This is a genomic window from Kitasatospora sp. NPDC004723, from assembly GCF_040609255.1.
In the GTDB taxonomy this organism is placed as follows: Bacteria; Actinomycetota; Actinomycetes; order Streptomycetales; family Streptomycetaceae; genus Kitasatospora.
In genome coordinates this window covers 1-57,671 of sequence record NZ_JBEXJT010000043.1, presented here as the reverse complement: position 1 = coordinate 57,671, position 57,671 = coordinate 1, and the positions used below count along the sequence as shown (strand labels likewise).

Here is a 57,671-nt window from a genome sequence, read left to right as displayed (position 1 = left end):
TCCCTCCGGCGGGTCTTCGGTGCGGCGCCGGTCGCTACCGCGGCCGCGGGCCGGCTCAGAGGGCGGCGAACGCGCCCTCGAGGATGTCCAGGCCCTCGTTCAGCAGGTGCTCCGGCATCACCAGCGGCGGCAGGAAGCGCAGCACGTTGCCGTAGGTGCCGGCGGTCAGCACGACCAGGCCCTCGGCGTGGCAGGCCTTGGCGATGGCCGCGGTGGCCTCGGTGTTCGGCTCCTTGCCGCCCGGCTTCACCAGCTCGACGGCGATCATCGCGCCGCGGCCGCGGACCTCACCGATGATCTCGTACTTCTCCTGCATCGCCCGCAGACGGCCCAGCATGATCTCGCCGATCCGCTGCGCCTTGCCGACGAGGTCCTGCTCCTTCATGGTCTCGATGGCGCCCAGCGCGGCGGCGCAGGCCACCGGGTTGCCACCGTAGGTGCCGCCCAGGCCGCCGGTCTGCGCGGCGTCCATGATCTCGGCGCGGCCGGTCAGCGCGGACAGCGGCAGACCGCCGGCGATGCCCTTGGCGGTGGTGATCAGGTCCGGGACGATGCCCTCGTCCTCGCACGCGAACCACTGGCCGGTGCGGCAGAAGCCGGTCTGGATCTCGTCCGCGACGAACACGATCCCGTTCGCCTTCGCGAACTCCACGATCGCCGGCAGGAAGCCCTTGGCCGGCTCGATGAAGCCGCCCTCGCCCTGGATCGGCTCGATGATGATCGCGGCGACGTTCTCGGCGCCGATCTGCTTGTTGATGGTGTCGATCGCCTGGGCGGCGGCCTCGGCGGCGCAGTTCTCCGCACCGGTCAGCCAGCGGTAGGGGTAGGCGACCGGCACCCGGTAGACCTCGGGGGCGAACGGACCGAAGCCCTGCTTGTACGGCATGTTCTTCGCCGTCAGCGCCAGGGTGAGGTTCGTACGGCCGTGGTAGCCGTGGTCGAACACCACGACGGCCTGGCGCTTGGTGTAGGCACGGGCGATCTTCACCGCGTTCTCGACGGCCTCGGAGCCCGAGTTGAACAGCGCGGTGCGCTTCTCGTGGTCGCCCGGGGTCAGCTCGTTCAGCTGCTCGGCCACGGCGACGTAGCCCTCGTACGGGGTCACCATGAAGCAGGTGTGGGTGAAGGCGGCCAGCTGCTCGGTCGTCTTCGCCACCACGGCCTCGGCGCTGTTGCCGACGTTGGTCACGGCGATGCCGGAGCCGAAGTCGATCAGCGAGTTGCCGTCCACGTCCTCCAGCACACCGCCGTTGGCACGGGACACGTACACCGGCAGGGTGGTGCCGACGCCGGCCGCCACCGCACCCAGCTTGCGGGCGTGCAGCTCCTGCGACTTCGGACCGGGGATCGCGGTGACCAGGCGGCGCTCCTGCGGGAGCGGCGTTGCGGCGCTCATGGGTTTCTCCAGACTTCTCGGCTCGGTAGTTCGCAGGCTACGGGGGCGCTCTCCGGGCGGGCATGCGCCACTCGGTAGCACTGGGCCGTCCGACTTGTCCGGGGCGGCCAGCGCGGCCGACGCCACGACCGGCTGCCTTCGCTCCACTACATTGAGCGCGGGCGTGTCGCCGGGGCGGCGGCATGGGTATGGGCGGCACCGACGGTGGTCGGGCCGTCGGGCGAGGGAGCGGGGCCGTACATGGGACTGGACGGGGCACGGAGCCACAGCGAGCGGACCACCGCCACCCCCCACAGCCCACCGCCCACCGCGATGCCCCACCCGCGCTCCCCGGCCGGCGCGGCCTTCGACCTCGCCGCCTGGGTCGCCGCCCCGCGGCCGGAGGCCGCCCCGGGCATCTTCCGCGAGGGGCACCGGCAGCTCGACCCCGACCGGGCGGAGGCGGCCAAGGTGCCTACCTGGCCCCTCCTGCTGCGCGCGGGCCTGAACGCGGTGGTGGGGTGGCTGGCGTACGTCTACGGGGTCGAGTTCGCCAAGTACGGGACGACGCTCATCGGCGTCCTGCCGACCCGTTCGGCATTCGTCGCGGTCTCGGTCGTCCTCACACTCAACGTGCTGGTCGCGGGCATCGTCATCAAGGTCTTCGGGCGGATGGGCCGGTGGGTGGAGGTGTGGCGGCGGTATGCGGTGCCGCTGCTGTCGCGGACGGTGACGGAGGAGGAGCCCGCGTCCGTGGAGGAGCGGGCGGAGGCGGTGCGGCAGCGGGATCCGTGGGCGGTGCTGCGGCAGGGCGGGGCTGCGGTCGCGGCCGGGCGGCTGGACGGCGAGGCGGTCGGGGACGTCGACTACGTGCGGATCCAGCGGGCGTGGGAGTCGGCCCAGGCGGACCGGGCCTTCCTGCCGGCCTTCGCCGAGCAGGTGTCGCTGCGCGGCGCGGCCGCGTTCGCGCACCCGTCGGAGGCGCGCGAGCTGCCGGGGCGGGCGGAGCGGCACGACCTGCTGCTGGCCCAGGTGCGGCTCGGTACCGCGCAGGACGTGCCGAAGAACCCGTTGACCCACCGGGCGGCGGGCTTCGCGCTGGACCCGGCGGTGCTGGGCACCTCGCTGCTGGCGGTGGGCCCGGCCGGGACGGGGAAGACGGCGCGGCTGGCCCGTCCGGTGGCGGAGGCGCTCTGCCTGCAGGCGCTGGCCGGGACGGCGTGCGCGGTGGTGATCGGGTCCGCGGAGGCGGATCTGGGGCCGGACGACTGGTACGACGTGGTGATCGCCCCGGGGCACGCCGGGTCCCGCTACGGGCTGGACCTGTACGGCGCGGCGCAGGACCCGGACGAGGCGGCGGCCCGGCTGGCGGAGGCGCTGCTGCCGGACGAGCTGACGGCGCGCGCCGAGACGGCGCGCACGGCGCTGCAGCAGATGGTGGGCCCGTTCCACGCCGCGTTCGGCCGCTACCCGGGGGTGCGCGAGCTGCGGGTGCTGCTCGCCGGGGAGCCGGAGGCGCTGGAGTCGCTGGTGAAGGGGTTGCGCGCGGCGGGCCGGCTGGGCTCGTACGAGCGGGACCTGGAGCACCGGGAGCGCCAGCGCGGCCGGGCGGACGATCCGGGGGCGCTGCTGGCGGACCGGCTGGCGCTGCTGGACCGGCCGGCCTTCGAGGGGGTGTTCGCGACCGACGGCACGGGCCGGCCGCCGTTCGCGATGCGGGTGCTGGACCACCCGCTGCGGGTGCGGGTGAAGCTGCCGGAGCGTAGTCACCCGGAGGCGGCGCGGATGCTGTCGCGGCTGCTGGTGGGCCAGTTCGTGCAGGCCGCGGGGGCCCGGGGGGACCGGTCGCTGTTCGCCGGGCTGGTGGTGGACGACGCCTCGGCGGCCCTGGACGCCGGGATCGTGCGCGGGCTGCAGCGGCTGCGCGGGGCGAACGCCGGGGTGGTGCTGCTGCTGCGCACGCTGGTGGACCTGCCGGAGGCGCTGCGGGCGCCGCTGTTCGGCGCGGTGGGCTGCCGGGCGGCGTTCCCGGGCATCGCGCCGTGGGACGGCCGGCTGTTCTCGGAGGCCTGGGGCACGCACCTGGTGCGGGAGACGGCGGTGACGCTGGCACCGGACACCTCGGGCGGGATCGTGCGGCGGGCCGGGCGGCTGGGCCGCAAGGCGCTGTCGGGGACGACCGCGCAGACGGAGTCGGTGACCACGCGGGAGGTGGAGCGGCTGCGGTGGTCCCCCTCGGACCTGGCGCACGCGCTGCCGGCCGGGCACGCGGTGCTGTCGCTGACGGCGGTGTCGGGGGAGCAGGTGCCGCCGCTGCTGGTGGACCTGCGGGGTTGAGGGCCTCGGGCGGAACTCGCCTTTAAAGCTCGCCTTCGAGGTGGATTCAGCAGTGCGGGTTGTCCGGGGCGTCCATAATGAGAGGTGGGATTCCCCCCAGGACCCCCAGCCCTCTCTCGCCCGGCCGCAACGGCGCGGTCGGGTCGTTCCCTCGAAGGTGCCATGCCCCCCACACTTGCCTCCGTCGTCCGCAACACCTCGCTCCATCTGACGGTCCTCGCCGGTGCGGACCACCTGGAGCGGCCGGTCCGCTGGGTGCACACCAGCGAGCTGGACGACCCGACGCCGTTCCTGGAGGGTGGTGAGCTGCTGCTCACCACCGGGATCAAGCTCGGCCGTACCGCCGCCCGGTTGCAGGCGTACGTGCACCGGCTGGCCGACGCGGGGGTGGTCGGGCTCGGGCTGGGGGTGGGCCTGTCGCACACCGAGGTGCCGCAGCCGCTGGTGGACGCCGCGGCGCAGCGCGGGCTGCCGCTGCTGCGGGTGCCGGAGCCGACGCCGTTCATCGCGATCAGCAAGGTGGTGTCGGCGGCGCTGGCCGCCGAGCAGTACGAGGCGGTGACGACCAGCTTCGAGGCGCAGGAGGAGCTGACCCGGGCCGCGCTGGGCAAGGACGGCACGACGGCGGTGGTGCGGCGGCTGGCGGCCCGGCTGGGCGGCTGGGCGGCGCTGTACGACGGGTCGGGCGCGCTGTCGGTGGTGGCGCCGGACTGGGCGGCGCGCCGGGCCGGGCGGCTGGCGGCGGAGGTGGACCGGCTGCGGCGGCGGCCGGCGCCGTCGAGCGCGGCGCTGCAGGGCCGCGCGCCGGGGATAGACACGGCAGACGAGGACTACGTGGTGGTCCAGTCGCTGGGGGCGGACCGGCGGGCCCGGGGGTTCCTGGCGGTGGGCACCGAGGACCGGATCACGCCGACCGAGCGGTACGTGCTGAACGCGGCGGTGGCGCTGCTGACGCTGACCCTGGAGCGGTCGCGGGAGCTGCGGCAGGCCGAGGAGAAGATGGGCGCCGCGCTGCTGCGGATGGTGCTGGCCGGTGAGGTGGCGACGGCGCGGCAGGTGGCGGCGGGTCTGTTCGGGGGGCTGCCGGAGGGGACCGTCCGGGTGCTGGTGGCCGGGGCGCCGCAGGGGACGGACGCCGGGGAGGCGCTGGGCGAGCTGGGCGACCGCGCCGAGCAGGCCGGGTCGCGGGTCGGCGAGAAGCTGCTGGTGGCGCGGGAGGACGGCGCGCACGGGGCGCGGCTGATGGTGCTGGCGCTGGACAACGGCGCGGTGCACCGGGCGTGCCTGGGTGCGGTGGAGGAGCACGAGGGCCTGTCGCTGGGCGTGTCGGCGCCGGCCGCGCTGGAGGACGCCGGGACGGCGCACGCGCAGGCCGAGCGGGCACTGGCGGTGGCGCTGCGCGGCGGGCGTCGTTCGGTGGACCACGAGGAGGTCGGCGCGGGCTCGCTGCTGCCGCTGCTCGGCGAGGACGCCGTGACGGCCTTCGCGGAGGGCCTGCTGCGGCCGTTGCGGGAGCACGACCGTACGGCGCGCGGCGATCTGGTGGCCTCGCTGCGGGCGTGGCTGTCGCGGCACGGGCAGTGGGACGCGGCGGCGGCCGACCTCGGGGTGCACCGGCACACCCTGCGGTACCGGATGCGGCGGGTGGAGGAGCTGCTGGGACGGTCGCTGGACGACACCGACGTCCGGATGGAGCTCTGGCTGGCGCTGCGCTCCGGCGAGGAGTGAGCGTCGTGCGGTGGGGCCGGGCGGGGCTGGACGCAGTGGAGTGGCCGTGGGGGCGAACGCTACTCGGTGTCCAATCCGGTCGGCGCGCCGCCCGTCCTACCCTCGGTTCTGGCTCCACGTCCGTGGGGTCGTGAGGACGACGAGGAGAGGGCCGGTACCACGGTGACCACCACGTACGATTTCTGGCTGGCCGGCCGCCGGGCGAGCGGCGACGCCGACTTCGAGGTGCACAACAGCTGGGACGGCCGCCTGGTCGGCAAGGTGAGCATCCCCACCGAGGCGCAGGTCGAGGAGGCCCTGGAGGCCGCCGTCGCCGCGCTGCCGGTGTTCGCCGCGACCCCCGCGCACGTGCGCACCGCCGCCCTGGACCACGTGGCCCGGCGGCTGACCGAGCGCACCGAGGAGATCGCCCAGCTGATCACCGCCGAGAACGGCAAGCCGATCAAGTGGGCCCGCGGCGAGGTCGGCCGCGCCGTCTCGGTGTTCCGCTGGGCGGCCGAGGAGGCCCGCCGGACCAACGGCGAGACCATGCGCCTGGACACCGACCCGGGCGGCACGGGCCGCTTCGCGGTGGTGCGTCGCTTCCCGCGCGGCGTGGTGCTGGGCATCGCCCCGTTCAACTTCCCGCTGAACCTGGTCGCCCACAAGATCGCCCCGGCGATCGCGGTCGGCGCCCCGATCATCCTCAAGCCGGCCCCGGCCACCCCGCTGTCGGCCATGGTGCTGGGCGAGATCCTCGCCGAGACCGGGCTGCCGGCCGGTTCGTGGAGCGTCCTGCCGGTGCCGAACGACCGGATGCCGGCCCTGGTGCAGGACCCGCGTCTGCCGGTGATCTCCTTCACCGGTTCGGACAAGGTCGGCTACCAGATCATGGACTCGGTGCCGCGCAAGCACACCACCCTGGAGCTGGGCGGCAACGCGGCGGCCGTGGTGCTCGCCGACTGGTCCTCCGAGGCGGACCTGGAGTGGGCGGCCACCCGGATCGCGATGTTCGCCAACTACCAGGGCGGCCAGTCCTGCATCTCGGTGCAGCGGGTGATCGCCGACGCGTCGGTGTACGACGCGCTGGCCGAGAAGGTCGTCGCCAAGGTGCGGGCCCAGGTCACCGGTGACCCGAACGACGACGCGACGGACGTCGGCCCGCTGGTCGACGAGAACGCCGCCAGGCGGGTGGAGTCCTGGGTGGACGACGCGGTCGCCAAGGGCGCGAAGCTGCTCGCCGGCGGCACCCGCGAGGGCGCGACCTACGCCCCGACCGTGCTGGCCGAGCTGCCGGCCGACGCGATCCTGGCCACCTCCGAGGTGTTCGGCCCGGTCCTGTCGCTGCACAAGGTGGACGGCGTGGACGAGGCCTTCGCCGCCGTCAACGACTCGCTGTTCGGCCTGCAGGCGGGCGTGTTCACGCACGACCTGCAGACCGCCTTCCGCGCCCACCAGGAGCTGGAGGTCGGCGGTGTGATCATCGGCGACGCGCCGTCCTACCGCGCCGACCAGATGCCGTACGGCGGCGTCAAGGACTCCGGCGTCGGCCGCGAGGGCGTCCGCTACGCGATGGACGACTACACCGTCGAGAAGGTCCTGGTCCTCACCGGCCTCGCCCTCTGACGATGACGTGAGCGAGGGCCCGGCCGCCGTGTGCGGCCGGGCCCTCGCGCATGCGCGGGGTCACCGCGGGTCCGCAGCGGGGCGGACGGGGTCGCGACAGGGCCGGGCGCGGTCAGGTGTGGCCGCCGGCGGCCGCGACGGCCTCGGCCACGGTGGCGTCGCCGCCGACCAGCTCCAGGGTCTGCCCGGCGGTGCCGGGCTCGTGCAGCAGGGCGGCGAGCACGGCGGCGACGTCCTGCCGGTCGACGGAGCCGCGCGGCACGCTCGCCGCGAGCCGGACCCGCCCGGTGCCCGGGCCGTCGGTGAGGCGCCCGGGGCGCAGCACCGTCCAGTCCAGCGCGCCGCGGCCCCGGACGGCGTCCTCGGCGGCGCCCTTGGCCCGCAGATAGGTCTCGAAGACCTCGTCGGACGGGTACCGGGCCCGGGCGTCGGCGCCCATCGAGGAGACCAGGAGGTAGCGGCGCACGCCCGCCAGCACGGCGGCGTCGGCGAGCAGCACGGCCGCGTCCCGGTCGACGGTGAGCTTGCGGGCGGCGCCGCTGCCCGGTCCGGCCCCGGCCGCGAACACCACGGCGTCGGCGCCGTCGAGCAGCGGGGCGAGTTCGGCCGCGGCGGCCGTCTCCAGGTCGAGCAGCAGCGGTTCGGCCCCGGCCGCGACGAGGTCGTCGGCCTGTCCGGGGCGGCGGATGATCCCGGCGGGGCGGTCGCCGCGGTCGGCGAGCAGCCGCTCCAGGCGGCGGGCGATCTGTCCGTGGCCCCCGGCGATGACGATGCGCATGGCTCCGACGGTAGCCCGGGGGCGCGTCCGGCGCCCCGGGAACGGTCCCGTGGTGCCGGGCCGGGGGCCGGGCAGGACACAATGGGCGCATGACTTCGCTCGCCCACCCGCAGCTGCGGTTCACCCCCGAGGTGAACACCCCTTCCGGCCCCCGGGAGCTGGTGATCCTCGGCTCCACCGGTTCGATCGGCACCCAGGCCATCGACGTGGTCCTGCGCAACCCGGACCGGTTCCGGGTGGTGGCCCTGTCGGCGGCCGGCGGCCGGGTGGAGCTGCTCGCCGAGCAGGCGCTGCGGCTGGGCGTGCACACCGTGGCGGTGGCCGATCCGGCGGCCGGGCCGGCGCTGCGCGAGGCGCTGGCGGCGAAGGCGGCGGGCCGTGCGCTGCCGGCCGTGCTGGTCGGTCCGGACGCGGCGACCGAGCTGGCGGCGATGGAGTGCCACTCGGTGCTGAACGGCATCACCGGCTCGATCGGCCTGCGCCCGACGCTGGCGGCGCTGCGGGCCGGCCGGGTGCTGGTGCTGGCCAACAAGGAGTCCCTGATCGTCGGCGGTCCGCTGGTGAAGGCGGCCGCGAAGCCGGGGCAGATCGTACCGGTGGACTCGGAGCACGCCGCGCTGTTCCAGGCGCTGGCCGGCGGCACCCGGGCAGAGGTCCGCAAGCTGGTGGTGACGGCGAGCGGCGGCCCGTTCCGCAACCGCGGCCGCGCCGAACTGGCGGGCGTCACACCGGCCCAGGCGCTGGCGCACCCGACCTGGGCGATGGGCCCGGTCGTCACGATCAACTCGGCCACCCTGGTGAACAAGGGCCTGGAGGTGATCGAGGCGCACCTGCTGTACGACGTGCCGTTCGACCGGATCGAGGTCGTGGTCCATCCGCAGTCGGTCGTCCACTCGATGGTGGAGTTCACGGACGGTTCCACGCTGGCGCAGGCGAGCCCGCCGGACATGCGGATGCCGATCGCGCTGGGACTGGGCTGGCCGGACCGGGTGCCGGACGCGGCCCCGGCCTGCGACTGGACCAAGGCCGCGACCTGGGAGTTCTTCCCGCTGGACGACGACGCCTTCCCGGCGGTCGAGCTGGCCCGCGAGGTCGGCACGCTGGGCGGCACCGCCCCGGCGGTGTTCAACGCGGCCAACGAGGAGTGCGTGGACGCCTTCCTGAACGGCCGCCTCGCCTTCACCGGGATCGTGGACACTGTGGCGAAGGTCGTGGCGGAGCACGGCACGCCGGTGGCGGGAACTTCGCTGACGGTCGAGGACGTCCTGCACGCGGAGGACTGGGCGCGCGCCCGGGCCCGCGAGCTGGCCGGGGGCTGATCCGGGACCGCCCGGACGGCACCGCCGGACGACCGGTACGACGACAGGATGAGCGGAGTGGCATGACGGAGGAGCAGCGGTGGCAACGGTGATGACGGTGGTCGGCATCCTGGTCTTCGTACTGGGACTGCTCGTTTCGATCGCCTGGCACGAGCTCGGCCACCTCTCCACGGCCAAGCTGTTCGGCATCCGGGTGCCGCAGTACATGGTCGGCTTCGGCCCGACGGTCTGGTCGCGGAAGAAGGGCGAGACCGAGTACGGCCTCAAGGCCGTTCCGCTGGGCGGGTACATCCGGATGATCGGGATGTTCCCGCCCGGTGCGGACGGGCGGATCACCCAGCGCTCCACCTCGCCCTGGCGGACCATGATCGAGGACGCCAGGGAGGCCTCCTACGAGGAGGTCAAGGAGGGCGACGAGAACCGGCTCTTCTACACGCGCAAGCCCTGGAAGCGCGTGATCGTCATGTTCGCCGGGCCGTTCATGAACCTGATCCTCTCCTTCGGGCTCTTCCTGACGGTGATGATGGGCTTCGGCGTCCCGATGTCGGTGCCGACCATCGGCACCGTCTCGGAGTGCGTGGTGAAGGCTGGCCAGCCGACCGACACCTGCCCGGCGGACGCGCCCGTGGCGCCGGCCTTCCAGGCCGGGCTGAAGCCGGGCGACAAGGTGGTCTCCTTCGACGGCGACCGGATCACCACCTACGAGCAGCTCCAGGGCGACATCCGCAAGTCGGCCGGCAGGACGGTCGAGGTGATGGTCGAGCGCGGCGGGCAGCAGCTCACCCTCACCCCGACCATCGCCGTCAACGACGTGCAGAAGTACGACGACAACGGCGTGCCGGTCAAGGGCGAGACGGTGCGGGCCGGCTTCCTCGGCTTCACCCCGACCAGCGGCGTGGTCCAGCTCGGCTTCGGGCAGTCCGTCGACCGGATGTACGACATGGCGCAGAACGGCGTGAAGTCGCTCGCCGCGCTGCCCGGCAAGATCCCGGGCCTGTGGCACTCGGTGGTGGACGGCACCCCGCGCGAGTCCGACTCGCCGATCGGCATGGTCGGCGCCGCCCGGGTCAGCGGCGAGGTGTTCGCGCTGGACATCCCGGGCAGCCAGCGGGTCGCCTACTTCGTCAACCTGCTCGCCGGGATCAACCTCTCGCTGTTCCTCTTCAACATGCTGCCGCTGCTGCCGCTGGACGGCGGCCACATCGCGGGAGCGGTCTGGGAGTCGGTGCGCCGCCGCTTCGCCGCCCTCTTCCGCCGTCCCGACCCCGGCCCGTTCGACGTGGCCCGGCTGATGCCGCTCGCCTACGTCGTGGCCAGCGTGTTCATCGGCTTCACCCTGCTGGTGCTGGTGGCCGACCTGGTGAACCCCGTCAAGATCAGCTAGGGCGGGGGCCGGTGGGTGCGCGGGCGCCCGTTGCCGTGCCGTACCGTTGGAGCCCGGGCGTGCGATCGTCGGCGCGTCCGGGCCCGGCCGTCCCAGCGGCCGGACCGACCACACCTCAACCCCGGGGAACCCTGCGCACATGACCGCGATCTCGCTCGGTATTCCGTCTCTGCCGCTCAAGCCGCTCGCCAAGCGCCGTGTCTCCCGTCAGATCATGGTCGGCAACGTCCCGGTCGGCGGCGACGCCCCCGTCTCGGTGCAGTCCATGACGACCACGGTGACCTCGGACATCAACGCCACGCTGCAGCAGATCGCGGAGCTCACCGCGTCCGGCTGCCAGATCGTGCGGGTCGCCGTCCCCTCCCAGGACGACGCCGACGCACTGCCGATCATCGCCAAGAAGTCGCAGATCCCGGTGATCGCCGACATCCACTTCCAGCCGAAGTACGTCTTCGCGGCCATCGACGCCGGCTGCGCCGCGGTCCGCGTCAACCCGGGCAACATCAAGGCCTTCGACGACAAGGTCGGCGAGATCGCCAAGGCGGCCAAGGACGCCGGCGTGCCGATCCGGATCGGCGTCAACGCCGGCTCGCTCGACAAGCGCCTGCTGGAGAAGTACGGCCGGGCCACCCCCGAGGCGCTGGTCGAGTCCGCGCTCTGGGAGTGCTCGCTCTTCGAGGAGCACGACTTCCGCGACATCAAGATCTCGGTCAAGCACAACGACCCGGTCGTGATGATCAACGCCTACCGCCAGCTCGCCGCCGCCTGCGACTACCCGCTGCACCTCGGTGTCACCGAGGCCGGTCCGGCCTTCCAGGGCACCATCAAGTCCGCGGTCGCCTTCGGCGCGCTGCTCGCCGAGGGCATCGGCGACACCATCCGGGTCTCGCTGTCCGCCCCGCCGGCCGAGGAGATCAAGGTCGGCAACCAGATCCTGGAGTCGCTGGGCCTGCGCCAGCGCGGTCTGGAGATCGTCTCCTGCCCGTCCTGCGGCCGCGCCCAGGTCGACGTCTACAAGCTCGCCGAGGAGGTCACGGCGGGTCTGGAGGGCATGAACGTGCCGCTGCGCGTCGCCGTCATGGGCTGCGTCGTCAACGGTCCGGGCGAGGCGCGCGAGGCCGACCTCGGTGTCGCCTCCGGCAACGGCAAGGGCCAGATCTTCGTCAAGGGCGAGGTCATCAAGACCGTCCCCGAGTCCAAGATCGTGGAGACCCTGATCGAGGAGGCGTTCAAGATCGCCGAGCAGATGGAGGCCGAGGGCGCCGAGTCCGGCGCCCCGACCGTCACCGCCGGCGAGTGACCCGGCCCGGTACCGGGGGTGCCGGGTCGTCCGAAAGTCTTCCGGAAGCGGGGCCGTCCGTGCGCGGGCGGCCCCGCGGCCGTAGCCGGGTGGGGGCACGGAGTAGGGTGCGGCCAGAGTCGTCTCAGTAAGGTGCTGTCTCGATGCTCGATCGAGGTGTGATGCTCCCCAGCTCGTTCCAGGCCGCGCGCGCCCTGGCGACCACCCGCGTGCTGGAACCGCCGGACCTCGCCGACGCGCTCGCCGTCCTCCACCGCGACCCGGTCGCCAACGCCTTCGTGGCCACCCGGGTGGAGGCCGTCGGCCTCGACCCGTGGCGGCTCGGCGGCGAGATGTGGGGCTGGTACGACGAGCACGGCGAACTCGACGCGCTCTGCTACGCGGGGGCCAATCTGGTCCTGGTGGACGCCGGGCCGCAGGCGGTCCAGGCCTTCGCCGAGCGCGCCCGCAGACAGGGGCGCCGCTGTTCCTCCATCGTGGGCCCGGCCGGGCCCACGTCGGCGCTGTGGGCGCTGCTGGAGCGCAGTTGGGGGCCGGCCCGGGAGGTGCGGGCGCACCAGCCGCTGATGTCGACGAGCGTGCCGTCCGCGGAGATCTCGCCGGATCCGCTGGTGCGGCGGGTGCGGCGCAACGAGATCGAGACCCTGATGCCGGCCTGTGTGGCGATGTTCACCGAGGAGGTCGGGGTCTCTCCGCTGGCCGGCGACGGGGGGCTGCTCTACCAGGCCCGGGTCGCCGAACTCGTCTCCACAGGGCGCTCGTTCGCCCGGTTCGGGGAGGCGGGGGAGGTCGTGTTCAAGGCCGAGATCGGGGCCGTCACGGCGGGGGCCTGCCAGATCCAGGGGGTCTGGGTGGCGCCCGAGCAGCGGGGGAAGGGGCTCTCCGAGATCGGGATGGCGGCGGTGCTGGACGTCGCGCTGCGGGAGGTGGCGCCGGTGGTCTCGCTGTACGTCAACGACTACAACCTGCGGGCGCGGGCCGCGTACCGGCGGGTGGGGTTCCGGGAGGTCGGGGCGTTCATGAGCGTGCTGTTCTGAGGGGCGGGAATCGGGCATGGAACGGCTGACGGGTGTGACGGTCGAGGCCATCGACCTTGCGGTGTGGGCTCCGCAGGCCCTTGAGGTCCAGGCGGTGGCGTTCGGGCTCACGCCGGAGGAGGTCATGGTCCGGCTGCACATCGTCGGGCGGCATGCGCAGCAGCCGGGGGTGATCGCGCTCGGGGCGTTCAGCGGGGGCGAGGGGATGGCTGGGCGGGGGCGGTTGGTGGGGTTCGGGTACGGGATGCCCAACCACCGGGAGCACTGGTGGAGCACGGTGATCGAGCCCTATCTGGTCGCCCGGGGGTACGGGGACTGGCTGGACGGCGTCTTCGCGGTCACCGAGCTGCACGTGCTGCCGGAGTACCAGGGGCGGGGGGTCGGCTCGGCGCTGATCCGCACGCTGACCGGGCTCTCCGGGATGGACCGCAGCATCCTCTCCGCGATCGACGCCGAGACGCCGGCCCGGCGGCTCTACCGGTCCCTGGGGTACCGGGACCTCGCGCGGGCCGTGCACTTTCCGAACACGGAGCGGCGGTACGCGGTGATGGGCGCGCCGTTGCCGTTGCGGGAGGCCGGCGGGGCCGGGCCCGCTCAGAGCGCGCCGGCGAACTCCAGGTAGAGCTCGGCCTCGGGGCGGCGGCCGGCGGCGAGGGCGGTCAGGGCGAGGTCGACGGCACGGACCAGGGTCCAGCCGCGGAGGCGGTCGCGGTCGACGTCCAGGGCTTCGGCGAGTTGGTGCAGCCGGCGGCGGAGGGCGGCGGGGAGGCCGGGGGAGCCGACGAGGGTGTCCGCGCGGTCCAGGGCGAGGCGGGCCAGGTCGTAGGCGCGTTCGCCGACCAGGGGGCGGGGGGCGATCGCCAGCCAGGGGGCGCGGTCGGCGGCGAGGACGTTGCCGTGGTGGAAGTCGCCGTGGAGGAGGAACTCCTCGGTGGCGGAGGCGGTGAGGGAGGTGGCGGTTTCCCTGGCCTCGGTGAGGAGGGGGGTGGCTTCGTCGGGGAGGGCGGGGAGTTCGTCGGGGACCGTGGGGACGGTGTCGGGGAGGGTGGGGAGCGGGAGGGACGAGGGGGACGAGGGGGACGAGGGGAGGGGGAGCCAGAGGCGGTGGAGGAGGCTGGTGGCTTCCAGCATGGCCTTGGGTTCGGCGAGGGAGCGGAGCGGGATCTCGCCGTGGAGGCGTTCCAGGAGGAGGACGCTGGTGGTGGGGGTTTGGTGGGCGTCGAGCAGGAGGACGGCGCCGCGGCCGGCCCAGGTGGTGAGGGCTTCGGGCTCGTGGGCGGTTTCGGGGGTGCGGAGGGAGACCTTGAGGGCGGCCGGGGTGAGGTCGTCGTCGCGGTGGACGTAGGCGACCAGGCCGAGGGTGCCGCCGGGGTCCAGGACGCGGTCCAGGGTGAGGCCGAGGCGGGTGAGCTGGGCGGAGACGAGGGCGGGCAGTTCGGCCAGCCAGCTGGTCGCCTCGGCGGGGTGGGCGGCGGTGATGCTGCGGGTGAGCCAGTCGGGGACGGTGATCCGTCCTGGTGCTGGTGCCGACATGGTGGCCTTCCGGTCGCGGGTCCCCTGGGGCGGTACGGGTTCATTGTCCGTTATGGGAAGGATGGGGGCGGCGGCGCGGGGTGGGGGTGGGCGGGGTGGTGCGGGTGAGTTTTCTGCGGGCGCGCGGCTTGGCTCGCGCGCCCGGTCAGGGGGCGGTGCTGGGGGTGGGGGTGCTGGGGAGGCCGGGGAAGGGGGTGGGGGCGGCGCCCCAGTGGTGGGCGCGGAGGGCGGAGTCGCGGAGGGCGTCGGCCGCGAGGAGGCGGTGGGGGGTGGGGGCGGCGGCGACCAGGTCGGCGTAGACGGTGGTGAGGCGGGTTTCCAGGTGGGCGGCGAGGCGGGTGGCGGCGGGGGCGTCGGTGACCGGGAAGGGGAGCTGGTAGCCGGCGGCCGCGGCGGTGGGGGTGGCGCCGCTGGTGGCGAGGAGGCGCTGCCAGGCGTCGCGGCGGGACTGGTGGGCGGCCAGGGTGGTGCGGGCGTCGGTGCGCTGCTGGTCGTCGGTGAGGCGGGCGCCGACCACGCCGTAGCCGTAGACGGCGGCGTGTTCGGCGCTCAGGGCGTCCTGGAAGGCGGTGGCCGGGTCACCGGCGGGGGTGGGGGAGGGGGTTGAGGCGGCGGGGGTGGTGGCGCCGGGGTCGCCGAGGGCTGCGGCGTGCAGGACGCCGGCGGTGGAGACGGAGGCCAGCAGGCGGGCCAGTGGGGGGGAGGCGGCGTCCAGGTCGGCGAGGCGGGACTGGGCGGTCTGGCGTTCGAGGGCGGCCAGGGCGGTGAGGGTGGTGGGGGCGCTGCTGGGTGGTGCGGTGACGGTGGGGGGTGCGGTGGTGGTGGGCTGGAGGGCGGCGCGGTGCTGGGCGACCTCGGCGCGCAGCGGCTGGAGCTGGGGGGCCTGGGGGAGGAGGGCGTCGTAGCCGGCCAGGAGGGTGTCGGTGGCGGCGACGGCGCGCAGCCGGATCGGCTCGTCCGGGTCGGGGCGGCGGGCGGCGCCGGCCGGGGGGGTGCCGTGGGGCTCGGTGCAGGCGGTGAGGGCTGTGCCGGCGGTGACGAGCAGTCCGAGGGTGAGGAAGGTCCGTCGGCTGCGCGGCTGCATGGGTGTCACTCCGGGGCGTGTACGGGAGGACGGCCTGCCCGCCTGCCCTCGTTGGCGTGAATGATTACAGAATCCTTACGTCTGTGGGGGCCGATCGAGTTGTCGGTGAGGGGTGTGAGCTTGCTCGCACCGGGTGCGGCGGCGCCGGGGCCGGAATCGGTGGTTGGGGGGTTCACCGGCTAGGCTTTGGGCCGAGCTGCCGCGACCCGGCCGCGCGCCGTACCGGCGCCGGGGGTGCGGGGCGACCTTCCGACAACAGCAGACGCGGCCGAGGAGTCCACCCGGATGAGCACCACCCACATCGACCGGCTGCGCGCGTTGCTGGAGCCGCTGGCCGCGCAGGCGGGCCTGGACCTGGAGGACGTCAAGGTCACCCAGGCGGGCAGCCGCCGCCAGGTGCAGATCGACGTGGACGCCGACGGCGGCGTGGACCTGGACACCATCGCCGAGTTCAGCCGGGTGGTCGGCGAGGCCCTGGACGAGTCGGACGTGATGGGTTCCGGGGCGTACGTCCTGGAGGTCGGCTCGCCCGGCGCCGAGCGTCCGCTGAGCGTGCCGCGGCACTGGATCCGCGCCGAGGGCCGGCTGGCCAGGATCCACCTGGTGGACGGCGGGGAGATCGTCGCCCGGGTGCTGGAGGCGGACGAGGACGGCGCGCTGGTCGAGGTGCAGCCGGTGAAGGGCCGCGGCCGGCCCAAGGAGCGCCGGCTGGAGTACGGCGAGGTCGCCCGGGCCCGGGTCCAGGTGGAGTTCAACCGCAAGGACGACGAGCTGCTGCTCGACGAGGGGGACGACGGTGCGGAGTGACGACCTGCGCACCGACCGCACCATGATGAACGTGACGAAAGACGAGGAGGCGTAGCCGTGGACATCGACATGAGTGCCCTGCGCACGCTGGTCAGCGAGAAGAACATCCCCTTCGGCCTCGTGGTCGAGTCGATCGAGTCGGCCCTCCTCACCGCGTACCACCGCACCGAGGGCTCGCGCCGCCGCGCCCGGGTCGAGCTGGACCGCAAGACCGGCCACGTGACGGTCTGGGCGACCGAGGACGCGTCGGAGCTGGAGGAGGGCGTCGAGCCGAAGGAGTTCGACGACACCCCGAGCGGTTTCGGCCGGATCGCCTCCAGCATCGGCATGCAGGTGATGATGCAGCGGCTGCGTGACGCCGCCGACGACCAGACCTTCGGCGAGTACGCGGGCAAGGAGGGCGACATCGTCACCGGTGTCGTCCAGCAGGGCAACGACCCGAAGAACGTGCTGGTCGACATCGGCAAGCTGGAGGCCATCCTCCCGCCGCAGGAGCAGGTCCCGGGCGAGGACTACCGCCACGGCACCCGGCTGAAGTGCTACGTCGTGGCCGTGCGCCGTGGTGTGCGCGGCGCGTCGGTGACGCTGTCGCGCACCCACCCGAACCTGGTGAAGAAGCTGTTCGCGCTGGAGGTCCCGGAGATCGCGGACGGCAGCGTGGAGATCGCGGCGATCGCCCGTGAGGCCGGCCACCGGACCAAGATCGCGGTCTGGTCGCGCCGCCAGGGGCTGAACGCCAAGGGCGCCTGCATCGGCCCGATGGGCTCCCGGGTGCGCGCGGTGATGGGCGAGCTGCACGGCGAGAAGATCGACATCGTCGACTGGTCGGAGGACCCGCGCGAGATGGTCGCCGCCGCGCTGTCCCCCGCCCGGGTGACCAGCGTGGAGATCGTCGACGCCGCCCAGCGCTCCGCGCGGGTGATCGTGCCGGACTACCAGCTGTCGCTGGCGATCGGCAAGGAGGGGCAGAACGCCCGTCTCGCGGCCCGGCTCACCGGGTGGCGGATCGACATCCGGCCGGACACCGAGGGTGGCGAACAGGAATCCGCGACCCCGTAGTCGTTGTTGTCCGAGTGCCCCTGCCGTTCCCTCCGGGATCGGCGGGGCGGCGCCATGTCCCTTCGGAGGGGTAGACTTGCCTTCGTCTGGCCGGACGCACGTCCGAGCACGCCCGGAACGCACCTGCGTGGGCTGCCGCAAGCGAGCGGCCAAGCACCAGCTGTTGCGTGTCACGGCGGTCGAGGGCGTCTGCGTCCCTGATCCCCGTGGCGCACTGCCGGGCCGGGGCGCACACCTGCACCCCGAACCGGCCTGCCTCGACCTCGCGGTCCGCCGACGGGCGTTCCCCCGGGCCTTCCGGATCCAGGGCGCGCTCGACACCGGGCGGCTCCGCGGGTACATCGAGGAGCGGGTGAGCGACAGCTCCCCGTGACGGCCGCCGCTCGCGCGGCGGAGAACCACCGCAACAAGCACGGCACACGGGCAGCCGTACGCCGTGCCACCAGTCAGGTACCTCGCGATGTGGAAGTAGGTCGAGATTGCGATGAGCACTCGATGAGTACGCGATGAGTACGCGATGGGTACGCCCATGAAGTAGCGACAGTCCGGCGGACGAGACCCCCGGACTCATAGACAGGAGTGAAGTGGCTAAGGTCCGGGTTTACGAACTCGCCAAGGAACTCGGTTTGGAGAGCAAGGCCGTCATGGCCAAGCTGACCGAGCTGGGTGAGTTCGTCCGTTCGGCGTCCTCGACGATCGAGGCGCCGGTCGTACGCAAGTTGACTGACGCGCTTGGTGTGGCCCCCACCGGTGGTTCCGCTGCCAAGCCGGGCCCGCGGAAGCCCGCGGCGCCCCAGCCCGCGGCCGGTTCGGCCGCGGGTGCACCCAAGCCGGGTGCTCCGACCCCGGGTCCGCGCCCCGCGGCCCCCGGTCCCCGTCCGACCCCCGCGGCCGCCGCTCCGGCGCCGGCCGCCCCCGCCGCGGCCCGGCCGTCCGGCCCGACGCCGGGCCCGCGCCCGGCTCCGCGCCCCGCGGCGCCGGCCGCCCCCGCGGCCGAGTTCTCCTCGCCGGCCCCCGAGGCCGCCGAGACCCAGGCCCCGCGCCAGGCCCCGCAGGCCTCGCAGGCCCCGCAGGCCTCGCGTCCGGCCGGTCCCGCCGCCGGCGGTGCCCGTCCGGGCCCGCGTCCGGCCGGTCCGCGTCCGGGCAACAACCCGTTCACCTCGGGCAGCGCCACCGGTATGGCCCGCCCCGGCGACCGCCGTCAGGGCGCGCCGGGTGCCCGTCCGGGTGCTCCGGCCGGCCAGGGTGGCGACCGTCCGCGTCCGGGTGGCGACCGTCCGCGTCCGGGTGGCCAGGGTGCCCCCGGTGGCGACCGTCCCCGTCCGGGTGGCGACCGTCCGCGTCCGGGTGGCCAGGGTGCCCCCGGTGCCGGTGCTCCCCGTCCGGGCGGTGCCCCGCGTCCCGGTGGCGCGCCGCGTCCGGCCGCCCCGGGTGCCCCGGGTGCCGGTGCTCCGCGCCCCGACGGCATGCCGCGTCCGGCCGGCCCGCGTCCGACCCCGTCGGGCATGCCGCGTCCGAACCCGGGCATGATGCCGCAGCGTCCGGCCGGTCCGGGCCCGCGTCCCGGCCCGGGTGGCCGTGGTCCGGGTGGCCCCGGTGGCCGTCCGGGTGGTCCGGGTGCCGGTGGCGCCCGTCCGGGCTTCCAGGGCCGTCCGGCCGGTCCGGGCTCGCGTCCGGCCGGTGGCGGCTTCGGCGGCCCCCGTCCCGGTGGCGGTGCCCCGGGTGGCGGCGGCGGCTTCGGTCCGCGTCCGGGTGGCTTCGGCGGCCGTCCCGGTGGCCCGGGTGCCCGTGGTGGCACGCAGGGTGCCTTCGGCCGTGGCCCCGGTGGCCGTCCGGCCCGTGGTCGCAAGTCGAAGCGGGCGAAGCGCCAGGAGTACGAGGCCATGCAGGCCCCGTCCGTCGGCGGTGTGATGCTGCCTCGCGGCAACGGCCAGACCGTTCGCCTGTCGAGCGGCGCCTCGCTGATGGACTTCGCGGAGAAGATCAACGCCAACCCGGCCGCGCTCGTCTCCGTCATGTTCAACCTCGGCGAGATGGTCACCGCGACGCAGTCGGTCTCCGACGCGACGCTGCAGCTGCTGGCCGACGAGATGGGCTTCCAGCTCGAGATCGTCAGCCGGGACGACGAGGACCGCGAGCTGCTGGAGTCGTTCGACATCGACTTCGGCGCCAACGAAGGCGACGAGGACCAGCTGGCCCCGCGCCCGCCGGTCGTCACCGTCATGGGTCACGTCGACCACGGTAAGACCCGCCTGCTGGACGCCATCCGCAAGTCCAACGTGGTGGCCGGCGAGGCCGGTGGCATCACCCAGCACATCGGTGCCTACCAGGTGGTCACCGAGGTGAACGGCGAGCAGCGCCCGATCACCTTCCTCGACACCCCGGGTCACGAGGCGTTCTCCGCCATGCGTGCCCGTGGTGCCAAGTCCACCGACATCGCGATCCTGGTGGTCGCGGCCAACGACGGTGTCATGCCGCAGACGGTCGAGGCGCTGAACCACGCCAAGGCCGCCGGTGTGCCGATCGTGGTCGCCGTCAACAAGATCGACGTCGAGGGCGCCGACCCGACCAAGGTCCGCGGCCAGCTGACCGAGTTCGGCCTGGTGGCCGAGGAGTACGGCGGCGACACCATGTTCGTCGACATCTCCGCGCGCCAGGGTCTGCACATCGACCAGCTGCTGGAGGCCGTGGTCCTGACCGCGGACGCCTCGCTGGACCTGCGGGCCAACCCCGAGCAGGACGCGCAGGGTATCGCCATCGAGGCCCACCTCGACAAGGGCCGCGGTGCCATGGCGACCGTCCTCGTGCAGCGCGGTACCCTCCGCGTCGGTGACTCGATCGTGGTCGGCGACGCCTACGGCCGCGTCCGCGCGATGCTGGACGAGAACGGCAACAGCCTCGCCGAGGCCGGCCCGTCCCGCCCGGTGCTGCTGCTCGGTCTGACCTCGGTGCCCCGCGCCGGCGACAGCTTCATCGTCGTCGACGAGGACCGCACCGCCCGTCAGATCGCCGAGAAGCGCTCGGCCCGCGACCGCAACGCCGCCTTCGCGCAGCGTCGGGTCCGGGTGTCCCTGGAGGACCTGGACAAGGCCATCGCCGCCGGCTCCATCGAGCAGCTCAACCTCATCATCAAGGGTGACGTCTCCGGTTCGGTCGAGGCCCTCGAGGACGCCCTCGTCAAGCTGGACGTGGGCGAGGAGGTCGAGCTCCGGGTCCTGCACCGCGGTGTGGGTGCCATCACCGAGTCCGACGTGGACCTGGCGATGGGCTCGGACGCCATCATCATCGGCTTCAACGTGCGCGCCGAAGGCCGTGCGCGTGCGGCGGCCGACAAGGAAGGCGTGGACGTCCGGTACTACTCGGTCATCTACCAGGCGATCGAGGAGATCGAGAACGCCCTCAAGGGCATGCTCAAGCCGGAGTACGAGGAGGTGCGCCTCGGCGCCGCGGAGATCCGCGAGGTCTTCCGCTCCTCCAAGTTCGGCAACATCGCCGGTGTCCTGGTCCGCGACGGCATCATCCGCCGCAACGCCAAGGCCCGCCTGCTGCGCGACGGCAAGGTCGTGGCGGAGAGCCTCACCATCGAGGGTCTGCGCCGCTTCAAGGACGACGCGACCGAGGTCCGCGAGGGCTTCGAGGCCGGTGTGACCCTGGGCTCGTTCAACGACATCAAGGTCGAGGACATCATCGAGACCTACGAGATGCGCGAGAAGCCGCGCGCGTAAGCGGGTGGCTGCCGGGGCCGGTCGACGGGTGGAATTCCCGTCGACCGGCCCCGGTCCTGCTGTGTAGGGTCCGGGGAGCGGTCCGGTTCGGGACCGCTCCCCGAGGCCTTCCAGGTCGGCTAGACCTGTCACACATGTTCGTGGGAACACTCACCTTCGACCTGCTGTTGGGCGACGTCCACTCGCTCAAGGAGAAGCGGTCGATCGTGCGGCCCATCGTGGCCGAACTGCAGCGCAAGTACAGCGTGTGCGCTGCCGAGACCGGGAACCAGGACCTGCACCGGCGGGCCGAGATCGGCCTGGCGGTGGTGTCCGGCGAGGCCGGGTACGTCACCGAGGTCCTGGACAGCTGTGAGCGGCTGGTCGCCGGCCGCCCCGAGGTAGAACTGCTCTCCGCCAGGAGGCGCTACCACAACGACGACGACGAATGAGAGCTGTGGAGCCGGGCGGCGTGAGTCGCCGTTCTCACACAGATCAGGACCGAGAGCGCCCACAAGGCTGGGCGCGGGCCGGTACTTTGGGGCAGGGGCCCCGACGGGCGCGCAGCACGCCCGAGTACCCGGCCCACTGCACGAGGAGGCAACGTGACCGACACCGCAAGGGCGCGCAAGCTCGCCGACCGCATCCAGGTGGTCGTCGCCCAGACCCTGGAGCGCCGGATCAAGGACCCGCGACTCGGGTTCGTGACCATCACCGACGCACGGGTGACCGGGGACCTGCGCGAGGCCACCGTCTTCTACACCGTCTTCGGCGACGACACCGAGCGTGAGGCCACGGCCGCCGCGCTGGAGAGCGCCAAGGGCGTGCTCCGCTCCGAGGTCGGCAAGCAGACCGGGGTGCGCTTCACCCCGACGCTGACCTTCGTCGCGGACGCGCTGCCGGAGAACGCCCGGAACATCGACGACCTGCTCGACCGGGCCCGGGCCATCGACGCCGCCGTGCGGACCACCGCCGCGGGCGCGACCTACGCCGGCGACGCGGACCCGTACAAGGTTCCGGCGGCCGAGCGTGACGACGAGGACGAGTAGTCATGGCGGGTGAGCCGGCGGCGGCCGGTTCGGCGGCCGGTACCGGTTCGACCACGGGGGCGTCCTCCACCGACACGGTGGAGGGTGCCCTCGCGGTGCTTCCCGGACCGCGCTCCGAGGAGAGCGGGCGCGAGCTGGTCTGGCAGCAGCTGGTCGCGGAGATCGGGCGGGCCCGCTCGGTCGACCTGATCTGCCACATCTGCCCGGACGGCGACGCGCTCGGCTCCGCGCTGGCGGCCGGGCTGGCCCTGCGCGGGCTCGGCAAGGAGGTCCGGGTCTCCTTCGGCGACGATCCGCAGATCGTCCCCGAGTCGCTGGCCTTCCTGCCCGGCCAGGAGCTGATCGTGCCGGTCGCGGCGGTGCCCGACACCCCCGAGCTGGTGCTCTGCTTCGACGTCGCGGCGGAGAGCCGGCTCGGCCTGCTGCACGACAAGGCCTTCGCCGCGCCGGTGCTGGCCGTCCTCGACCACCACGCCTCCAACCCCGGCTTCGGCACCCACCAGCTGATCGACCCGGGCGCCCCGGCCACCGCCGTCCTGGTGGACGAGCTGCTGCGCCGGCTCGGCGTCGAGCTGGACCAGGACCTGGCCGCCTGCCTCTACACCGGTGTCGCCACCGACACCGGCTCGTTCAAGTACCGGGCCACCACCCCGGCGACGCACGAGCTCGCCGCGCGGCTGCTGGCCACCGGCATCCGGCACGACCTCATCGCGCGGCAGCTGTGGGACACCTCCTCCTTCGGCTACCTCAAGGTGCTGGCCGGCGCGCTCGACCGGGCCGTCTACGAGCCGCGGGCGGCGGGCGGTCTCGGCCTGGTGTGGACCTGGGTGCCGTACCAGGACCTGGTGCTGTTCAGCGTCACCGTCGAGGAGATCGAGGGCCTGATCGACATCCTGCGCCGTCCGGCCGAGGCCGAGGTGGCGCTGGTGCTCAAGCAGGACCCGGACGGCACGCTGCGCGGTTCCTCGCGCTCCAAGGGCGCGGTGGACGTCGCGGCGGCCTGCGCCGAGCTGGGCGGCGGCGGGCACGTCTTCGCGGCCGGCTTCTCGGCCCGGGAGGACGTCCCCGTGGTGGTGGAGCGCTTCCGGGCCGCGCTGCGGGTTCGGTAGCCGCGCCGCGCTTTCGGTAGCTTTGCGGTGCGGTTGATGTGTGTAGGGCTTTGACAGAGAGAACTTGATGAAGCGCAAAGGCACCGGCCCGGACGGCCTGGTCATCGTCGACAAGCCGGAGGGCATCACCTCGCACGGGGTGGTCGCCAAGCTGCGGTGGCTGGCCGGGACACGGAAGGTCGGTCATGCCGGCACCCTCGACCCGATGGCCACCGGCGTGCTGGTGATCGGCGTCGAGCGGGCCACCCGGCTGCTCGGCCACCTGATGCTCACCGCCAAGACCTACGAGGCGACCGTCCGGCTCGGCCAGACCACCGTCACCGACGACCGGGAGGGGGAGGTCACCTCCTCGACCCCGGCCGACGCGGTGACCCGCGAGGCGATCGACGCCGGGATCGCGGCGCTCACCGGCGCGATCATGCAGGTGCCGTCCAAGGTCAGCGCGATCAAGATCGACGGCAAGCGGTCGTACGCGCGGGTGCGCGAGGGCGAGGACTTCGAGCTGGCCGCCCGGCCGACCACCATCCACGCGTTCACCGTGCACGAGCAGCGCGCGGCGGTGGCGGAGGACGGCACGCCGGTGATCGACCTCGACGTCACCGTGGAGTGCTCCTCCGGGACCTACATCCGGGCGCTCGCCCGGGACCTAGGCGCCGGGCTCGGCGTCGGCGGCCACCTCACGGCGCTGCGGCGCACCAAGGTCGGCCCGTACGGGGTGGAGTCGGCGCGCACCCTGGAGCAGCTGGAGGCGGCGGTCACCGGCGGCTCCGGCGCGGGGCTGGAGGTGCTGCCGATCGGCGAGGCCGCGGCGGCCGCCTTCCCGCGCTGGGACCTCGACGCCGACCAGGCGAAGCAGCTCTCGCACGGCGCCCGGCTGAAGGCGCCCGGGCTGGGCGTGGAGGGGCCGATCGCGGTGTTCGGGCCGGACGGCACCTTCCTGGCCCTGGTGGAGGAGAAGGGCGGCCAGGCCCGGCCGGTCGCCGTCTTCGTCGGCTGACCGCTCCGCGCGGGGGCCGGCACCGGGGAAAGTTCACCCGCACGGGGGAGCGCGCGAGGTGAACGGCGGTGGTGATCGGCGCGGGCGCGGTCCGTCCGCGTGCGCGCCGGGCAGGCTCCCCGGCGGCGAGCAGGTCGCCGCGACGCGTCCGCTCCAGGGCCGGCCGGCCCTGCGGGGAGGGCTGCGGGCATGCCGGGACTGCGGGGCTTCAGGGGCTTTCCGGGGGAGGACGACACCGCCGCGGCGGGCGACGCGGGCCGGTCGCTGCTGCGGATCCGCGACCGGGACGGACGGCTGCGCGGGCTCGGCTTCGTCGTCGACCGGCAGGGCACCGTCCTCACCGCCCACGAGGTCGTCGCGGGCCTCGACGGGATCGTCCTGCACCTGCCCGGCGGGCGGACCCGGGCGGTGGACCCGGCCGGTGTCCGGCCGCTGCCCGGGCACGGGCTCGCCCTGCTGCGCACCGGCTCGGCCGACGGTCCGCCGGTGGCGCCGCTGCCCCTCGCGGGACCGCCGCCGGCCGGGGGCGGCGAAGTGCTGCTGGTGCCCGTCCCGGTGCGGGGCGAGGGACGCGCGGACGGGCGGACCGTGCTGCTGCGCTGCGCCGCCGCCGCGACCACCGGGGCGGTGTACCCGCAGGCGGACCACTTCCATCCGGTCGGCGGCGTGCTGCTGCTCGACGTGCCCTCGGCGGCGGACGCGGCCGCCGTCCCGGCCGGGGCGCCGGTGCTGGACGCCGGCAGCGGCGCCGTGGTCGCCGTGGTCGCGCCCGGCCTGCGGGCCCCGGGGCGGCCGGGGCCGCCGACCGCCGTCCCGGTGCTCGGCGCCGGGGCGGTCGAGCCGGCGCTCGCCGAGGTGCTGGCGCGCAACGCGGCCGACGTGCCCGCCTACGGGCGGGCGCTCAACCTGGCCGGGGTGCTGCGGCTGACCGCCGCCCAGGTCGCGGCGGCGGGCGCGGGTCCGGGCCGGGTGGCCGCCCTGGCGGCCGACCGGGTGGAGCGCTCCGACGGTCCGGCGTGGTGGGCCGACCTCCTGGTGACGGGGGAGGGCGGCGGCCCGGTGGGGGCCTGCGGGGGGTTGTGCGGGGCCGAGGAGGGGGGCGCTTCGCCGCAGCCGGGCGCCGGGTCGTGGGGGGCTTTCGGGGGCGCGGCGGCCGGAGCGTCCGCCGCGGGCGCCGAGCCGGGATGCCGGGGCCGCTGCGGGGCGGGGGCCAGGGTGGTGGCGCTGGTGGGGGCGCCCGGATCGGGACGGAGCACCGAGGCGGCGGCCGTGGCCGCGCGGCGCGGGGGCGGGGAGCGCCCGCAGCCCACGGTGTGGCTGCGCGGGGCCGATCTGGCGGCCGGTGACCTCTCGCTCGCCGGGGCGGTGGAGCGGGCGCTCGCGTCCGCGGCGGCCGGGCTGGAGGTGCCGCCGCCCGGTGCGACGGCGGTGGCGGCCCTGTGTGCGGCGGCCGGACGGCCGCTGCTGGTGGTGCTGGACGGGCCGGAGGAGGCGCCGGTGCCGCTCGGCGCGGACTGGCTGCGGGCGTCGGCGGGGTGGCTGGCGGCGGGCGGCGCGCGGTTGCTGACCGCCTGCGGGGAGGAGGGCCGGCAGGCCCTGGCGCCGACCGGCGGTGCGGTGCGGGTGGTGGCCCGGAGGCTCGGACCGCTGCCCGTCGAGACGGCCGAGCGGGTGCGGGGACGGTACGGACTGCCGCCGGGGTGGCCGGCGGAGCCGGACGCCCGGCACCCGCTGGCGGTCCGGCTGGCGGGGGAGCTGTGGGCGCAGGGACTGCGCGGGGAGCCGGCGCTGCGCAGCGAGCTGTTCGCGGCCCACCTCGACCTGTGCTGCCTGCGGGTGGCCCGGCGACTCACCGAGGACGGCCGCGTCCGGCGGCCCGGGGCCCACCGCCGGGGCGCCGTCCGGTCGGCGGCGCAGGACGCCGGGCGGGTGCGGCGTACGGCGGCGGCGGTGGCCGGGCGGGTGCACGAGGCGGCGCGGCGGATGCTCGGCGCCGGGGAGGGCGGCCTGGACCGGGCCGCGTTCGAGGAACTGTTCCCGGCGGCCGGCGGGTGGGCGACGGCCGTGCTGGCGGAGGGCCTGTTCGTACCGGCCGGGCCCGGTCACCGGTTCGCGCACGGGGAGTTCGCCGACTGGCTGCAGGGCCAGCACCTGGACCTGGACGGGGCGCTGCGGCTGCTGCTCGGGGAGGCGCAGGACGCACTCGCCCCGCCCGCCGACCCCGGCCGCCCGGCCGGGGGAGAGCGGCCCGCACCGCCGGGCGCGGGCGCCACCGTGCCGCGGCACCGGATCGGCCCGGTGGCCGCCGCGCTCCGGCGGATCGGCGAGACCTGGGGCGCACCGGCGCTGGACCCGTGGCTGCACCGGCTCTGGCGGGCGCTGGACCTGAACCCGCCGGGCGGCGAAGCCTGCTGGTGGGCCGGCGCCCTGCTCGCCGCGGGCCTGGAGGCCAGTCCCGACCTCGGCGAACACCGGGCGCTGCTGGAGCAGTTGGCCGATCGGATCGTCGAACGGGCCGCCGTCGCGGGCGGGTTCGAGCGGCTGCCGGTGCCGGGGCTGGGCGGGTACGGCCCGGCGTTCTGGGCCGCGCTGGGCCTGCCGGTGGAGCGCGAACTGGACCTGTACCGGCGCCTGGTGGCCGCCGACGGCCCGGACCGGCCGTTCCTCGCCGCGGTGGCCGCCCGGCTGCGGGCCGATCCGGCGGGCCTGCTGCCGCTGCTGTGCGCCTGGTTCGACGATCCGCGCGGCCTGCCCGGCCGCCCCGGGGTCACCGTCGCCGACCTCGCGCACGACCTGCTGTTCGCGCACCGGGCGCTGGCGCTGGACGAGTTGACCGAGGCGCTGGCCGTGGCCGCGCACCCGCGGGCGGACGCGCTGCTGGCCGTGCTGGCCGTCGAGGAGCCCTCGGCGCTCTGCCGGGCGGTGGACCGCTGGAGCCACGACCCCCGCCCCGAGCGGCACGTCGCCGCCGCGGTGCACGCGCTGCGCACGGCCCCGTACGCGCGCGGTGCCGGGCCCGAACTGCTGCGCTTCACCGCGCTGGCCCTGCTGGCCAGGGAGGACGAGCCGGCCCTGCACGGTGCCGCGCTGGCCCTGCTGCTGCGGGACGGGCGGAGCCGGGCCGGGCACCTTCCGGCGGCGCTGGCCGCGTACCGGCGCGGTGAGGACCGGTTCCTGACCGCGCGCTCGCTGGCCCCGGCGCTGGAGAGCGACCCGGAGCCGGTGCTCGCGGCGCTGGCGGACCGGCTGGGCGGGCCGGGCGGCGCGGACCCGGCCGGTGCGCCGGTGGCCGCCACGCTGCGGGTGCTGGCCGACGCCCGGGCGCCGTCGGCCGCCCGGCGCGGCGCCGAACTGGCGGCCCGGCTGCTGCGCGAGCGGCCGGCCCTGGCCGGGCCGGTCGCCGTCGACTACCTGGGCCGCCGGCTGGCGCACGGGGCGGTGGAGGGGGCGGTGGCGCGGCTGGAGCTGCGGATGCTGCTGAGCAGCGCCCTGGCGGCCCGCGCGGCGGCCGTGCGCCGGCCGTTCGCCGAGGTGCTGTCCCGTCCGGTGCCCGACCCGGTGGCGGACGCCCTGCGCTGCGAGCTGCTGGACACCCTGCTGGCCACCGAGGCGGATCCGGAGGTGCTGGCCGCCGCCGTCGCCGGGCTGGCCGAGCACTGCGCGGCGGAGCGGCCGGCCCGGGCCCGCGCGGTGCTGGTGCGGGCGGCGGCCGGGCTGCCGGACGCGGACGGGCTGCTGGTGCGCTGCGCCGGCCGGTCGGCGGCGTTCGCCGCGCTGCTGGCGCGCTGGCCGTCGGACGAGCGCCCGGCCCGCCCGGTGGGGCCCGGTCTCGACCGGCTGCGGGCCCTGGTGGCGGCCGGACGGGACCCGCAGTACGCGGCGGCGGAGGCCGAGCGCACGGGCGGCTCCGGGGTGTCCCGGACGCCCGCCGCCGGGCCCCGGCACCCGGCGGTGCGCCCAACCTGCCTTCCGGTGCCGAACTCGGGACAGGCGCATGGCACGCTATAGGGGTTCGGGTTTTGAGCGTTTGAGCGTACGGACGGTACGCGCCGTAGGGAACAAGGAGCGGTCAGGTGCAGCGCTGGCGTGGCCTGGAGGAGATCCCCGATGACTGGGGACGCAGCGTCGTCACCATCGGCTCGTTCGACGGAGTGCACCGCGGACACCAGCTGATCATCAACCGGGTGGTCGAGCGCGCCCGCGAGCGGGGCGTCCGCTCGGTCGTGGTCACCTTCGACCCGCACCCGAGCGAGGTGGTCCGCCCCGGCAGCCACCCGCCGCTGCTCGCCCCGCAGCCGCGCCGGGCGGAGCTGATCGAGGAACTGGGGGTGGACGCGGTGCTGGTGCTGCCGTTCACCACCGAGTTCTCCAAGGAGTCGCCGGAGGAGTTCTTCCGGCAGGTGCTGGTGGACGCGCTGCACGCCTGCCTGGTCGTCGAGGGGCCGAACTTCCGCTTCGGCCACCGGGCGGCGGGCGATGTCGCGCTGCTGGCCGAGCTGGGCCGGGCCGCGGACTGCGGCGTCGAGGTGGTCGACCTCCAGGTGCGCGGCGCGGTGGGGGACGGCGAGCCGTTCTCCTCGACGCTGACCCGCCGGCTGGTCGGGTCCGGTGACGTGGCCGGGGCGGCCGAGGTGCTGGGCCGCCCGCACCGGGTCGAGGGCGTGGTGGTGCGCGGTGCGCAGCGCGGCCGTGAGCTGGGCTACCCGACCGCCAACGTGGAGACCGTGCCGCACAGCGCGATCCCGGCCGACGGCGTGTACGCGGGCTGGCTGATCGCCGGACGGGACGGGACCCTCCTGCCCGAGGGCGGGCAAGGCGGGAGGATGCCGGCCGCGATCTCGGTGGGCACCAACCCGACCTTCGACGGCACCACCCGCACCGTCGAGGCGTACGCCATCGACCGGGTCGGCCTGGACCTCTACGGGATGCACGTGGCGGTGGAGTTCCTGGTCTACCTGCGCGGGATGGAGAAGTTCGACTCCATCGAGGCGTTGCTGGAGCGGATGGCCGACGACGTGAAGCGTGCCCGTGAACTGACGGACGCAGGCTGACCGGCGCATGACGGCACGAGGGCCCGCCGACCGGGAGGTCGGCGGGCCCTCGGCGTTCGCTCCCGCGGGCCGCTACTGCTGCGGCGGGGCGGGCGACGGGTACCCGTAGCCGGGCGGCGGCTGCTGGTGGTCCTCGGGCTGGGCGTAGCCGTAGCCGGGGGCCGGCGGGGCCGACGGCTGCTGCCACTCCGGGACGGGGGCGGGGCCCGGAGCCGGGGCCGCGGCGCCGGGCGGGGCGGGCTGCGGCGGGTAGCCGTACCCGGCCGGGGGCGGCGGGATCTGCCCGGGCTGCTGCGCCCAGGGCGCGCCCGGCGCGGGCTGGACGCCCGGCTGGCCGGGCTGGTGCGGGTAGCCGTACGGGTACGGCTGGCCGTAGGGCGGCTGGGCCTGCGGGCCGGGCTGGGGCTGCGGGTAGCCGGGCGCCGGGGGCTGCTGCTGGGCCGGCGGCTGTTGCTGGGGCTGCTGCCAGCTCGCCTGCTGGGCGGCGGCCTGCTGGGCCCGGACGATGTCCTCGCCGACCAGGGTGGCCAGGTCGAAGTACGCCTCGCGGACCTTGGGCCGCATCATGTCGAGGTTGACCTCGGCGCCGGCCGCCAGGCTCTCGTCGAAGGGCACCACGACCACGCCCCGGCAACGGGTCCGGAAGTGCGCGACGATGTCCTCGACCTTGATCATCTTGGCCGTCTCGCGGACCCCGGAGACCACCGTGATGGAGCGCTGCACCAGGTCGGCGTAGCCGTGCGCGGAGAGCCAGTCCAGCGTGGTGGAGGCGGACGAGGCCCCGTCCACACTGGGCGTGGAGACGATGATCAGCTGGTCGGCGAGGTCCAGCACCCCGCGCATCGCGCTGTACAGCAGACCGGTGCCGGAGTCGGTCAGGATGATCGGGTACTGGCGGCCCAGCACGTCGATGACCTGGCGGTAGTCCGAGTCGTTGAAGGTGGTCGACACGGCCGGGTCGACGTCGTTCGCCAGGATCTCCAGGCCCGAGTGCAGGTCCTGCGAGGTGAACTGACGGATGTCCATGTAGCTGCGCAGGTGCGGGATGGCCGTCACCAGGTCGCGGATGGTGGCGCCGGTCTGCCGCTTGACCCGGCGGCCGAGGGTGCCGGCGTCCGGGTTGGCGTCGATCGCGATCACCTTGTCCTGGCGCTCGCTGGCCAGCGTCGCGCCGAGGGCGGTGGTGGTCGTGGTCTTGCCGACGCCGCCCTTGAGGCTGATCACCGCGATCCGGTAGCAGCTGAGCACCGGGGTGCGGATGATCTCCAGCTTGCGGGCCTTCTCCGCGGCGGCCGCCTTGCCGCCGAACTGGAAGCGCGGCTGCTGGCGCTGCTGCTTCGGCTGGCTGCGCAGCAGCCGGTCCGAGGACAGCTCGACGGCGGCGGTGTAGCCGAGCGGCGCGCCGTGCGCGGTCTGCTGCGGGGCACCGGCCTGCTGGAACGCGGCGGGAGCGGCCGGCGGCCGGTCCCACTGCGGGGCGCCGGGCTGCGGCTGCGCGGGCTGCTGGTAGGTGTTGGGCTGCGGCCAGCCGCCCGCGCGCGGGTCGGCGGGGGCGGGCGGCGCGGCCTGGTCCGGCTGCGGCTGGCCGGGCTGGGGCTGGCCGGGCTGGGGCTGGCCGGGGAACGGTTGTCCGGGCAACGGTTGTCCGGGCAACGGCTGGGGCTGGGCCTGCTGGGCTTGCTGGGCCGCGGCCCAGGCGGTCGGGTCCTGCGGGTAGGGCTGCGGTTGGCCGGGCACCGCCGGGTAGGGCTGGGGCTGCACGGGGGCCGGGTACGGCTGGGCGGGGCCGGGCTGCACGGGCGCCGCCGGGTCGGCGGGCGGCCAGCCGTAACCCGCCGCCGGTCCGGGTGCGGGTGCCGGAGCCGGAGTGGGCACGGGGGCGGGGACCGGCGCGGGCGGCGCCGCGACCGGCTCCGGTGCCGGGGCGGCGTGCGCGACCGGGGCGGCCGGCGGTACGGCGGACACCTCGACCGGCGCGGGAACGGGAACGGGCGGCGCGGGTACGGCGGCCTCGACCGGCTGTGGCTGGACCTGCGGCTGCGGCACCGCCGGCGCGGTCGGCTGGACCTGCGGCTGAGGCTGCGGCTGGGCCGGAACCACCGGCGGCGCAGCGGCCTGCACGGGTACCTGCGCGGGCGCGGGCGCCGGAGCGGGGGCCCCGCCCGGAGGCGGCGTCACCTGGCCACTCGGCGCGGCCGTTCCCGCCGCCGGCGCCGGGGCGCCCGCGTCCGTCTGCACGTACCAGGACGGGGGAGTGTAGTCGGGCGCGTCGGACCAGTCGTCGTCGTCCTCCGCCGCGTTGTCGCCGACGTAGACGCCGTCCCGATCGCTGCTCACCTAGGCTCCCTCGTGTTCGCCGCCGCACGTTCGCGGTGCCGTTGCCGTCTCACAGCCTAGGCCGTGAGCCACCCCCGGCTGAAGGCGGTGCCGCATCTCCGGACGGCTCCCGGACGGCGCGCGCACGGGCTGTGGACGGGCTGCGCACGGCTCGCGCACAGCCCGCCGACGCGCCCCCCGCGCGTCAGTCGAGGCGGCGCGGACCGCCCAGGATCTGGTGTTCCGCCTGGCCGGCCACGATCCGTACGTACTGACGGTTCATCCGGGTCGTCCACAGCGTCAGGTCGTCCGGCAGGGACGGCAGTGCGGCCACCTCGCCCGCGCCGAGCGAGAGCACCCGGCCGATCAGCTCGGCCTCCTCCGGCATCACCCGCTGCACCCCGACCAGGTCGGCCGAGTTGAGCACCCGGGCGGCGTTCGGTCCCAGGTGCGGCACCAGCGTCAGCACCGTCTGCCAGGGAGCGGCGGAGAGCCGGCTGCGCGGCGGACGGGCGCCGAGGTCGCGCACGACGAGCACCGGCGAGGTGACCGAGGCACCCTGCGGGCCGAGCCGGCCGGGCTGGTGGACCGTCACGCACGGCTGTCCGCCGCCCGCGGCCTGCGCCATCGGCCCCCACAGGTGGGCACGGGCGGTCTCGACGGCGATCCGCGCGCCGGTGGCCGCCGCCCGCAGCGCGATCACCTGCGCCGTCCACAGACCGCCGACCAGCACCAGCTCATGGGCGCTCGGCCGGAACAGGCCGAGCACGGCGGGGCGCGACCGGTGCACGTCCTCGCCGATCAGCACACCGTCGTCGCCGACCGGGAAGGAGAGCGCCGCCAGCTCCGCGACCGTCAGCACGTGCTTCTCCCGGCGCGGTCCGCGCAGCCCGAAGCCGGGCAGCAGCCGGGGCCGGACCCGCGGCTGCGGCTCGGTGCCGCTCTGCGCGCCGGCGGTGGAGTGGGTCTGGTACGACATCAGGAAGCACCTCCCAGCGGCAGCGTGGCGAGGACGCCCGGGGCCTGCTCCAGGTCGAGCCGGGTCAGGCCGAGCCCGGTGCTCTGGGCCCGCGCCTCTACCTGCCGGCCGAGGTCGACGGCCTCGCTCTCGCTGCGCCCGGTCACCCGGACGTGGCCGCTGAGGGCCACCGAGCCGCCGGTGCCGTGACCGGCCGTCAGGCTGAAGGTGCTGGCCAGCGCGGGCGCGCCGGTGACCAGGTTGACCAGGTCAGGGACGGCGATCCGGCCGGCGCCGCCGCCGGGGCGGCCGAGCTGCGGCCAGCGGGAGATCCAGTAGGTGCTGTGCCAGCGGTCGTCGACCCGCCAGAACCGGTTGGTCTCCTGGGTGCGCCGCCCGCTGCCGCCGCCGCTGCCGGTGCCCTGGCGGCCGGCCGTGGCCAGCGGGTTGACGCAGCTGGAGATGGCGAGGGCGGCGATCAGCTCGCGCTCGTCGAGCACGGTGACGTTGAAACCGGCGCTGTTCAGCCGCCCGGCGAGCTGGTCGGTGACCCGCTGGAGCGCCTTGCGGGCGCCCTGCTCGCCGCCGCCGCGGGCGCGCACCGCGGTGGCCGCCCGTTCCGGGTCGAGCTTGAGCGCCACCCAGGTGAGCCGCAGCGCGGGGGTGGCGGTGCCGTCCGCGAGCTCCCGGTAGGCGCGGGCGGCCAGCGACTGCTCGGGCAGGTGCGGCGCGGGCGCCGGCTGGGTGTGCTGGACGAGCTGGACCGACTCCAGGGTGATGTCGTCGACCCGCAGCGCCGAGCAGAGCACGTCCAGCGGCAGCGGCCGGGCGGTGCGCGCCGGACGCAGCGGCAGGTCCTTGGCCTGGACGAGCAGGACGGCGCTGAGGAAGGTGCCGTCGCCGACCATGCCGGTCTCCCGGCGCACCGGTCGGCCGCCGAAGTCGGCCTCGGTGGCGTGGGTGCAGGTGCGCAGGGCCGGTTCGAGTTCCAGGGCGGGGGCGAGCGCCGGGTCGGTGCCGGGCGGCGGGACGTGCGCCCGGGCGCGCTTGCGGCGGGCCCGGAGCGCGGTGCGCACCCGTAGCGCCTCGGGGATGGTGCGTCCGCGCAGCGGCACCAGCGCGAGCACGACCAGCACCAGGCCGACGGCGCCGAAGCCGGCGGCGACCGGCCGGCTGATCGTCCAGCCGACGGCGACCAGCGCCACCGCGACCTCGACCAGGACGAGCTGTTGGAGCCTCAGCCGTCCGCCGAGCAGCCCGGGCCGGGGGTGGACGCGGACCGCGACGGGGCCGTCGGCGCCGCCGGAACGGGCCGGGCGCGGCGCGCGCTCCGGGGCGGGGGAGCCGCCGTTGTCGGCCCGGCCGCGTCGTTCGGAGCGGCGTGAACCGCTGCCCCGTGCCGTGCTCCGGCGCCCTGGAGCGGTCTGGCTTGGCATCCCCCGAGTGCCCCTCTCTGGTTCGGTTGTCGCGGCCCGGCTGGCCGGTGCGTGAACCGTACCCGTACCGTACTCACCGTCTGCTGCCGCATCGTAGAGGGTTCGAGCGCGTTCTCGCCCGGGGGGTGCGGGACACGGGGCAGGACGGTCCGACAGGGGAGACGACGAGGATGGCATCGCGCCGGGACGAGCTGAACGCCTACACCTTCGCCCGCAAGCGCACGGTCGCGGCCTTTCTGCTGCCCGGCGGCGGAGGCGGTGACGAGGACGCCCCGCGGCCGGTCAAGGCGGTGCTGCCGAGCGTGATAGCCGGCGCGCTGGTGGTCGGCGGCTTCGGTCTCTGGGGGGTGTTCAAGCCGAGCGCGCCGGTGGGCTGGGACGAGGGCAGGTTCATCGTCCAGGGCAAGCAGAGCACCACCCGGTACGTGGTGCTGACCGACCCGGACGGGAGGACCAAGCGGCTGCACCAGGTGCTGAACATGGCCTCGGCGCGGCTGGTGCTGCCGGTGGACTCCAAGGTCGTGGTGGTCGACGACGGCGTGCTGGACCGCTATCCCAACCACGGCCCGACGATCGGCATCCCGTACGCGCCGGACAAGCTGCCGAGCAAGGAGAACGCGAGCCGCCCGATGAAGTGGTCGGTCTGCGACCGCCCGGGCGACGAGCAGGGGAGCACCGTCGACCAGGCGGTGTTCGTGGCGGGCGGCGCGGACGCGGAGGCGTTGGGCGCCAAGGACCGGCAGCTGGACGTCGGACAGGCGCTGCTGGTGCAGCTGGCGGACGACCCCCAGGTCACCGCCGCCGGCCAGACGGCGGGCCAGGGCAAGTTGAAGGTGTACCTGGTGGACGACAAGGGCCGCCGGCACGCGATCGGCGGCCCGGAGGACTCGGACGCCACCCGTACCCAGCTGATGGGCGCGGTCTTCGGGCCGACCGCGGTCCCGCAGAAGGTGAAGAAGGACTGGCTGGAGACCCTGGCACCGGGCAGCGACATCGTCTTCCCGAAGATCGACGGGCTGGTCCCGGACACCAGGACCGCCAACTCCTCGGTGCAGTTGCAGAACCCGGAGGACCGCAAGGTCGGCCGGCTGGTCCGGTTCGGCGACAAGCACTACGTGGTGGGCAAGACCCAGCTGCTGCTGATCAGTCAGTTCCAGGCGGAACTCATCCGGCAGAACCCGCAGTTGCAGCCGCTGTACAACCAGGACGCCAACAAGAGCCCGCGGGTCGACGACCTGACCCCGGCCGAGCACGCCGTCGTCAACAGCAATGTGCCGCTGATGGCGGAGGGCGCCGCCGACTGGCCCGTCAGGACGGGCGCACCGGCCAACAACTGGCAGGCGCCGAAGGACGCGCGCCGGGTGGTCTGCAGCACTTTCGAGGGAGTGGCGGAGGACGGCCGGACCCCGCGGCGCAGCGTCTGGGCCGGCCCCGACTACCCGGTGCGCTACAGCAACGGCGCGGCCACCGCGCACGTGACGCCGGGTCACGGCCTGTTCTACCGTGCGCTGGACAACTCCGCCGAGGGCTCCGGCACCGACTTCCTCATCACCGAGACCGGGCTGCGCTACGCGGTGCCGGCCAGCAGCGAGGGCGGCAAGGGCGGCCAGACCACCGCGCCGGCCCAGCCGGCCGGCCAGGGCGCCGCGCCCAAGACCCCCTCCGCGCAGCCCGCGACGCCGTCCGGCCCGCCGCAGCCCGAGGAGGCGGGCGGCAACCAGGCCCGGCTCGGCTACCAGGGTCTGCAGCCCGCGCTGGTGCCCCAGCAGTGGTCGAACCTGGTGCCGGCCGGTCCGGCGCTCAACGCGAAGACCGCGGCGCAGCAGCAGAACGCCTGAGCGGCCTCGGTCCGCGCGGCGCACAGGAATTGGCCACGATGTCATGGCTTGGTAACTGGCCGTCGCCCGGTGTTGGGTGAGCTGCGTGTGCCGACTACAGTGCTGCAGGACATCACACCGGTGATGCCCGGGGGCTTGCAGAACGTCCCCCGGCCACGAGGTCTGTCTCATGGGGGACGGTAGAGCATGGGTCAGTTCAAGACGACCGCTCAGGAGATGCTGGCGTTCGCCAAGCACATGGACGAGGTCATCGGCAAGATCAACACCGAGATCAACGGCCTCAACAACCTGGTGGGTTCCATCACCAGTGGTTGGCAGGGCCAGGCCGCGACGGCTTACACCAACCTCCAGGGCCAGTTCAACACGGACGCCCAGGAGCTCAACAAGTCGCTGCGCGCCATCAAGGACGCGATCGAGATCACGACCCAGAAGTACTCGCAGGCCGACGCCGACCAGCAGGCGATCTTCGGATCCGCCGCCGCCGGCGCCTGATCCGCGGCTCCGTCCGTTCACCCCGCGACGCGCACCCCGGGTGACGGGGTGCCTCGCAGCCTCGACTAGGAGACATCGTGGCCGACCACATTCTCGTCAACTTCGAGACCATCAAGAGCGCCAGCGCCGAGGTCCGTCGGACCGCGCAGACCATCCAGCACCAGCTGGAGGAGCTGAAGGGCGGCGTCACCAAGATCGCCGCGAGCTGGGAGGGCGCCGCCCAGCAGGGCTACCAGGCCCACCAGGCCAAGTGGGACCAGCGCGCCGCGCACCTGCAGCAGGTGCTGGAGCAGATCGCCAAGTCGCTGGACAGCGCGGCCATCAGCTACCACAACACCGAGAACCGCAACGCCACCCTCTGGACCGGCTGACGGCCCACTACGCCGAAGGGCGGGTGCCCCCTCGCGGGTGCCCGCCTTTGGCACGCGGGCGTGCAACCAGGTCGACGACAAGAGGGGTGGCAGGGTGCCGGTGGTCAGGTACCGGACGGCGGCCGCGGCGGCGGCCGTCCTCGCACTGCTGGGCGGCCCGCTGACGGTGCCGGCGGCAGCGGACGGACCGGGCATCTCGGCCGCGGGGGAGTGCGGCAAGAACGCCCAGAACGTGCAGGCCGTGCCGTGGTCGCTGCAGCGGATGGTGCTGGACGAGCTCTGGCAGGGCGGTGCGGTCACCGGCGCCGGGGTGCTGGTCGCGGTCATCGACACCGGGGTGGACGACCAGAACCCGCAGCTCGCCGACAAGGTGGTCGACGGCGGCTCGCTGCTCAAGGACAAGGAGGGCAAGCGGGTCGAGGGCGGCGGCAAGGACGACCTGGTCGGCCACGGCACCAAGGTGGCCGGCATCATCGCGGCCGCCCGCAGCGAGCAGACCGGGTTCGTCGGCATCGCCCCGGGCGCGGCCATCCTGTCGATCCGGCAGAACGACGCCGAGGGCAACGGGGACGTGCACTCGCTGGTCGAGGCCATCAACTCGGCCGTCCAGCAGGGCGCCAGGGTCATCAACATCTCGCAGGACGTGCGGGGCGCGGGGGACACCCGGTTCGTGGGCTACGACGAGCTGAAGGCCGCGATCGACAACGCGGAGAACCGCGGCGTGGTGGTGGTCGCCTCCTCCGGCAACGACGGCAAGAAGGGCGACACCTACCCGGCGGCGTTCCGTACGGTGCTCGCCGTCGGCGCCTCCGACCGCAACAACGAGCGCACCTACTTCTCCCAGTACGGCGACTTCGTGGACGTCGCGGCCCCCGGGGTCGACATGCTCTCCACCGTCCCGCGCGGCGGACAGTGCGTGGACAACGGCACCAGCTTCGCCGCGCCCTACGTGGCCGGGCTGGCGGCGCTGCTGGTCGGCGCGCACAAGGACTGGCGGCCCAGCCAGGTGCGGGCCTGGATCGAGCAGACCGCGCAGCGCACCGACCACAAGGCGAACGAGTACATCGGCTGGGGCGTGGTCGACCCGGTGAAGGCGGTGACCACCGCGCCCGCCGCACCGGCCGAGCACCCGGTGGAGGACCCGCCGGTCCAGCTGGCCTCCGCCCCGATCGTGCCGCGCCCGCTCGGCCTCGGCGAGACCCAGGCCGACCGCGACGGGCGCACCGCCACCTACGTCCTGGGCATCGGCGCCCTGCTGGTCGCGCTGCTGATCGGCGGCGGCGTGGTGCTGCGCGACCACCGTCGGCGGAGCTAGGCCTCGGCCTGGCCGGCTCCTTGCCGGGCACCTCCCGGCCGGGCGTCGGGAAAAACTTCGTGCCCGGTTGTAACATCCCGCCCGACCCACCGCATCGAACAAGTGTCGACAGCGGTGAACAGGGAGGACGTGGGGGATGGGGCGGGCCGGGGCCGGACGCAGGTCGAAGGACGCGGAGTTCCTGGAACTCGTCTCGGGGCACACCGGACGGCTGTACCGCTCCGCCTGTCTGCTGACCGGCGGGGACACCCACCAGGCCGAGGACCTCGTCCAGGAGGCCCTCAGCCGGATGTACGTGCTGTGGCGCCGCAGGGCCTGGACCGGCGGGCGCCACCGGATCGACAACCCCGGCGCCTACGCGCACACCGTGATGGTGCGCGTGTTCCTCGCCCAGAAGCGCCGTCGTTCCAGCGACGAGCGCCCCACCGACCAGCTGCCCGAGTCCGCGGGCCAGGAGGCGGACGGGGCGCTGCGCCTCACCCTGCTCGACGCGCTCGGCCGGCTGTCCGCGAAGGACCGGGCCGTGCTGGTGCTGCGCTACTGGGAGGACCGCAGCGTCGAGGAGACCGCGGAGGTGCTGCGGCTGTCCTCCGGCGCGGTCCGTACCCGGACCTCCCGGGCGCTGGCGCGCCTGCGCGGGCAGCTCGGGGACTCGCTGGCCGAACTCGCCGCCCGCTGACGGTACGAACCGACCACCTCCTGCGGGGGTCCGCCACCGGCCCCTGCTCCGTGACCGAAGGAAGAGCGGTGATCACGCATGTCCGCACCCGACAGCTTCGAGGATGATCTGCTCCACGCCATGACCCGCACCGGCGAGGGCTTCTCCCCGCAGGGCCCGGCCGGACTGGCGGGCGGCGGGCTGGAGCGCGGCCGTCGCCGTTGGCGACGCCGGTCGGCCGCCGCCGTGGTGGGCGGCGCGGCGGCGCTGGCCCTGGTGGGCACCGGGGCCTTCTACCTCACCGACGGTTCCCCCTCCGCCGTCCGGCTGACCCCGGCGGGCACCGGGCCCACCCCGGCCGCCGGCTCCGGCACGGGCTCCGCCTCGCTGACGCCCGGATCCTCGCCGACCGCCTCCGCCACCCCCTCCGCCGGCCCGGCGGTCAGCGGGGAGGAGGTGCTCGCCATGTTCCGTGCACTGCTGCCCCAGGGGCAGATCAGCAACGCCGAGGGGGCCGGCGCCGACCGCAACGGCCAGCCGAACACCGGGATGTCCGGCGCGAGTCTGGTCTTCGACGAGGGCAAGGGCAAGTCCTGGATGACGATCTCGTTCTCCAGGGTCGCCCAGGACGACCCGAGCCGGACGGACAACGACTGCCCCGACAAAAAGATCATCGCCTTCGACGCCTGCACCGCGACCGCGCTGCCGGACGGCGGTCGGCTGACCGTGTTCCAGGGCTACGAGTACCCGGACCGCCGGGTCGACACCAAGTGGTGGAACGCCAAGCTGACCGGCAAGGACGGCCGGCGGATCGAGCTGAGCGAGTGGAACTCCCCGGCGGAGAAGGGCAAGCCGGTCTCCCGGGCCACCCCGCCGCTGACCCCTGAGCAGCTCAGGGCGATCGTCACCGACAAGTCCTGGGACCGGGTGATCGCCGCCCTGCCTGAGCCGGTGTCGGAGTCTCCCAACCACCGCAGCGAGCCCTACACCAAGGAGGAGATCCTCGCGACCGCCGCGAAACTGCTCCCGACGGGACTCAAGCAGACCGAGACCGGCGGCAGCGAGGGCTACGCCAACTTCGTGGTGAACGACGGCAAGGGCAAGTCCATGGTGGAGCTCAACGTGGACGACTGGAGCAACCCCATGAACACCGAGCCGTTCGGCGGTACGGAGACGATGCCCGACGGGACCCAGGTGAAGGTCCGCAAGGTGCCGGGCAACCCGGCGCGGTGGACGGTCGACGCCCTGCACCCGGACGGCCTGCGGGTGGCGGTCGGCGCCTACAACAGCGGCGGCCCGAACGCCGCCGGTTCCCGGACCGCCCCGGCGCTGACCGTCGAGCAGATGAAGGCGATCGCGACCAGCCCGGAGTGGAAGCTCAAGAAGAAGTAGCACCCGGACGCGGCAGTGCCCCGGGCCAGGGGGAGCCCGGGGCACTGCCATGTGGGGGAGGGGTGGGGTATCGGGGGGATCAGGCCTGCTGGTCCTCGGGGAGGCTGATCACCCAGTGGGTGTCCTGCCGGGGGCGCAGGTAGAACAGCCAGTAGAGGGTGGCGACGGCGGTGATGCCGCCGGTCCACAGCAGCGGCACCGCGTCCAGCTGGGTGATGACGTAGCCCAGGACCACGATCAGCAGCACCGGGACGGCCGGCCACAGCGGCATCCGCCAGGCGGCGGCGTGCTTGTGGTGCTTGCGGCGGGAGAGCAGCGCGGCGACCGCGACGAGCAGGTACATCCCGGTGACGGCGACGCCGGTGATCTCGCTGAGCAGCTCGCCCTTGACGTAGCAGAGCGCGGCGCCCGGCAGGCCGACGGCCAGGGTGGCGATCCACGGGGAGCCGAACCGGCCCAGGGTGCCGAAGGCCTTGTTGACCGGGCCGGGCCAGGCCTTGTCGCGGGCCGAGGCGAACAGCACCCGGGAGTTCTGGATGACCATGACGATGCCGGCGTTGATGATGGCCAGCGCGACGCAGAGGCTGATGAAGGTGCCGACCGCGGAGTTGCTCCAGGCGGTGACCATGCCGGAGATGTCGCCGGAGCTGAGCGTCGCCAGGTCGGGGGCGCCCATGGTGATGGCGGCGACGGGGACGAGCAGGATCGCGGCGGAGATGCCCAGCGTCCACAGCACGGTGCGGGAGACGTTGCGGCGCGGGTTCTCCAGCTCCTCGGAGAGGTAGACGGCGGTGGAGAAGCCCTGGGTGATGAAGAGCGCGATGCCGAGGGCGCCGATGATCGCGCCGATGCTCACCGTGGTGGTGACGCCGTTCTCGCCGGTGACCACGCCGTGCAGCATGCTGGGCGCGTCGCCGTTGGCGTGGGCGAAGCCGAGCACCGACACCACGCCGGCCGCGATGACCTCCAGGACCAGGAAGATGCCGGTGATCCAGGCGTTGGCGCGCAGGTCCAGCAGGCCGGCCAGGGTGGCGGCGAGCATCACCGCGGCGCCGGCCAGCGGCTTGTCGACGTGCAGCACCGGGGCGAGGTAGTCGGCGGTGCCGAGGGCGATGACCGAGGGGACGATCATCACCACGATCAGCGAGAGCACGAAGACCAGCCAGCCGGCCAGCCGCCCGGCCAGGGTGCCGACCATCGCGTACTCGCCGCCGGCGCTGGGGATCAGGGTGCCGAGCTCGGAGTAGCAGAAGGCGACCGCGATGCAGAGCACCGAGCCGATCGCGATGGCCAGCGCGGTGGCGCTGCCGATGCTGGAGAACAGCTCCGGGACGATCACGAAGAGCGTGGAGGCCGGGGTGACGCAGGACAGCGTGAGCAGCGTGCCGCCGACGACACCGATCGAGCGCTTGAGCTGCTGCGGCGGGGCGTCGGGCGCGCCTGCGGTCGCCGCGGCGGGGGCCGCGGGGGCGGGCGGGCGAAGCGTGTCGGTCATGAGGCATCCGATCGGCTCTGTGCTGGTCCTGGTGAGGGAGCGGTATCGCCTCCGCTGGCTGACTGGCTCGGTTTCTGGTCCTGTCGCTCCCTGGGCCGCCATGGAACCTTGGCCGTATTGATCGAGTCAATGGCGGAATCGCTTCGGAATCCGTCGTCAAGGAGTGCATAAACATGCGATCTGATGATCACTAAGCGTCATCACTATGCATGTCCGACTTGTTACTTTCGCTACATCGCACTTGAATCCAAGGTGAACGCCGTGTTGCATGCGCCCATTCAAAGGCACTGCCCGGATGTGGAGGCAGGTCGTCCGGAAGCCCCTGCGGCGCCCGCCGAGCCCCGGGCCGGGTACGGGAACCGCAGCTCTCCGGCGGAAAGATCTAGGTAACGTTTCGACACCCGGGACGGCGGAAGGGGCCGGATCCGAGGACCCGACCCCTTCGAACACGCTCCGTGACCGGAACCGGCGGCTACGGCGCCGACAGCCAGCCCGTCTGCACCATCTGCCCGCCGGTCATCCGGCGCGAGACGTACACGCCCCGGCCCGGCGGCAGCGCCTGCGGCTTGACGGTGCCCAGCAGCGGGCCCTCGTCCCGGTTGCCGGACAGCATCACGCCCTGGCCGCCCAGCTCGCGCATCCGCTGCATGAACGGCTCGTACAGCGAACGCCCGGCACCGCCCGCGCTGCGCGCCACGATCACCCGCAGGCCGATGTCCCGCGCGAACGGCAGGAACTCCGCGAGCGCCGCCAGCGGATTGCCCGAGGAGGTCGCCACCAGTTCGTAGTCGTCGACGACCACGAACATGTCCTTGCCGCTGTACCAGCTGCGGTTGCGCAGCTGCTCGGCGGTGACGTCCGGACCGGGCAGCCGGCGCGCGCAGGCCCCGCGCAGCATCTCCACCACGCTCGACATGGCCGGCTGCGCGGCCGCGTACTCCACCAGGTACTCCGGCGGGACGACGCCCAGCAGCGCGCGCCGGTAGTCGCCGACCACGATGCCGGCCCGGTCCGGGGTGTACCGCTCGGTGATCTGCTTGACCAGCATCCGCAGCAGCGCGGACTTCCCGGACTCGGTGTCGCCGAACACGATGAACAGCGGGTCGGTCTCGAAGTTGACGAAGGCCGGCGCCAGCTCCGCCTCGTCCACGCCGAACGCGACGCCCCGCTCCGGGTGCTCGAAGCCCTTCGGCAGCGAGTGCCCGTCCAGTACCGCCGGCAGCATCCGCACCTGCGGCGCGCGCGGGCCCGTCCAGGCCCCGGTGACCGCCGAGACCAGCCCGGCCACGCCGTTCGGCAGGTCCTCCACCGAGCCGGAGCCGTCCAGCCGCGGCAGACCGGTGAGGAAGTGCAGCCGGTCCGCGGTGACGCCGCGCCCCGGCACGGCCGGCACGTTCTGCGCCACCCGGCGGTCCACCTCGGACTCCATGGAGTCGCCGAGCTTCAGCTCGGTCCGGTTCTGCAGCAGGTCCTTGAGCGCCGGGCGGACCTCCGCGTACCGGGCCGCGGTGACGATCAGGTGGACGCCGTAGCCCAGACCGCGCTGGGCGATGTCGCCGATCACCGGCTCCAGCGGCTCGAACTCCTGCTTGAAGGTGTTCCAGCCGTCGATCACCAGGAAGACGTCGCCGAACTGCTCCTCCGGCAGCGCGCCGGAGGCCCGGCGGGACCGGTAGGTGCCGATCGAGTCGATCCCGGTGGCCCGGAAGAGCTCCTCGCGCCGGTTCAGCACGCCGTGCACCTCGGAGACCATCCGGCGCACCTTCTCGGCATCCAGCCGCCCGGCCACCCCGCCGACCTGCGGCAGCTCCTGGAGCGACTGGAAGCCGCCGCCGCCGAAGTCCAGCAGGTAGAACTGCACCTCCAGCGGGGTGTGGGTGAGCGCGAACGAGGCCACCGTGGTGCGGATCACCGTCGACTTGCCGGACCGCGGACCACCGACCACCAGACCGTGGCCGGCCGCCCCCGAGTAGTCGTGGTCGAGGATGTCGCGCCGCTGGTCGCGCGGCTTGTCGACGATGCCGACCGGTACCCGCAGTCGGCCCAGCGCCCCGTACTGCGGCGCGGTCAGCCCGCGCTCGGGGGTCGCCTGCAGCGGCGGCAGCAGCTGGTCCACGCTCGGCGGGGCGTCCAGCGGCGGCAGCCACACCTGGTGCGCCGCCGGGCCCTGGCCCGCCATCCGCTGCACGAAGACGTCCAGCACGGTGTCCATCAGGGCGTCGTCCGGCTCCTCGACGAGCGGCTCGACCTCCTGCACCAGCGGTTCGGTCACCGGCACCTCGGCCGCGGTGAACCGCACCGGCCGCGCGCTCACCAGCCGGCCGCCGGTCGACCGCTGCTGGCCCGGCGCCCGGTACGGCCCGGAGACGTACGCGGCCTTGAACCGCTCCATCACATCGGTGCCGAACTTCAGGTAGCCGACGCCCGGCACCGGCGGCAGGTGGTACGCGTCCGGGACGCCGATCGCCGCCCGCGACTCGGCCGCCGAGAAGGTGCGCAGGCCGATCCGGTAGGAGAGATAGGTGTCCAGACCGCGCAGCTTGCCCTCCTCCAGACGCTGCGAGGCCAGCAGCAGGTGCACCCCGAGGGACCGCCCGATCCGGCCGATCTGGATGAACATGTCGATGAAGTCGGGCTTGGCGGTGAGGAGTTCGGAGAACTCGTCGATGATCAGTACCAGCGACGGCAGCGGGTCCAGCGCCGCACCGGCCGCCCGGGCCCGCTCGTACTCGTGGATGTTGGCGTAGTTGCCGGCCCGGTGCAGCAGCTCCTGGCGCCGGTTGAGCTCGCCCTCGATGGCGTCCCGCATGCGGTCCACCAGGGTCAGCTGGCCCTCCAGGTTGGTGATCACCGCGGAGGTGTGCGGCATGTCCGCCATGCCCGCGAAGGTCGCGCCGCCCTTGAAGTCGGCGAGCACGAAGTTCAGCGTCTCCGAGGAGTGCGTCATCGCCAGCCCCAGTACCAGGGTGCGCAGCAGCTCGGACTTGCCGGAGCCGGTCGCGCCGACGCACAGGCCGTGCGGGCCCATGCCCTCCAGCGCGGCCTCCTTGATGTCCAGGTACACGTGCTCGCCGCCGGCCCCGACGCCGATCGGCACCCGCAGCCGCTCGTGCTGCGCCCGCTGCCGCCAGCTGCGGGCGACGTCGAAGGAGCCCGGGTCGCCGGAGTTCATCAGGTCGGTGAAGTCCAGGTTGGACAGCAGCGGTTCGTCGTCGCCGCCGGCCGAGGCCCGGTACGGCGCCAGCTGGCGGGCCAGCGCCTCGGACTGCCAGGCGGTGAGGGTGTCCGGGGCGCCGGAGTAGGTGGCGCCGGAGGCCGAGCGCAGCACCAGCTCGTCCGGCGAGACGGTGATGACCAGGTGCCCGGTCGGCTCGTCGAGGTCGCCCGGGACCACCTCGACGATGGTCACCCCGTGCACGCCCTCGGCGCCCGCCAGCAGTGAGTCGTGCGGCACCGACGCGCCGTCCATCACGACCACGATGTGCGGCTGGTCGGGCGCCGGCGAGGCGTCCCGGACGAACCGCTGACGGCCGGCCAGTTCGTCCTGGAGCAGCAGCTCCAGCTCGCCGAGGCCGGTGGCGATCAGCCGGCGCGAACCGGCGCCGTCGCTCTCCTTGCGGTGCTGGTTGTGCGGGAGCCACTTGGTCCACTCCCACTCGTCCACCGCGCCGGGCGCGGCCGCCACCGTCACCAGCAGGTCGTCCGGCGAGTGCAGGGTGGTCAGCTGGGCGACCATCGCCCGGACGTTGCCGTAGACGGTGTCCGGGTCGCCGCAGACCGTGATGTGGTAGAAGGCGCGCAGCGAGATCGCCAACGGCAGGTCCTGCAGGGTGCCGTGGGCGTTCAGGAAGGTCTGCATCGCGGCGGCCGACAGCGGTTCCAGCTCGTCCATCGGCGCGGTCTGCGGCGCCACCAGCGGGGTGGACAGCTGCACCGGCCCGCGGCCGACCCGGATCTGCGCGAAGTCGGCGTCCCCGGCCCGCCGCTCCCACAGCCGTCGGCCGTCGGCGACGATCGACCAGAGCTGGTCCGGCTCGGGGTTCAGGAACAGCTGCGCGCCGCGCTGGCGCTCGGCGGTCCGGCGTACCTGGCGGCGCATCTGCTGCAGGTACTTGAGGTAGTCGCGCCGCTCGTCCGCGGTGGCCGAGGAGCCGCCCTTGCGGGCCCGGACGATCTGGGCGAGCGCCATGCCGACCGTCGAGACGATCATCAGGCCGCCCATGATCTTCATCGGGGCCTGGGCGCCCGGGGAGAAGAAGAACACCGCCGACCCGCCCATGCCGAGCATCGGCAGGATGCTCATCACCCAGTCCTCGCCGCCCGACCTGGGCAGTTCGGGCGGGGCGACCAGCTCCACCGGCTCGTCCGGCACCGCGGGCGGGTAGGCCCGGGGAGGCCGCTTGACGGTGATCACGCCCATGCGCGCTCCACCCCCCGACCACGAACGCTTCGCTCGATCACCACGGCATCAGCCCTCACGCCACTGGATACGTACGGGTGAGGACGCCCCGTGTGACGCCGCCCCCGCTCCGCCGGCCGCAGGCACCCGGGGAGGCGCGCGCCGCCCCCGCCGCCTTGCGCAGGGGCCGATCCTACTGGGGCCCGGGCCCGCCCCGGCCGCCCGCCCTCCACGGGGCCGGACACGAACCGAGCGGGTAGGGTAACGCCGCGCCAACTCGTGGCCCCGCCGGGCCGGTTCCGCCCGGCCGGTGCCCGCGGGTCGGCCGGACCGACCAGCCGCCGGTGCCGCGGCACCGTCACCAAGGGGGAGCGCCCAGTGCGTCGAGCGAACGAGGTGCGGGCATGACGACGCCCGCCACCACCGGCTTCTGCCGGGTCACCGTCGTCGCGCCGGACAGCCGGATCGACGTCGCCCTGCCCGAGGACGTCCCGCTCGCGGACGTCTACCCCGAGGTGCTGCGGCTCTCCGGCCAGACCCAGCCCGACGGCGTCCCCACCGGGTTCCACCTGGTCCGCCGCGACGGCACGGTGCTCGACGGCAGCCGCTCGCTGGGCGCCCAGCAGGTGCGCGACGGCGACCTGCTCAGCCTGCGCCCGTTCGCCGAGTCGCTGCCGCCCGCGGTCTACGACGACGTCGCCGACGCGATCGCCACCGCCGGCGAGAGCGACCGCCGGTTCTGGAGCCCCGAGCTGATGCGCGCCTTCGGCCTCATCGGCACCGGCGTGCTGCTCACCCTGCTCGGCTTCGCCCTCTGGTTCGCCGACCTGCGCCACGACATGCACGGCCTGCCCGGCGTGCTCTCCGGCGTCGTCGCCGTCGTGCTCACCGCCTTCGCCGGCGTCCGCGCCCGGGTCTACCGGGACGCCTGGGCCGGCCTCGCGCTCGGCCTCGGCGCCCTGCCGCACGCCCTGATCGCCGGCAGCGGCGTCCTCGCGCCCACCGGCGGCCCGCTGGCCGGACCCGGCCGGCTGCAGTTCCTCACCGGCTGCGTCGCCGTGCTGGTGGTCGCCGTCCTGCTGGTCGGCCTGCTGCCCGAGCGGGACTCGCTGTTCGTCGCCGCCGCCTTCCTGGCCGCGGCCGGCGCGCTCGCCACCTTCGCCGCCGTCCTGCTGCCGGGCACCCCGGCCAACCACATCGCCGCCGTCACCGGCGTCGCCGCCGTCGCCGCGATCGGCTTCCTGCCCGGCCTGTCCGCCCGCTTCGCCCGGCTGCCCGTCGGCTACAGCGCCCCCGGCCAGACCCGCGCCCGCGGCCGCGACCACGACGAGGAGGCCGTCCGCGCCGAACTCGTCCAGTACGAGCGGATCGCCCACCAGGCCCGCCGCGGCCACGAGGTGCTGGTCGGCCTGGTCGGCGGCTGCGCCGCGGTGATCGTCGGCGCCTGTGCGGTGCTGGGCTTCACCGACGAGACGTTCCCCGAGCTGCTCGCCCTCCTCTTCGGCCTCGCCACCATGCTGCGCGCCCGGCTGTTCCGCTACAGCGCCCAGGTCTTCAGCCTCAGCATCGCCGGCCTGCTCGGACTGTCGCTGCTGATCGTCGGTCTCTCCCTGCACACCCCGCAGTTCGTGCTGCGGGCCGGCATCGGCTCCACCGGCGCCGACCTGCGCACCGTCTGGCTGACCGCCTCGATCGCCTTCGGCGCCGCGGTGCTCACCGCGATCGCCCTGGTGGTGCCCCGGCTCGGCGTCTCCCCGTTCTGGGGGCGCATCCTGGACCTGGTCGACAGCCTCACCCTGATGTCGCTGGTCCCGCTGGTCCTGGCGGTCCTCGACGTCTACCGGCTGGTCCGCGGCGCCACCGGCTGACCGCGCGCCGGGGCCGCCGGCCACCCGTGTCGGCGGCACTGGTACGCTTGGCCTCCGAGCGCAGCCGTGTGTCCGTCCCCGGGTGGGACGACGACCGGCGGCCGCGCCCGTCACGACACCGAGTTCTCCCAGAGTCCTGTGCCGTAGACCAGGACCGCTCGGTATCACCTCGTAAGGAGTTGCAGTGGCTCTCGCCTCTGACGTCAAGAAGCAGATCATCGCCGAGTTCGGCCAGAAGGAGGGCGACACCGGCTCCCCCGAGGTCCAGGTCGCCATGCTCTCCCGCCGCATCTCGGACCTGACCGAGCACCTCAAGTCCCACAAGCACGACCACCACTCGCGTCGTGGCCTGCTGATCCTGGTCGGCCAGCGCCGCCGCCTGCTGCAGTACCTGGCCAAGAAGGACATCGAGCGCTTCCGTACGCTCGTCGACCGCCTGGGCATCCGCCGCGGTGCCGCCGGCGGCGCCCGCTGAGAACGCCGCACGGGGCGGCTCCCCACACCGGGGAGCCGCCCCTCGCGCGTATGCCGCGGCCGTCCGACCGGGGCGCCCGAACACAACAACCGGGCATAACAACTCGCGCGCACCTCCCCAGGTGGCCGAGGATTGCACCGTAGGGTTGTGGGCATGCCGGGTGATGGCGCCGCAAGCGCGCCACTCGGGCAGCAGAACCCAACCCCCCGCGGGACGAAGGCTTCAAACGGAAGCCGCCCGCATCCGAGAGAGCGTCCAGACGCGAACCGCCCGTCCGGACCCGGCCGGCCGAGAGGCGCCGGTCCTCGGTAGTGGCCGCCGGAGGCCCCGCAGACCGAAGCGGGGTGCACCGGAGGCTTCGATCGAAGACCGGCCCGACCGTTCAGGGTCAACACGCAGGCGATGCGCGGGGACGCTCTCCCGGAGACGTACGAAAGAGGAGATCTTCCAGGTGGAAGAGAACGTGTTCTACGCCGAGGCCGTGATCGACAACGGCTCCTTCGGCACCCGCACCATCCGCTTCGAGACCGGCCGCCTGGCCCGTCAGGCCGCCGGCTCGGCCGTCGCCTACCTGGACGACGACACCATGGTGCTGTCGGCCACCAGCGCGTCCAAGCAGCCGAAGGAGCACTTCGACTTCTTCCCGCTGACCGTGGACGTCGAGGAGCGGATGTACGCCGCCGGCCGCATCCCCGGCTCGTTCTTCCGTCGCGAGGGCCGGCCCTCCGAGGACGCGATCCTCACCTGCCGCCTGATCGACCGCCCGCTGCGCCCGTCCTTCGTCAAGGGCCTGCGCAACGAGATCCAGGTCGTCGTCACCGTGATGGCGCTGAACCCGGACCACCTGTACGACGTGGTGGCCATCAACGCCGCCTCCGCCTCCACCCAGCTGGCGGGCCTGCCGTTCTCCGGCCCCATCGGTGGCGTGCGCGTCGCCCTGATCAACGGCCAGTGGGTCGCGTTCCCGACCCACAGCGAGCTGGAGTCGGCCGTCTTCGACATGGTCGTCGCCGGTCGCGTCCTGCCGGACGGCGACGTCGCGATCATGATGGTCGAGGCCGAGGCCACCGACAAGACCATCAAGCTGGTCGAGGGCGGCGCCGACGCGCCGACCGAGGAGGTCGTCGCGGCCGGCCTCGAGGCCGCCAAGCCGTTCATCAAGGTGCTGTGCGCCGCCCAGGCCCAGCTGGCCGCCCAGGCCGCCAAGCCGACCGGCGAGTTCCCGGTCTTCCTGGACTACCAGGACGACGTGCTGGCCGCGCTGACCGCCGCCGTCAAGGACGAGCTGGCCCAGGCCCTCACCATCGCGGGCAAGCAGGAGCGCAACAACGAGCTGGACCGCGTCAAGGCGCTGGCCGCCGAGAAGCTGCTGCCCGAGTTCGAGGGCCGCGAGAAGGAGATCAGCGCCGCCTACAACGCGCTGACCAAGAAGATCGTCCGCGAGCGCGTCATCAAGGACAAGGTCCGCATCGACGGCCGCGGCGTCACCGACATCCGCACCCTGGCCGCCGAGGTCGAGGCCATCCCGCGGGTGCACGGCTCGGCCCTGTTCGAGCGCGGCGAGACCCAGATCCTGGGTGTCACCACGCTGAACATGCTCCGCATGGAGCAGCAGCTGGACACGCTCTCCCCGGAGACCCGCCGCCGCTACATGCACAACTACAACTTCCCGCCGTACTCGGTCGGCGAGACCGGCCGCGTCGGTTCGCCGAAGCGCCGCGAGATCGGCCACGGCGCGCTGGCCGAGCGGGCCATCCTCCCGGTCCTGCCGACCCGCGAGGAGTTCCCGTACGCCATCCGCCAGGTCTCCGAGGCGCTGGGCTCCAACGGCTCCACCTCGATGGGCTCGGTCTGCGCCTCCACCATGTCGCTGCTGAACGCCGGTGTGCCGCTGAAGGCCGCCGTCGCCGGCATCGCGATGGGCCTGATCTCCCAGGAGATCGACGGTGAGACCCACTTCGTGACCCTCACCGACATCCTCGGTGCCGAGGACGCGTACGGCGACATGGACTTCAAGGTCGCCGGTACCCGCAACTTCATCACCGCCCTGCAGCTGGACACCAAGCTCAACGGCATCCCGGCGTCGGTGCTCGCCGCCGCGCTGAAGCAGGCCCGCGACGCCCGCCTGCACATCCTCGACGTGATGAACGAGGCCATCGACTCCCCGGACGAGATGTCCCCGAACGCGCCGCGCATCATCACCATCAAGATCCCGGTGGACAAGATCGGCGAGGTCATCGGCCCCAAGGGCAAGATGATCAACCAGATCCAGGAGGACACCGGCGCCGAGATCACGATCGAGGACGACGGCACCATCTACATCGGTGCCGCCGACGGCCCGGCCGCCGAGGCCGCCCGCACCACGATCAACCAGATCGCCAACCCGACCATGCCGGAGGTCGGCGAGCGCTACCTGGGCACCGTGGTCAAGACCACGACCTTCGGCGCCTTCGTCTCGCTCATGCCGGGCAAGGACGGTCTGCTGCACATCTCGCAGATCCGCAAGCTCGCCGGCGGCAAGCGCGTCGAGAACGTCGAGGACGTCCTCGGCGTCGGCGCCAAGGTGCAGGTCGAGATCGCCGAGATCGACCCGCGCGGCAAGCTCTCGCTGATCCCGGTCATCGAGGGCGAGGAGAACGCCGAGGCCGCTTCCGAGTGAAGCGCCGCTAGCTGAACCCCGCGGCCCGCACGCCCCCAGCGGCGTGCGGGCCGCACCCTGTTGTCCCCCCACGCTCCTCGACGGATGCTTTCTACGGAGGTACCCCCGTGGCCCAGGCCTCGGCGGCGAAGCAGCGCCCCGGCACGACCCGGACCCTGCTCAAGGGCGCCGACGGCGCCGGAACCGTGCGCCGCACCGTCCTCCCCGGCGGCCTGCGCGTCGTCACCGAGACCCTGCCGACGGTGCGCTCCGCGACCTTCGGCATCTGGGTCGGTGTCGGCTCGCGGGACGAGACGCCGCAGCTCAACGGCGCCACCCACTACCTGGAGCACCTGCTCTTCAAGGGCACCGAGCGGCGCAGCGCGCTGGACATCTCGGCCGCCCTGGACGCCGTCGGCGGCGAGATGAACGCCTTCACCGCGAAGGAGAACACCTGCTACTACGCGCGGGTGCTCGACACCGACCTGCCGCTGGCCATCGACGTGGTCTGCGACATGCTCACCGGCTCGCTGATCCGCCCCGAGGACGTCGAGGCCGAGCGCGGCGTCATCCTGGAGGAGATGGCGATGGCCGAGGACGACCCGGGTGACGTCGTCCACGACCTCTTCGCCAAGGTGATCTTCGGCAGCGGCCCGCTCGGCCGGCCGATCCTCGGCACCCAGGAGACGATCCGCTCGCTCACCCGCGACCAGATCGCCAACTTCTTCCACCGCCGCTACAAGCCCGAGCACCTGGTCGTCGCCGCGGCCGGCAACCTGGACCACCGCAAGGTCGTCCGGCAGGTCGAGCAGGCCTTCGCGCCGCTGCTCGCCAAGTCCGAGGCCGTCCCCGCCGAGCCCCGCCGCGGCATCAAGGCGCTGCGCACCGCGGGCCGGGTCGAGGTGCTCAACCGGGCCACCGAGCAGGCCCACCTGGTGCTGGGCGTGCCCGGCGTGCCCCGGCACGACGAGCGCCGCTGGGCGATGGGCGTGCTCAACGCGGCCCTCGGCGGCGGCATGAGCTCGCGGCTGTTCCAGGAGGTCCGGGAGAAGCGCGGCCTGGCGTACTCGGTGTACTCCTACTCCTCCTCGTACGCGGACAGCGGCCTGTTCGGCATCTACGCCGGCTGCCAGCCCAAGCGGGTCGAGGAGGTGCTGCGGATCTGCCACGAGGAGCTCGCCAAGGTGGTCGCCGAGGGCATCACCGAGGAGGAGCTGCAGCGCGCGATCGGCCAGATCTCCGGTTCCACCGTGCTCGGCATGGAGGACACCGGCTCGCTGATGAACCGCATCGGCAAGGCCGAGCTCAGCTACGGCCACCACCTGTCGGTCGACGACATGCTGGAGCGGATAGCGGCGGTGACCCTGGACGACGTGCACGAGGTCGCCCGTGATGTGCTGGGTGCCTACCGGCCGTCGCTGGCGCTGATCGGTCCGATCACCGACAACCGGGCCGCGAAGCTCGCCGACCTGCTGGCCTGAAGGGACTTCTCACCATGACGCTGCGTGTCGCCGTGATCGGCGCCCGGGGCCGGATCGGCTCCGAGGCCGTCAAGGCCGTCGAGGCCGCCCCGGACCTGGAGCTGGTCGCCGCCCTGGGGCGCGAGTCGAAGCTCTCCGAGCTGACCGAGGCCGGGGTGCAGGCCGTCGTCGAGCTGACCCACCCCGACGCGGTGATGGGCAACCTCGACTACTGCCTGCACCACGGCATCCACGTGGTCACCGGCACCACCGGCTGGACCGACGAGCGGCTGGCCACCGTGCGCGGCTGGCTCGACGAGGCACCGGAGCTCGGCCTGCTGATCGCGCCGAACTTCTCCATCGGCGCGATCCTCGGCATGAGGTTCTCGCAGATCGCCGCCCGGTACTTCGAGTCGGTCGAGGTCGTCGAGCTGCACCACGACCGCAAGGCGGACGCCCCCAGCGGCACCGCCACCCGCACCGCCCAGCTGATCGCCGCCGCCCGCGCGGAGGCCGGCCGTCCGCCGCAGCAGGACCCGACCACGCACGCCCTGCCGGGCGCCCGCGGCGCCGACGTCGACGGGGTGCCGGTGCACTCGGTGCGGCTGCGCGGCCTGCTCGCCCACCAGCAGGTGATGTTCGGCGACACCGGTGAGACCCTCACCATCCGGCACGACTCGCTGCACCACAGCAGCTTCATGCCGGGCATCCTGCTGGGCGTGCGCAAGGTCGTGGAGACGCCCGGGCTCACCCTGGGCCTCGAGCACTTCCTGGACCTGTGAGCCCGGCATGACCTCCCGTACCGGTTTCTTCGTCCTCTCCGGCGTCCTGGCGCTGGTCGCGCTGATCTGCGTCGGCGAGGGCGTCCAGCTCATCGCCACCGGCAAGCCGCTCGGCATCGGCCTGGGCCTGTGCGCCTTCGTCATCCCGGTCATCGGCCTCTGGTTCCTGCGTCAGACGGTCCGCTTCGGCCGGGACAGCGAGCGGCTCGCCCGTGAGCTGGAGGCCGAGGGCGGCCTGCCGGTCGACGAGCTGAAGCGCACCGACGGCGGGAGGATCGACCGCGACTCGGCCGACGCCGTGTTCGCCCGGCGCAAGGCCGAGGCCGAGGCCGCCCCCGGCGACTGGCGGGTCTTCTTCCGCCTGGCGGTCGCCTACGCCGACGCCGGCGACGTGCCGCGCGCCCGCAAGACCATGCAGCACGCGATCCGGCTGCACCGCACCACCGGTGCCGACACCGCCGGCACCAACGGCACCACCATCAGCAAGCCTGCGAGGAGCAACGCGTGAGCGACGACACCACGGCCCCCCAGTTCCGCAGCGACGTCACCGCGGAGCTGGTCCGCAGCTCCGCCGCCGATTCGGACGTCATCTGGGCCGCCCGGGTCTCGACGGCGGGGGAGCAGTCCCTGGAGGCGCTCCAGGAGGACCCGGAGAAGTCCAAGGGCCTGATCAACTTCCTGATGCGGGACCGGCACGGCACGCCGTTCGAGCACAACTCGATGACCTTCTTCATCAGCGCGCCGATCTTCGTCTTCCGCGAGTTCCACCGCCACCGCAGCGGCTGGTCCTACAACGAGGAGTCCGGCCGCTACCGCGAGCTGCAGCCGGTCTTCTACGTGCCGGGCGAGGAGCGCAAGCTCGTCCAGCAGGGCCGCCCGGGCCGCTACGAGTTCGTCGAGGGCACCCCCGAGCAGCACAGCACCGTCACCTCCTCGATGGAGACCGCCTACCGTGAGGCGTACGGGCGCTACCAGGAGATGCTGGAGGCCGGCGTGGCCCGTGAGGTGGCCCGCGCCGTGCTGCCGGTCGGGCTCTACTCCTCGATGTACGCGACCTGCAACGCCCGCTCGCTGATGCACTTCCTGTCGTTGCGCACCAAGCGGGAGAACTCGGCCGTGCCGTCGTTCCCGCAGCGCGAGATCGAGATGGTCGCCGAGCGGATGGAGGAGCAGTGGGCCGCGCTCATGCCGCTCACCCATGCGGCCTTCGAGAAGCACGGCCGGGTCGCCCCCTGACCTGCGGCGACGGGCATCCGGGGAGAGTGTCTGGCATGTCTGGATTGCGGCATTTCTGACCGCTCCCTACGCTCGTGAACACGGATTCCGGTGCTGCTTGAACCCCCGAGCACGCAGCACCGGAATCCCATGTCCCCGCTGTTCGCCGCCGGTTCGCCGCCGTGGCCGTCCGAACCGTGGACCGGCCCGGGTGCCGACCCACCGCCTACGAGTAGTTTTGGACGCATGGCTCCGACCTCCACTCCCCAGACGCCCTTCGGGCGGGTCCTGACCGCGATGGTGACACCCTTCACCGCCGACGGCGGCCTCGACCTCGACGGCGCCCAGCGCCTCGCCGCGCACCTCGTCGACTCCGGCAACGACGGCCTCGTCGTCAACGGCACCACCGGGGAGTCCCCGACCACCAGCGACGCCGAGAAGGCCCAGCTCGTCCGCGCCGTGGTGGAGGCCGTCGGGGACCGGGCCCATGTGGTGGCCGGCGTCGGCACCAACGACACCCGCCACAGCGTCGAGCTGGCCCGTCAGGCCGAGGCGGCCGGCGCGCACGGCCTGCTGGTGGTCACGCCGTACTACAGCAAGCCCCCGCAGGAGGGCCTGTACCGGCACACCGTGGAGATCGCCGATGCCACCGGGCTCCCGGTCATGCTGTACGACATCCCCGGCCGCAGCGGCGTCGCGCTGAGCCACGAGACGCTGGTCAGGCTCGGCGAGCACCCGCGGATCGTCGCCAACAAGGACGCCAAGGGCGACCTCGGCGCCGCCTCCTGGGCCATCGCCCGTTCCGACCTCGCCTGGTACTCCGGCGACGACGTCCTCAACCTGCCGCTGCTGTCGGTCGGAGCCGTCGGCGTCGTCAGCGTGGTCGGTCATGTGGTCGCCGGGGAGCTGCGGTCCATGGTCGAGGCCTACCTGGCCGGCGATGTGGCCAAGGCCACGGCCGTCCACCAGCGCCTGCTGCCGGTGTTCACCGGTATCTTCCGCACCCAGGGCGTCATCCTCGCCAAGGCCGCGCTGGACCTCCAGGGCCTGCCCGCCGGCCCGCTGCGGCTGCCCCTGGTCGGTGCGACTCCCGAGGAGATCGCCCAACTGAAGAAGGATCTCGCCGACGGCGGGGTAGACCTCTAACAGACACAGACGTGCGCGCCCCGGCTCGCCGGGCCCTCACGGGCCCGCCGCTGAACCGGACCGCAGGCGCGAGAGCACAGACCCGGTAGGAAAACGACACTGAGAACGCACGCCATATGTCTCGCGGGGGAGGACCCCGGACATATGGCGTGCGTCGTGAGGAGAGTCTTTTGAGTCACCCGCATCCCGAACTCGGCGCACCGCCGGCCCTCAAGGCGGGCGCCCTGCGCATCACCCCGCTCGGCGGTCTCGGCGAGATCGGCCGCAACATGACGGTCTTCGAGTACGGGGACCGCATTCTCATCGTCGACTGCGGCGTCCTCTTCCCCGAGGACGAGCAGCCCGGCGTCGATCTGATCCTCCCGGACTTCAGCTACATCCGGGACCGCCTCGACAAGGTCGACGGCATCGTCCTCACGCACGGCCACGAGGACCACATCGGCGCCGTGCCGTACCTGCTCCGGGAGAACCCGGACATCCCGCTGATCGGGTCCAAGCTCACCCTCGCGCTGATCGAGGCCAAGCTCGCCGAGCACCGCATCCGCCCGTACGTGCTGGAGGTCGCCGAGGGCGACCGCGAGCGGATCGGCCCCTTCGACTGCCAGTTCATCGCGGTCAACCACTCCATCCCGGACGCGCTGGCCGTCGCCGTGCGCACGCCCGCCGGCATGGTCGTCGCCACCGGTGACTTCAAGATGGACCAGCTGCCGCTCGACGGCCGCCTCACCGACCTGCCGACCTTCGCCAAGCTGGCGGAGGAGGGCATGGACCTGCTGCTGGTGGACTCCACCAACGCCGAGGTCCCCGGTTTCATCCCGCACGAGCGGGACATCTCGGCCGCGCTGCGAAACGTTTTCGCGAACGCCGACAAGCGCATCATCGTCGCCTCGTTCGCCAGCCACGTGCACCGCATCCAGCAGGTGCTGGACGCCGCGCACGAGTACAAGCGCAAGGTCGCCTTCGTCGGCCGCTCGATGGTGCGCAACATGGGCATCGCCCGCGACCTCGGGTACCTGAAGGTCCCCGGCAACATGGTCGTCGACGTCAAGCAGCTGGACGACCTGCCGGACAAGGAGGTCGTGCTGATCTGTACCGGCTCGCAGGGCGAGCCGATGGCCGCGCTGTCCCGGATGGCCAACCGCGACCACCAGATCCGCATCGTCGAGGGCGACACCGTCGTCCTGGCGTCCTCGCTCATCCCGGGCAACGAGAACGCCGTGTACCGGGTCATCAACGGCCTGACCCGCTGGGGCGCCAAGGTCGTGCACAAGGGCAACGCCAAGGTGCACGTCTCCGGCCACGCCTCGGCCGGCGAGCTGCTGTACTTCTTCAACATCTGCAAGCCGCGCAACCTCATGCCGGTGCACGGCGAGTGGCGTCACCTGCGGGCCGCTGCCGACCTCGGCATCGCCACCGGTGTCCCGCGCAACCGCGTGGTCATCGCGGAGGACGGCGTCTGCGTCGACCTGGAGGGCGGCGTCGCCCGCATCGCCGGCAAGGTACAGGCCGGCTACGTCTACGTCGACGGCTCCTCGGTCGGCGACATCACCGAGGCCTCGCTCAAGGACCGCAAGATCCTCGGCGAGGAGGGCTTCATCTCCTGCTTCGTGGTGGTCGACTCCGCCAACGGCAAGATCGTCGGCGGCCCGAGCATCCAGGCCCGCGGCTCCGGCATCGACGACGCCGCGTTCGTCCCGGTCGCGGCCCGGCTGCAGGAGGCGCTCGACCGCTCGGCGGGCGACGGCGTCCTGGAGATCCGCCAGGTCCAGCAGCTCGTCCGCCGGACCATCGGCAAGTGGGTGGCCGACAACTACCGCCGCCGCCCGATGATCCTCCCGGTCGTCGTCGAGGTCTGAGCCTCCCCGGCGTGATTTGACGTGGGGCAACCCGGTGCGTAATGTTCTCCGGGTTGCCCCACGGGACGGCCCCCAGTCGAAGTTCTCGAACGAAATTCGAGAACGGAGCGGGAAAACGGCCCGAGAAACTCTGATAGAGTTCGGGAGCGCCGAAAGGCCAAAGCAAATCGGATGAATGAAACTCCGGAAAACGGAGCGGAAAACATCTGATAAGCTGGAAACACGAAAGAACGAAGCGCCCGGAGGGCCGGTGTGAAAGCCGCCTGAAGGAAGCGTCCGTTCCTTGAGAACTCAACAGCGTGCCA

General features: G+C 73.7%; 42 protein-coding genes. 33 read left to right on the top strand and 9 right to left on the bottom strand.

Translation table 11 applies throughout. The annotated features are described in order from the left end of the window. Positions 1–55 precede the first annotated feature (55 nt). A complete protein-coding gene (gene gabT, locus ABZW10_RS30380) occupies positions 56–1,396 on the bottom strand; it encodes a 4-aminobutyrate--2-oxoglutarate transaminase (RefSeq protein ID WP_355372169.1) in 1,341 nt (446 codons plus the stop codon). 240 nt (positions 1,397–1,636) lie between these two features. Here gabT and ABZW10_RS30375 point away from each other — a divergent pair, with 240 nt between their 5' ends. The 3 genes from ABZW10_RS30375 (at position 1,637) to ABZW10_RS30365 (ending at position 7,045) form a co-directional block, all read left to right on the top strand. Next, a complete protein-coding gene (locus ABZW10_RS30375) occupies positions 1,637–3,712 on the top strand; it encodes an ATP-binding protein (RefSeq protein WP_355372166.1) in 2,076 nt (691 codons plus the stop codon). Positions 3,713–3,874: 162 nt separating this feature from the next. Further along, the gene (locus ABZW10_RS30370; RefSeq protein WP_355372164.1) at positions 3,875–5,440 is read left to right on the top strand and encodes a PucR family transcriptional regulator; all 1,566 of its coding nucleotides are present in this window, start codon (positions 3,875–3,877) and stop codon (positions 5,438–5,440) included. A gap of 162 nt (positions 5,441–5,602) precedes the next feature. Next, positions 5,603–7,045 (top strand): aldehyde dehydrogenase family protein, encoded by a 1,443-nt coding sequence (locus ABZW10_RS30365; RefSeq protein WP_355372161.1) that lies wholly within the window; start codon positions 5,603–5,605, stop codon positions 7,043–7,045. A gap of 112 nt (positions 7,046–7,157) precedes the next feature. On the opposite strand, the gene ABZW10_RS30360 is transcribed toward ABZW10_RS30365, so the two are convergent. Next, positions 7,158–7,823 carry an NAD(P)H-binding protein gene (locus ABZW10_RS30360; RefSeq protein WP_355372158.1) on the bottom strand — a complete coding sequence of 222 codons (666 nt, stop codon included), beginning with the start codon at positions 7,821–7,823 and terminating at the stop codon, positions 7,158–7,160. Between the two features lie 89 nt (positions 7,824–7,912). Here ABZW10_RS30360 and dxr point away from each other — a divergent pair, with 89 nt between their 5' ends. From dxr to ABZW10_RS30335, 5 genes are all read left to right on the top strand, one after another. Then, positions 7,913–9,142: a 1-deoxy-D-xylulose-5-phosphate reductoisomerase gene (gene dxr, locus ABZW10_RS30355; RefSeq protein ID WP_355372155.1), complete on the top strand. Its 1,230-nt coding sequence runs from the start codon at positions 7,913–7,915 to the stop codon at positions 9,140–9,142. Between the two features lie 79 nt (positions 9,143–9,221). After that, positions 9,222–10,526 (top strand): site-2 protease family protein, encoded by a 1,305-nt coding sequence (locus tag ABZW10_RS30350; protein ID WP_355372153.1) that lies wholly within the window; start codon positions 9,222–9,224, stop codon positions 10,524–10,526. A 139-nt stretch (positions 10,527–10,665) separates the two neighbouring features. Next, a complete protein-coding gene (gene ispG / locus ABZW10_RS30345) occupies positions 10,666–11,826 on the top strand; it encodes a flavodoxin-dependent (E)-4-hydroxy-3-methylbut-2-enyl-diphosphate synthase (protein ID WP_355372150.1) in 1,161 nt (386 codons plus the stop codon). Positions 11,827–11,987: 161 nt separating this feature from the next. Continuing rightward, positions 11,988–12,863, top strand: a complete 876-nt coding sequence (locus ABZW10_RS30340) for a GNAT family N-acetyltransferase (protein ID WP_355372200.1) — start codon at positions 11,988–11,990, stop codon at positions 12,861–12,863. Between the two features lie 16 nt (positions 12,864–12,879). Beyond that, positions 12,880–13,485, top strand: a complete 606-nt coding sequence (locus tag ABZW10_RS30335) for a GNAT family N-acetyltransferase (protein ID WP_355372147.1) — start codon at positions 12,880–12,882, stop codon at positions 13,483–13,485. Here the strand turns inward: ABZW10_RS30335 and ABZW10_RS30330 are convergent. Both ABZW10_RS30330 and ABZW10_RS30325 read right to left on the bottom strand, forming a co-directional pair. Beyond that, positions 13,458–14,396, bottom strand: a complete 939-nt coding sequence (locus ABZW10_RS30330; RefSeq protein WP_355372144.1) for an aminoglycoside phosphotransferase family protein — start codon at positions 14,394–14,396, stop codon at positions 13,458–13,460. The genes ABZW10_RS30335 and ABZW10_RS30330 overlap by 28 nt on opposite strands. Before the next feature lie 145 nt (positions 14,397–14,541). Then, positions 14,542–15,480, bottom strand: a complete 939-nt coding sequence (locus ABZW10_RS30325; RefSeq protein ID WP_355372142.1) for a ferritin-like domain-containing protein — start codon at positions 15,478–15,480, stop codon at positions 14,542–14,544. A gap of 285 nt (positions 15,481–15,765) precedes the next feature. On the opposite strand from ABZW10_RS30325, the gene rimP reads away from it, so the two are divergent. The 10 genes from rimP (at position 15,766) to ABZW10_RS30275 (ending at position 29,256) form a co-directional block, all read left to right on the top strand. Next, entirely contained in the window at positions 15,766–16,287 is a 522-nt protein-coding gene (gene rimP / locus ABZW10_RS30320) for a ribosome maturation factor RimP (protein WP_355372140.1), read from the top strand. Positions 16,288–16,344: 57 nt separating this feature from the next. After that, positions 16,345–17,346 carry a transcription termination factor NusA gene (gene nusA / locus ABZW10_RS30315; RefSeq protein ID WP_355372137.1) on the top strand — a complete coding sequence of 334 codons (1,002 nt, stop codon included), beginning with the start codon at positions 16,345–16,347 and terminating at the stop codon, positions 17,344–17,346. Positions 17,347–17,473: 127 nt separating this feature from the next. Next, on the top strand, positions 17,474–17,719 hold the full coding sequence (locus tag ABZW10_RS30310) for a YlxR family protein (protein ID WP_355372135.1): 246 nt from the start codon (positions 17,474–17,476) through the stop codon (positions 17,717–17,719). A gap of 211 nt (positions 17,720–17,930) precedes the next feature. Continuing rightward, positions 17,931–21,071 (top strand): translation initiation factor IF-2, encoded by a 3,141-nt coding sequence (gene infB / locus ABZW10_RS30305; RefSeq protein ID WP_355372132.1) that lies wholly within the window; start codon positions 17,931–17,933, stop codon positions 21,069–21,071. Between the two features lie 134 nt (positions 21,072–21,205). Further along, positions 21,206–21,502: a DUF503 domain-containing protein gene (locus ABZW10_RS30300; RefSeq protein ID WP_355372129.1), complete on the top strand. Its 297-nt coding sequence runs from the start codon at positions 21,206–21,208 to the stop codon at positions 21,500–21,502. 153 nt (positions 21,503–21,655) lie between these two features. After that, positions 21,656–22,099: a 30S ribosome-binding factor RbfA gene (gene rbfA / locus ABZW10_RS30295; protein WP_355372127.1), complete on the top strand. Its 444-nt coding sequence runs from the start codon at positions 21,656–21,658 to the stop codon at positions 22,097–22,099. A 2-nt stretch (positions 22,100–22,101) separates the two neighbouring features. Further along, positions 22,102–23,208: a bifunctional oligoribonuclease/PAP phosphatase NrnA gene (locus ABZW10_RS30290; RefSeq protein WP_355372125.1), complete on the top strand. Its 1,107-nt coding sequence runs from the start codon at positions 22,102–22,104 to the stop codon at positions 23,206–23,208. A 67-nt stretch (positions 23,209–23,275) separates the two neighbouring features. Next, the gene (truB, locus tag ABZW10_RS30285; RefSeq protein WP_355372122.1) at positions 23,276–24,205 is read left to right on the top strand and encodes a tRNA pseudouridine(55) synthase TruB; all 930 of its coding nucleotides are present in this window, start codon (positions 23,276–23,278) and stop codon (positions 24,203–24,205) included. Positions 24,206–24,394: 189 nt separating this feature from the next. After that, positions 24,395–28,213, top strand: coding sequence for a trypsin-like peptidase domain-containing protein (locus ABZW10_RS30280; protein WP_355372120.1), 3,819 nt, complete (start codon positions 24,395–24,397; stop codon positions 28,211–28,213). A 65-nt stretch (positions 28,214–28,278) separates the two neighbouring features. Beyond that, positions 28,279–29,256 carry a bifunctional riboflavin kinase/FAD synthetase gene (locus ABZW10_RS30275; protein ID WP_355372117.1) on the top strand — a complete coding sequence of 326 codons (978 nt, stop codon included), beginning with the start codon at positions 28,279–28,281 and terminating at the stop codon, positions 29,254–29,256. 72 nt (positions 29,257–29,328) lie between these two features. Here ABZW10_RS30275 and ABZW10_RS30270 read toward each other — a convergent pair whose 3' ends face one another. The 3 genes from ABZW10_RS30270 to eccE all read right to left on the bottom strand — a co-directional run bounded on the left by ABZW10_RS30270 (position 29,329) and on the right by eccE (position 33,966). Then, on the bottom strand, positions 29,329–31,593 hold the full coding sequence (locus ABZW10_RS30270) for a MinD/ParA family protein (protein ID WP_355372115.1): 2,265 nt from the start codon (positions 31,591–31,593) through the stop codon (positions 29,329–29,331). 184 nt (positions 31,594–31,777) lie between these two features. Then, entirely contained in the window at positions 31,778–32,551 is a 774-nt protein-coding gene (locus tag ABZW10_RS30265; protein WP_355372112.1) for a hypothetical protein, read from the bottom strand. Beyond that, positions 32,551–33,966, bottom strand: a complete 1,416-nt coding sequence (gene eccE / locus ABZW10_RS30260) for a type VII secretion protein EccE (protein ID WP_355372110.1) — start codon at positions 33,964–33,966, stop codon at positions 32,551–32,553. The genes ABZW10_RS30265 and eccE overlap by 1 nt, the downstream gene beginning before the upstream one ends. Before the next feature lie 170 nt (positions 33,967–34,136). Between eccE and ABZW10_RS30255 the strand changes: the two genes are divergently transcribed. From ABZW10_RS30255 to ABZW10_RS30230, 6 genes are all read left to right on the top strand, one after another. Next, positions 34,137–35,804, top strand: coding sequence for a type VII secretion protein EccB (locus ABZW10_RS30255; RefSeq protein ID WP_355372107.1), 1,668 nt, complete (start codon positions 34,137–34,139; stop codon positions 35,802–35,804). 186 nt (positions 35,805–35,990) lie between these two features. After that, a complete protein-coding gene (locus ABZW10_RS30250) occupies positions 35,991–36,296 on the top strand; it encodes a WXG100 family type VII secretion target (RefSeq protein WP_355372105.1) in 306 nt (101 codons plus the stop codon). Positions 36,297–36,373: 77 nt separating this feature from the next. Continuing rightward, positions 36,374–36,667, top strand: coding sequence for a WXG100 family type VII secretion target (locus ABZW10_RS30245; RefSeq protein WP_355372102.1), 294 nt, complete (start codon positions 36,374–36,376; stop codon positions 36,665–36,667). Positions 36,668–36,761: 94 nt separating this feature from the next. Continuing rightward, positions 36,762–37,982, top strand: a complete 1,221-nt coding sequence (gene mycP / locus ABZW10_RS30240) for a type VII secretion-associated serine protease mycosin (RefSeq protein WP_355372099.1) — start codon at positions 36,762–36,764, stop codon at positions 37,980–37,982. Positions 37,983–38,118: 136 nt separating this feature from the next. Beyond that, on the top strand, positions 38,119–38,661 hold the full coding sequence (locus ABZW10_RS30235) for a SigE family RNA polymerase sigma factor (protein WP_355372096.1): 543 nt from the start codon (positions 38,119–38,121) through the stop codon (positions 38,659–38,661). A gap of 78 nt (positions 38,662–38,739) precedes the next feature. Then, positions 38,740–40,032: a hypothetical protein gene (locus ABZW10_RS30230; protein ID WP_355372093.1), complete on the top strand. Its 1,293-nt coding sequence runs from the start codon at positions 38,740–38,742 to the stop codon at positions 40,030–40,032. A gap of 79 nt (positions 40,033–40,111) precedes the next feature. Here the strand turns inward: ABZW10_RS30230 and ABZW10_RS30225 are convergent, their stop codons facing one another. Further along, the gene (locus ABZW10_RS30225; RefSeq protein WP_355372091.1) at positions 40,112–41,527 is read right to left on the bottom strand and encodes an APC family permease; all 1,416 of its coding nucleotides are present in this window, start codon (positions 41,525–41,527) and stop codon (positions 40,112–40,114) included. Positions 41,528–41,999: 472 nt separating this feature from the next. Then, on the bottom strand, positions 42,000–45,947 hold the full coding sequence (gene eccCa / locus ABZW10_RS30220; RefSeq protein WP_355372088.1) for a type VII secretion protein EccCa: 3,948 nt from the start codon (positions 45,945–45,947) through the stop codon (positions 42,000–42,002). Positions 45,948–46,330: 383 nt separating this feature from the next. On the opposite strand from eccCa, the gene eccD reads away from it, so the two are divergent. The 9 genes from eccD to ABZW10_RS30175 all read left to right on the top strand — a co-directional run bounded on the left by eccD (position 46,331) and on the right by ABZW10_RS30175 (position 57,366). Further along, positions 46,331–47,794: a type VII secretion integral membrane protein EccD gene (gene eccD, locus ABZW10_RS30215; protein WP_355372086.1), complete on the top strand. Its 1,464-nt coding sequence runs from the start codon at positions 46,331–46,333 to the stop codon at positions 47,792–47,794. Between the two features lie 184 nt (positions 47,795–47,978). Continuing rightward, a complete protein-coding gene (gene rpsO, locus ABZW10_RS30210; RefSeq protein ID WP_209416808.1) occupies positions 47,979–48,269 on the top strand; it encodes a 30S ribosomal protein S15 in 291 nt (96 codons plus the stop codon). Between the two features lie 451 nt (positions 48,270–48,720). Next, the gene (locus ABZW10_RS30205; RefSeq protein ID WP_355372084.1) at positions 48,721–50,928 is read left to right on the top strand and encodes a polyribonucleotide nucleotidyltransferase; all 2,208 of its coding nucleotides are present in this window, start codon (positions 48,721–48,723) and stop codon (positions 50,926–50,928) included. A gap of 107 nt (positions 50,929–51,035) precedes the next feature. Beyond that, positions 51,036–52,388, top strand: coding sequence for a pitrilysin family protein (locus tag ABZW10_RS30200; RefSeq protein ID WP_355372082.1), 1,353 nt, complete (start codon positions 51,036–51,038; stop codon positions 52,386–52,388). A 14-nt stretch (positions 52,389–52,402) separates the two neighbouring features. Continuing rightward, positions 52,403–53,149, top strand: coding sequence for a 4-hydroxy-tetrahydrodipicolinate reductase (dapB, locus tag ABZW10_RS30195; protein WP_355372080.1), 747 nt, complete (start codon positions 52,403–52,405; stop codon positions 53,147–53,149). A gap of 7 nt (positions 53,150–53,156) precedes the next feature. Further along, on the top strand, positions 53,157–53,657 hold the full coding sequence (locus ABZW10_RS30190) for a hypothetical protein (RefSeq protein ID WP_355372078.1): 501 nt from the start codon (positions 53,157–53,159) through the stop codon (positions 53,655–53,657). Further along, the gene (thyX, locus tag ABZW10_RS30185; protein ID WP_355372075.1) at positions 53,654–54,385 is read left to right on the top strand and encodes an FAD-dependent thymidylate synthase; all 732 of its coding nucleotides are present in this window, start codon (positions 53,654–53,656) and stop codon (positions 54,383–54,385) included. The genes ABZW10_RS30190 and thyX overlap by 4 nt, the downstream gene beginning before the upstream one ends. A gap of 225 nt (positions 54,386–54,610) precedes the next feature. After that, positions 54,611–55,510 carry a 4-hydroxy-tetrahydrodipicolinate synthase gene (gene dapA, locus ABZW10_RS30180; protein ID WP_355372073.1) on the top strand — a complete coding sequence of 300 codons (900 nt, stop codon included), beginning with the start codon at positions 54,611–54,613 and terminating at the stop codon, positions 55,508–55,510. 170 nt (positions 55,511–55,680) lie between these two features. Continuing rightward, positions 55,681–57,366 (top strand): ribonuclease J, encoded by a 1,686-nt coding sequence (locus ABZW10_RS30175; protein ID WP_355372070.1) that lies wholly within the window; start codon positions 55,681–55,683, stop codon positions 57,364–57,366. Positions 57,367–57,671 lie beyond the last annotated feature (305 nt).

Bases quoted from the DNA above. Each gene is read 5' to 3' on its own strand.
- ABZW10_RS30280 (WP_355372120.1), top strand. From the start codon at position 24,395: ATGCCGGGACTGCGGGGCTTCAGGGGCTTTCCGGGGGAGGACGACACC.
- ABZW10_RS30330 (WP_355372144.1), bottom strand. From the start codon at position 14,396: ATGTCGGCACCAGCACCAGGACGGATCACCGTCCCCGACTGGCTCACC.
- eccD (WP_355372086.1), top strand. From the start codon at position 46,331: ATGACGACGCCCGCCACCACCGGCTTCTGCCGGGTCACCGTCGTCGCG.
- dapB (WP_355372080.1), top strand. From the start codon at position 52,403: ATGACGCTGCGTGTCGCCGTGATCGGCGCCCGGGGCCGGATCGGCTCC.
- dxr (WP_355372155.1), top strand. From the start codon at position 7,913: ATGACTTCGCTCGCCCACCCGCAGCTGCGGTTCACCCCCGAGGTGAAC.
- ABZW10_RS30265 (WP_355372112.1), bottom strand. From the start codon at position 32,551: ATGTCGTACCAGACCCACTCCACCGCCGGCGCGCAGAGCGGCACCGAG.
- truB (WP_355372122.1), top strand. From the start codon at position 23,276: ATGAAGCGCAAAGGCACCGGCCCGGACGGCCTGGTCATCGTCGACAAG.
- ABZW10_RS30225 (WP_355372091.1), bottom strand. From the start codon at position 41,527: ATGACCGACACGCTTCGCCCGCCCGCCCCCGCGGCCCCCGCCGCGGCG.
- gabT (WP_355372169.1), bottom strand. From the start codon at position 1,396: ATGAGCGCCGCAACGCCGCTCCCGCAGGAGCGCCGCCTGGTCACCGCG.
- ABZW10_RS30335 (WP_355372147.1), top strand. From the start codon at position 12,880: ATGGAACGGCTGACGGGTGTGACGGTCGAGGCCATCGACCTTGCGGTG.
- ABZW10_RS30250 (WP_355372105.1), top strand. From the start codon at position 35,991: ATGGGTCAGTTCAAGACGACCGCTCAGGAGATGCTGGCGTTCGCCAAG.
- ABZW10_RS30340 (WP_355372200.1), top strand. From the start codon at position 11,988: ATGCTCCCCAGCTCGTTCCAGGCCGCGCGCGCCCTGGCGACCACCCGC.
- ABZW10_RS30300 (WP_355372129.1), top strand. From the start codon at position 21,206: ATGTTCGTGGGAACACTCACCTTCGACCTGCTGTTGGGCGACGTCCAC.
- eccE (WP_355372110.1), bottom strand. From the start codon at position 33,966: ATGCCAAGCCAGACCGCTCCAGGGCGCCGGAGCACGGCACGGGGCAGC.
- ABZW10_RS30230 (WP_355372093.1), top strand. From the start codon at position 38,740: ATGTCCGCACCCGACAGCTTCGAGGATGATCTGCTCCACGCCATGACC.
- ABZW10_RS30290 (WP_355372125.1), top strand. From the start codon at position 22,102: ATGGCGGGTGAGCCGGCGGCGGCCGGTTCGGCGGCCGGTACCGGTTCG.
- ABZW10_RS30370 (WP_355372164.1), top strand. From the start codon at position 3,875: ATGCCCCCCACACTTGCCTCCGTCGTCCGCAACACCTCGCTCCATCTG.
- ABZW10_RS30325 (WP_355372142.1), bottom strand. From the start codon at position 15,480: ATGCAGCCGCGCAGCCGACGGACCTTCCTCACCCTCGGACTGCTCGTC.
- eccCa (WP_355372088.1), bottom strand. From the start codon at position 45,947: ATGGGCGTGATCACCGTCAAGCGGCCTCCCCGGGCCTACCCGCCCGCG.
- ABZW10_RS30360 (WP_355372158.1), bottom strand. From the start codon at position 7,823: ATGCGCATCGTCATCGCCGGGGGCCACGGACAGATCGCCCGCCGCCTG.
- ABZW10_RS30235 (WP_355372096.1), top strand. From the start codon at position 38,119: ATGGGGCGGGCCGGGGCCGGACGCAGGTCGAAGGACGCGGAGTTCCTG.
- ABZW10_RS30255 (WP_355372107.1), top strand. From the start codon at position 34,137: ATGGCATCGCGCCGGGACGAGCTGAACGCCTACACCTTCGCCCGCAAG.
- ispG (WP_355372150.1), top strand. From the start codon at position 10,666: ATGACCGCGATCTCGCTCGGTATTCCGTCTCTGCCGCTCAAGCCGCTC.
- ABZW10_RS30190 (WP_355372078.1), top strand. From the start codon at position 53,157: ATGACCTCCCGTACCGGTTTCTTCGTCCTCTCCGGCGTCCTGGCGCTG.
- dapA (WP_355372073.1), top strand. From the start codon at position 54,611: ATGGCTCCGACCTCCACTCCCCAGACGCCCTTCGGGCGGGTCCTGACC.
- rimP (WP_355372140.1), top strand. From the start codon at position 15,766: ATGAGCACCACCCACATCGACCGGCTGCGCGCGTTGCTGGAGCCGCTG.
- ABZW10_RS30375 (WP_355372166.1), top strand. From the start codon at position 1,637: ATGGGACTGGACGGGGCACGGAGCCACAGCGAGCGGACCACCGCCACC.